Origin of the sequence: Streptococcus sp. TATVAM-FAB8 (assembly GCF_046592795.1) — a bacterium.
In the GTDB taxonomy this organism is placed as follows: Bacteria; Bacillota; Bacilli; order Lactobacillales; family Streptococcaceae; genus Streptococcus; species Streptococcus ruminicola.
In genome coordinates this window covers 57,672-115,342 of the sequence record NZ_JAWVPQ010000001.1, presented here as the reverse complement: position 1 = coordinate 115,342, position 57,671 = coordinate 57,672, and the positions used below count along the sequence as shown (strand labels likewise).

53 protein-coding genes (2 of these 53 cut by a window edge) are annotated in these 57,671 nt (G+C 37.9%); 32 read left to right on the top strand and 21 right to left on the bottom strand.

Annotated elements, in window-relative coordinates; genetic code table 11:
- Together SFC32_RS00520 and SFC32_RS00515 are read right to left on the bottom strand one after the other, a co-directional pair.
- A protein-coding gene (locus tag SFC32_RS00520) for a transporter substrate-binding domain-containing protein (RefSeq protein ID WP_411049515.1) crosses the window boundary here: on the bottom strand, window positions 1-806 show its 5' portion. 7 nt of this gene lie to the left of the window's left edge; the window shows 806 of its 813 coding nt (coding positions 1-806); it begins with the start codon at window positions 804-806; the stop codon falls past the left edge of the window.
- 10 nt (window positions 807-816) lie between these two features.
- Window positions 817-1,581 (bottom strand): amino acid ABC transporter ATP-binding protein, encoded by a 765-nt coding sequence (locus tag SFC32_RS00515; RefSeq protein WP_074564150.1) that lies wholly within the window; start codon window positions 1,579-1,581, stop codon window positions 817-819.
- Between the two features lie 311 nt (window positions 1,582-1,892).
- On the opposite strand from SFC32_RS00515, the gene yycF reads away from it, so the two are divergent.
- The 6 genes from yycF to SFC32_RS00485 all read left to right on the top strand — a co-directional run bounded on the left by yycF (window position 1,893) and on the right by SFC32_RS00485 (window position 9,783).
- Window positions 1,893-2,603, top strand: coding sequence for a response regulator YycF (yycF, locus tag SFC32_RS00510; protein WP_039696509.1), 711 nt, complete (start codon window positions 1,893-1,895; stop codon window positions 2,601-2,603).
- Window positions 2,596-3,948, top strand: a complete 1,353-nt coding sequence (gene vicK / locus SFC32_RS00505) for a cell wall metabolism sensor histidine kinase VicK (protein WP_039696510.1) — start codon at window positions 2,596-2,598, stop codon at window positions 3,946-3,948. Before yycF ends, vicK begins: the two co-directional genes overlap by 8 nt.
- Window positions 3,949-4,758: an MBL fold metallo-hydrolase gene (locus tag SFC32_RS00500; protein ID WP_074602529.1), complete on the top strand. Its 810-nt coding sequence runs from the start codon at window positions 3,949-3,951 to the stop codon at window positions 4,756-4,758.
- Between the two features lie 221 nt (window positions 4,759-4,979).
- Entirely contained in the window at window positions 4,980-5,666 is a 687-nt protein-coding gene (gene rnc, locus SFC32_RS00495) for a ribonuclease III (protein WP_020917219.1), read from the top strand.
- A 151-nt stretch (window positions 5,667-5,817) separates the two neighbouring features.
- Window positions 5,818-9,357 carry a chromosome segregation protein SMC gene (gene smc / locus SFC32_RS00490; protein ID WP_411049516.1) on the top strand — a complete coding sequence of 1,180 codons (3,540 nt, stop codon included), beginning with the start codon at window positions 5,818-5,820 and terminating at the stop codon, window positions 9,355-9,357.
- 15 nt (window positions 9,358-9,372) lie between these two features.
- Window positions 9,373-9,783 (top strand): NUDIX hydrolase, encoded by a 411-nt coding sequence (locus tag SFC32_RS00485; protein WP_411049517.1) that lies wholly within the window; start codon window positions 9,373-9,375, stop codon window positions 9,781-9,783.
- Between the two features lie 45 nt (window positions 9,784-9,828).
- Here SFC32_RS00485 and SFC32_RS00480 read toward each other — a convergent pair whose 3' ends face one another.
- A complete protein-coding gene (locus SFC32_RS00480) occupies window positions 9,829-10,644 on the bottom strand; it encodes a DUF6287 domain-containing protein (RefSeq protein ID WP_411049518.1) in 816 nt (271 codons plus the stop codon).
- 184 nt (window positions 10,645-10,828) lie between these two features.
- Here SFC32_RS00480 and SFC32_RS00475 point away from each other — a divergent pair, with 184 nt between their 5' ends.
- From SFC32_RS00475 to SFC32_RS00460, 4 genes are read left to right on the top strand one after another with little or no spacing between them, the layout of a single operon-like run.
- The gene (locus tag SFC32_RS00475) at window positions 10,829-11,626 is read left to right on the top strand and encodes a Cof-type HAD-IIB family hydrolase (protein ID WP_039696515.1); all 798 of its coding nucleotides are present in this window, start codon (window positions 10,829-10,831) and stop codon (window positions 11,624-11,626) included.
- Complete coding sequence (locus SFC32_RS00470) at window positions 11,626-12,447, top strand: Cof-type HAD-IIB family hydrolase (protein WP_411049519.1); 822 nt, start codon at window positions 11,626-11,628, stop codon at window positions 12,445-12,447. Before SFC32_RS00475 ends, SFC32_RS00470 begins: the two co-directional genes overlap by 1 nt.
- A gap of 39 nt (window positions 12,448-12,486) precedes the next feature.
- The gene (ftsY, locus tag SFC32_RS00465; RefSeq protein WP_411049520.1) at window positions 12,487-13,788 is read left to right on the top strand and encodes a signal recognition particle-docking protein FtsY; all 1,302 of its coding nucleotides are present in this window, start codon (window positions 12,487-12,489) and stop codon (window positions 13,786-13,788) included.
- Between the two features lie 4 nt (window positions 13,789-13,792).
- On the top strand, window positions 13,793-13,963 hold the full coding sequence (locus SFC32_RS00460; RefSeq protein ID WP_411049521.1) for a cytochrome O ubiquinol oxidase: 171 nt from the start codon (window positions 13,793-13,795) through the stop codon (window positions 13,961-13,963).
- 41 nt (window positions 13,964-14,004) lie between these two features.
- Here SFC32_RS00460 and SFC32_RS00455 read toward each other — a convergent pair whose 3' ends face one another.
- The 3 genes from SFC32_RS00455 to SFC32_RS00445 are packed head-to-tail and all read right to left on the bottom strand — an operon-like array spanning window position 14,005 to window position 15,859.
- Window positions 14,005-14,817: a TIGR03943 family putative permease subunit gene (locus SFC32_RS00455; protein ID WP_074564140.1), complete on the bottom strand. Its 813-nt coding sequence runs from the start codon at window positions 14,815-14,817 to the stop codon at window positions 14,005-14,007.
- Window positions 14,814-15,719, bottom strand: coding sequence for a permease (locus SFC32_RS00450; protein ID WP_411049522.1), 906 nt, complete (start codon window positions 15,717-15,719; stop codon window positions 14,814-14,816). Before SFC32_RS00450 ends, SFC32_RS00455 begins: the two co-directional genes overlap by 4 nt.
- 5 nt (window positions 15,720-15,724) lie before the next feature.
- The gene (locus SFC32_RS00445; RefSeq protein WP_006532749.1) at window positions 15,725-15,859 is read right to left on the bottom strand and encodes an SPJ_0845 family protein; all 135 of its coding nucleotides are present in this window, start codon (window positions 15,857-15,859) and stop codon (window positions 15,725-15,727) included.
- A gap of 188 nt (window positions 15,860-16,047) precedes the next feature.
- Here SFC32_RS00445 and SFC32_RS00440 point away from each other — a divergent pair, with 188 nt between their 5' ends.
- From SFC32_RS00440 to SFC32_RS00410, 7 genes are all read left to right on the top strand, one after another.
- Window positions 16,048-18,180, top strand: a complete 2,133-nt coding sequence (locus SFC32_RS00440) for a Tex family protein (RefSeq protein ID WP_411049523.1) — start codon at window positions 16,048-16,050, stop codon at window positions 18,178-18,180.
- Window positions 18,167-18,643 carry a SprT family protein gene (locus SFC32_RS00435; protein ID WP_411049524.1) on the top strand — a complete coding sequence of 159 codons (477 nt, stop codon included), beginning with the start codon at window positions 18,167-18,169 and terminating at the stop codon, window positions 18,641-18,643. Before SFC32_RS00440 ends, SFC32_RS00435 begins: the two co-directional genes overlap by 14 nt.
- 63 nt (window positions 18,644-18,706) lie before the next feature.
- Window positions 18,707-18,985, top strand: coding sequence for a PspC domain-containing protein (locus SFC32_RS00430; protein ID WP_074481443.1), 279 nt, complete (start codon window positions 18,707-18,709; stop codon window positions 18,983-18,985).
- A 323-nt stretch (window positions 18,986-19,308) separates the two neighbouring features.
- On the top strand, window positions 19,309-20,241 hold the full coding sequence (gene hprK, locus SFC32_RS00425; RefSeq protein ID WP_020917207.1) for an HPr(Ser) kinase/phosphatase: 933 nt from the start codon (window positions 19,309-19,311) through the stop codon (window positions 20,239-20,241).
- Window positions 20,238-21,020, top strand: coding sequence for a prolipoprotein diacylglyceryl transferase (lgt, locus tag SFC32_RS00420; RefSeq protein ID WP_411049525.1), 783 nt, complete (start codon window positions 20,238-20,240; stop codon window positions 21,018-21,020). The genes hprK and lgt overlap by 4 nt, the downstream gene beginning before the upstream one ends.
- Window positions 21,021-21,043: 23 nt before the next feature.
- A complete protein-coding gene (locus tag SFC32_RS00415) occupies window positions 21,044-21,463 on the top strand; it encodes a DUF948 domain-containing protein (RefSeq protein WP_014335086.1) in 420 nt (139 codons plus the stop codon).
- Entirely contained in the window at window positions 21,456-21,950 is a 495-nt protein-coding gene (locus SFC32_RS00410) for a YtxH domain-containing protein (RefSeq protein WP_074481447.1), read from the top strand. Before SFC32_RS00415 ends, SFC32_RS00410 begins: the two co-directional genes overlap by 8 nt.
- Before the next feature lie 67 nt (window positions 21,951-22,017).
- Here SFC32_RS00410 and SFC32_RS00405 read toward each other — a convergent pair whose 3' ends face one another.
- A complete protein-coding gene (locus SFC32_RS00405; RefSeq protein WP_014335084.1) occupies window positions 22,018-22,308 on the bottom strand; it encodes a DUF3270 domain-containing protein in 291 nt (96 codons plus the stop codon).
- A gap of 273 nt (window positions 22,309-22,581) precedes the next feature.
- Between SFC32_RS00405 and SFC32_RS00400 the strand changes: the two genes are divergently transcribed.
- On the top strand, window positions 22,582-23,508 hold the full coding sequence (locus SFC32_RS00400; protein ID WP_411049526.1) for a peptidase U32 family protein: 927 nt from the start codon (window positions 22,582-22,584) through the stop codon (window positions 23,506-23,508).
- Window positions 23,509-23,643: 135 nt separating this feature from the next.
- Entirely contained in the window at window positions 23,644-24,933 is a 1,290-nt protein-coding gene (locus tag SFC32_RS00395) for a peptidase U32 family protein (RefSeq protein ID WP_074481449.1), read from the top strand.
- Window positions 24,934-24,989: 56 nt separating this feature from the next.
- Here SFC32_RS00395 and SFC32_RS00390 read toward each other — a convergent pair whose 3' ends face one another.
- A complete protein-coding gene (locus tag SFC32_RS00390) occupies window positions 24,990-25,319 on the bottom strand; it encodes a hypothetical protein (RefSeq protein ID WP_074481797.1) in 330 nt (109 codons plus the stop codon).
- A 111-nt stretch (window positions 25,320-25,430) separates the two neighbouring features.
- Here SFC32_RS00390 and SFC32_RS00385 point away from each other — a divergent pair, with 111 nt between their 5' ends.
- Together SFC32_RS00385 and SFC32_RS00380 are read left to right on the top strand one after the other, a co-directional pair.
- Window positions 25,431-25,643, top strand: coding sequence for a YdbC family protein (locus tag SFC32_RS00385; RefSeq protein WP_014335080.1), 213 nt, complete (start codon window positions 25,431-25,433; stop codon window positions 25,641-25,643).
- Window positions 25,644-25,771: 128 nt separating this feature from the next.
- Window positions 25,772-26,524, top strand: coding sequence for an HAD family hydrolase (locus tag SFC32_RS00380; protein WP_411049527.1), 753 nt, complete (start codon window positions 25,772-25,774; stop codon window positions 26,522-26,524).
- 63 nt (window positions 26,525-26,587) lie between these two features.
- Here the strand turns inward: SFC32_RS00380 and SFC32_RS00375 are convergent, their stop codons facing one another.
- The gene (locus SFC32_RS00375) at window positions 26,588-27,781 is read right to left on the bottom strand and encodes an MFS transporter (RefSeq protein WP_411049531.1); all 1,194 of its coding nucleotides are present in this window, start codon (window positions 27,779-27,781) and stop codon (window positions 26,588-26,590) included.
- A gap of 120 nt (window positions 27,782-27,901) precedes the next feature.
- Window positions 27,902-28,441 carry a TetR/AcrR family transcriptional regulator gene (locus SFC32_RS00370; protein ID WP_411049528.1) on the bottom strand — a complete coding sequence of 180 codons (540 nt, stop codon included), beginning with the start codon at window positions 28,439-28,441 and terminating at the stop codon, window positions 27,902-27,904.
- Window positions 28,442-28,598: 157 nt separating this feature from the next.
- On the opposite strand from SFC32_RS00370, the gene SFC32_RS00365 reads away from it, so the two are divergent.
- The 3 genes from SFC32_RS00365 to SFC32_RS00355 all read left to right on the top strand — a co-directional run bounded on the left by SFC32_RS00365 (window position 28,599) and on the right by SFC32_RS00355 (window position 33,388).
- Window positions 28,599-30,368, top strand: coding sequence for an MFS transporter (locus tag SFC32_RS00365; RefSeq protein WP_411049529.1), 1,770 nt, complete (start codon window positions 28,599-28,601; stop codon window positions 30,366-30,368).
- 437 nt (window positions 30,369-30,805) lie between these two features.
- Window positions 30,806-31,669 (top strand): DNA adenine methylase, encoded by an 864-nt coding sequence (locus tag SFC32_RS00360; protein ID WP_411050223.1) that lies wholly within the window; start codon window positions 30,806-30,808, stop codon window positions 31,667-31,669.
- 3 nt (window positions 31,670-31,672) lie between these two features.
- Window positions 31,673-33,388 (top strand): AlwI family type II restriction endonuclease, encoded by a 1,716-nt coding sequence (locus SFC32_RS00355; RefSeq protein WP_411049596.1) that lies wholly within the window; start codon window positions 31,673-31,675, stop codon window positions 33,386-33,388.
- 350 nt (window positions 33,389-33,738) lie between these two features.
- Here the strand turns inward: SFC32_RS00355 and lysS are convergent, their stop codons facing one another.
- Window positions 33,739-35,229 (bottom strand): lysine--tRNA ligase, encoded by a 1,491-nt coding sequence (lysS, locus tag SFC32_RS00350; RefSeq protein WP_039696537.1) that lies wholly within the window; start codon window positions 35,227-35,229, stop codon window positions 33,739-33,741.
- Between the two features lie 181 nt (window positions 35,230-35,410).
- Here lysS and SFC32_RS00345 point away from each other — a divergent pair, with 181 nt between their 5' ends.
- Complete coding sequence (locus tag SFC32_RS00345) at window positions 35,411-36,322, top strand: HAD family hydrolase (RefSeq protein WP_074560677.1); 912 nt, start codon at window positions 35,411-35,413, stop codon at window positions 36,320-36,322.
- 43 nt (window positions 36,323-36,365) lie between these two features.
- On the opposite strand, the gene SFC32_RS00340 is transcribed toward SFC32_RS00345, so the two are convergent.
- From SFC32_RS00340 to pepF, 6 genes are all read right to left on the bottom strand, one after another.
- Complete coding sequence (locus SFC32_RS00340) at window positions 36,366-36,989, bottom strand: histidine phosphatase family protein (RefSeq protein WP_039696539.1); 624 nt, start codon at window positions 36,987-36,989, stop codon at window positions 36,366-36,368.
- Window positions 36,990-37,013: 24 nt separating this feature from the next.
- Entirely contained in the window at window positions 37,014-37,499 is a 486-nt protein-coding gene (locus SFC32_RS00335; RefSeq protein WP_039696540.1) for an aminoacyl-tRNA deacylase, read from the bottom strand.
- A 79-nt stretch (window positions 37,500-37,578) separates the two neighbouring features.
- Entirely contained in the window at window positions 37,579-38,568 is a 990-nt protein-coding gene (locus SFC32_RS00330; RefSeq protein WP_411049597.1) for an N-acetylmuramoyl-L-alanine amidase, read from the bottom strand.
- A 67-nt stretch (window positions 38,569-38,635) separates the two neighbouring features.
- Window positions 38,636-39,490: a glycoside hydrolase family 25 protein gene (locus SFC32_RS00325; protein WP_411049598.1), complete on the bottom strand. Its 855-nt coding sequence runs from the start codon at window positions 39,488-39,490 to the stop codon at window positions 38,636-38,638.
- A 148-nt stretch (window positions 39,491-39,638) separates the two neighbouring features.
- Window positions 39,639-40,118, bottom strand: coding sequence for a glutathione peroxidase (locus SFC32_RS00320; protein WP_074481460.1), 480 nt, complete (start codon window positions 40,116-40,118; stop codon window positions 39,639-39,641).
- Entirely contained in the window at window positions 40,111-41,910 is a 1,800-nt protein-coding gene (gene pepF / locus SFC32_RS00315; RefSeq protein WP_411049599.1) for an oligoendopeptidase F, read from the bottom strand. Before pepF ends, SFC32_RS00320 begins: the two co-directional genes overlap by 8 nt.
- 311 nt (window positions 41,911-42,221) lie before the next feature.
- Here pepF and ppc point away from each other — a divergent pair, with 311 nt between their 5' ends.
- The 4 genes from ppc to tpiA all read left to right on the top strand — a co-directional run bounded on the left by ppc (window position 42,222) and on the right by tpiA (window position 48,857).
- The gene (gene ppc, locus SFC32_RS00310; RefSeq protein ID WP_133017866.1) at window positions 42,222-45,044 is read left to right on the top strand and encodes a phosphoenolpyruvate carboxylase; all 2,823 of its coding nucleotides are present in this window, start codon (window positions 42,222-42,224) and stop codon (window positions 45,042-45,044) included.
- Window positions 45,045-45,158: 114 nt separating this feature from the next.
- Entirely contained in the window at window positions 45,159-46,445 is a 1,287-nt protein-coding gene (gene ftsW, locus SFC32_RS00305; RefSeq protein ID WP_039696546.1) for a cell division peptidoglycan polymerase FtsW, read from the top strand.
- A gap of 267 nt (window positions 46,446-46,712) precedes the next feature.
- Window positions 46,713-47,909: an elongation factor Tu gene (gene tuf / locus SFC32_RS00300; RefSeq protein ID WP_074481466.1), complete on the top strand. Its 1,197-nt coding sequence runs from the start codon at window positions 46,713-46,715 to the stop codon at window positions 47,907-47,909.
- Window positions 47,910-48,098: 189 nt separating this feature from the next.
- Window positions 48,099-48,857, top strand: a complete 759-nt coding sequence (gene tpiA / locus SFC32_RS00295) for a triose-phosphate isomerase (protein ID WP_009854602.1) — start codon at window positions 48,099-48,101, stop codon at window positions 48,855-48,857.
- 97 nt (window positions 48,858-48,954) lie between these two features.
- On the opposite strand, the gene SFC32_RS00290 is transcribed toward tpiA, so the two are convergent.
- The 4 genes from SFC32_RS00290 to SFC32_RS00275 all read right to left on the bottom strand — a co-directional run bounded on the left by SFC32_RS00290 (window position 48,955) and on the right by SFC32_RS00275 (window position 53,685).
- Window positions 48,955-50,190: an aminoacyltransferase gene (locus SFC32_RS00290; protein WP_411049600.1), complete on the bottom strand. Its 1,236-nt coding sequence runs from the start codon at window positions 50,188-50,190 to the stop codon at window positions 48,955-48,957.
- Window positions 50,190-51,404: an aminoacyltransferase gene (locus SFC32_RS00285; protein ID WP_074564107.1), complete on the bottom strand. Its 1,215-nt coding sequence runs from the start codon at window positions 51,402-51,404 to the stop codon at window positions 50,190-50,192. The genes SFC32_RS00290 and SFC32_RS00285 overlap by 1 nt, the downstream gene beginning before the upstream one ends.
- On the bottom strand, window positions 51,404-52,213 hold the full coding sequence (gene yidA / locus SFC32_RS00280; RefSeq protein ID WP_074564106.1) for a sugar-phosphatase: 810 nt from the start codon (window positions 52,211-52,213) through the stop codon (window positions 51,404-51,406). Before yidA ends, SFC32_RS00285 begins: the two co-directional genes overlap by 1 nt.
- A gap of 170 nt (window positions 52,214-52,383) precedes the next feature.
- Window positions 52,384-53,685, bottom strand: coding sequence for an HD domain-containing protein (locus SFC32_RS00275; protein ID WP_411049601.1), 1,302 nt, complete (start codon window positions 53,683-53,685; stop codon window positions 52,384-52,386).
- Between the two features lie 95 nt (window positions 53,686-53,780).
- On the opposite strand from SFC32_RS00275, the gene SFC32_RS00270 reads away from it, so the two are divergent.
- From SFC32_RS00270 to SFC32_RS00260, 3 genes are all read left to right on the top strand, one after another.
- On the top strand, window positions 53,781-54,659 hold the full coding sequence (locus SFC32_RS00270) for a sulfite exporter TauE/SafE family protein (RefSeq protein ID WP_074965154.1): 879 nt from the start codon (window positions 53,781-53,783) through the stop codon (window positions 54,657-54,659).
- 70 nt (window positions 54,660-54,729) lie between these two features.
- Complete coding sequence (locus SFC32_RS00265) at window positions 54,730-55,116, top strand: DUF1934 domain-containing protein (protein ID WP_411049602.1); 387 nt, start codon at window positions 54,730-54,732, stop codon at window positions 55,114-55,116.
- A 226-nt stretch (window positions 55,117-55,342) separates the two neighbouring features.
- Window positions 55,343-57,671, top strand: partial view of a cation-translocating P-type ATPase gene (locus SFC32_RS00260; RefSeq protein ID WP_074564099.1) — the 5' portion only. It continues 353 nt past the right edge of the window; 2,329 of the gene's 2,682 nt are visible here — the first part of the coding sequence; the start codon lies at window positions 55,343-55,345; its stop codon lies beyond the right edge, outside the window.

Below are 57,671 nucleotides of genomic sequence, written 5' to 3'. Positions count from 1 at the left end.
TTCTCTGCTTTTGCAGGTTTTAAATCATATTTATCATAAAGCTTTTGCAGGCTACCGTCAGCTTTCCACTTGGCTAGCAAGTCATTGACATAATCAATGGTTGCTTGGTTAGATTTTTTAGCTGCGATACCGTATTCTTGAGTATTGAAACCTTCATCGATAATGTCAGTTTTTTTGCTGACATAACCAGTCAAGATTGACTTATCAACTGAGAAAGCATCGATACGTTTCGCGTGAAGTGAAATAGCTAGTTCTGGGAAAGAACCAAGTTGAACAAATTTGAATTTCAAGTTATGTGCTTTTCCGTATTCTTCAATTGTCAGCTTAGTCGTTGATCCTTGAGCTACTCCGATAGTCTTACCATTGAGGTCAGAGATTGTTTTTAAACCTTTACCTGTATTAACTAAAAAGCCAATCTCGTCATAATAGTAAGGATTTGAAATAGCATAGGAAGCTTTACGCTCATCAGTAATTGTATAAGTGGCAATCAAAAGATCGATTTGTCCGTTATCAAGAAGGGCTTCACGAGTTTGAGTTGTAACAGCTGTGTAAGCAACTTTAACACCAAGTGTCTTAGCGATTTTTTTCGCTAAATCAATTTCCATTCCTTCATATTTGCCGCTCTCAGCTGAATAATAGCCGAAGTTTGGGACGTCTTGCTTGACACCGACTTTAAGAACGCCAGTATCTTGGATTTTTTTAATCTGCTCAGATGTTGTATCAGCAAAAGTTTTTGAAGCAGTGAAAAAGCTCATAAAGAGCAATGAGAGACTAGCTAGAACGGCTAAACAAATTTTTTTCTTCATAAAAGACTCCTTATTGTTGAGAGACATTATCACTGGTGTGATTAATGACTTTGCTCAAGAATTGTTTAGCACGTGGCTCTGTAGGATTATCAAAGAAACCTTGAACATCGGTTGTATCAACGAGAATTTGTCCTTCAGCCATGAAAATAATACGATCAGCAACTTCACGAGCAAAGCCCATTTCGTGGGTAACAACAACCATATTCATGCCTTCTTTAGCAAGATTTTGCATGACAGCAAGAACATCACCAATAGTTTCTGGGTCAAGCGCGGATGTAGGTTCGTCAAAGAGAAGGAGCTCTGGTTGCATTGCTAGGCCACGAGCGATTGCCACACGTTGTTTTTGACCACCAGACAGCATGCCTGGATAAGAATCTTTACGATCCCACATATTAACGTAAGTTAAGAATTTTTCCGCAATTTGTTCTGCCTCTTCTTTTGATTTTCCAAGGACTTTAATAGGTGCTAAGGTTACATTTTCTAACACGGTTTTGTGCGGATAGAGGTTAAAATGTTGGAAAACCATGCCGACTTCTTTACGAAGTTGCACCAAATCTTTGGCAGAAGCGTTAGCTAATTCGTGTCCATTAACCTTTAAGCTACCTGTTTCGATTGATTCGAGTGCGTTCATTGTTCGGATAAGAGTTGATTTACCAGAACCTGATGGGCCAAGAAGAACTACGACCTGCCCTTTCTCGATTTCTAGGTTAATATTTCTGAGGGCGTGATAGTCGCCATAGTATTTTTCAACGTTTTTAAATTCAATAAGTGCCACACTTGTCTCCTTTTCAAAGATAAGAATTTCTTGTTAGGTTTTCTAACATCTAACAAGATGGGTTAGTTTATATTACCACATTGCTTTGTTAACTGTCAAATATTTCAGAAAATTTAAATAAGTGATAAGGGAAAATAGATTGAATTTTAAGGTCAATTGTTACGTTCTGGTTTCAAAAGTATCCAAGGTTTCCAATTAATCTTGAATTTTGATATAATTAAGGATAGAGGTCATTTTTGTAAATAAAATGACATAGAAATTGTTGTTTGAGAATTTTTTATTCTACTGACATAGAATTGAAGAGGTGACATATGAAAAAAATTCTTATTGTTGATGATGAAAAACCAATTTCAGATATTATTAAATTTAACTTAACTAAAGAAGGTTATGAAACTGTTACGGCTTTTGATGGTCGTGAAGCAATTGCTAAATTTGAAGAAGAAAATCCTGATTTGATTATCTTGGATTTGATGTTGCCAGAATTGGATGGACTTGAAGTTGCAAAAGAAGTTCGTAAAACAAGTCATATTCCGATTATTATGCTTTCTGCTAAAGATAGCGAGTTCGATAAAGTTATCGGTCTTGAAATCGGTGCAGATGACTACGTTACAAAACCTTTCTCAAATCGTGAATTGTTAGCACGTGTCAAAGCACACCTTCGTCGTACTGAGAACATCGAATCAGCCGTCGCTGAGGAAAATGCTTCTTCATCAAATTCTGAAATTACCATCGGCGATTTGAAGATTTTGCCTGATGCCTTTGTTGCCCAAAAACGTGGCGAAGACATTGAATTAACACACCGTGAATTTGAGTTACTTCATCACTTAGCTACTCACATGGGACAAGTGATGACGCGTGAATACCTTTTGGAGACTGTTTGGGGTTATGATTACTTTGGTGATGTCCGCACGGTTGACGTTACCATCCGTCGTTTACGTGAAAAAATCGAAGACACTCCGAGCCGTCCAGAATACATTTTGACACGTCGCGGTGTTGGATACTACATGAAGTCTTATGAATGATACAATGGTACAGAATCAATATCTGTTTGAACAAGCCATTCTTTTCTTGTTAGCTTTTGTAGCCATTTATTTTATTCATTTGGCTATCAGAGACTATAGAACGTCTGTTAATATTCGTCGATTGAGTGGTAAGGTTCGTGAACTGATTACAGGAAAATACACAGAAGATATTATCATTGAAAAAGACAGAGATTTAGCAGAGCTGGCTGGTCAGTTAAATGATTTGTCAACTGTCTTTCGTTTGGCTCAAGAAAATCTAGCCCAAGAAAAGAATCGTTTAGCAAGTATTTTGTCTTACATGACTGATGGGGTGCTAGCGACTGACCGTTCTGGAAATATCACCATGATTAACCAGACCGCTCAAAAGCAACTAAATCTTGAGCGTGAAGAAGCTCTTGGGATGAATATCGTTGACATTCTTGGTGATGATAGCGATTATTCTTACCATGATTTGGTGTCTAAGACGCCAGAAATTGTGCTTAATCGTCGCGATGAGACGGGAGAATTTATCACTTTGCGCATTCGCTTTGCCTTAAATCGTAGAGATAGTGGTTTTATTTCTGGGCTGATTGCTGTTTTGCATGATACGACAGAGCAAGAAAAAGAAGACCGTGAACGTCGCTTGTTCGTTTCTAACGTTAGTCATGAGTTACGTACGCCATTGACATCGGTTAAGTCTTATCTTGAAGCTTTGGATGAAGGGGCTTTGAAAGAAGATATTGCACCAAGTTTCATTAAAGTTTCTTTGGATGAAACCAATCGTATGATTCGCATGATTTCTGATTTGCTTAACTTATCTCGTATTGATAATCAGACAGTGCAATTAGAAGTTGAAATGACGAACTTCACAGCCTTTATGACGTCTATTTTGAATCGTTTTGACCAGATTAAGAGCCAACACACGGTTGCTGGCAAGCAATACGAAATTGTCAGAGACTATCCGATCAAGTCAATCTGGGTTGAAATTGACCCAGATAAGATGACACAGGTCTTGGATAATATCCTAAATAATGCCATTAAGTATTCACCAGACGGTGGTAAAATCACTGTTAGCATGAAGACAACTGAAACTCAGTTGATTATTTCGATTTCTGATGAAGGACTTGGTATTCCGAAGAAAGACTTGCCGTTAATCTTTGACCGTTTCTACCGTGTTGATAAGGCTAGAAGTCGTGCCCAAGGTGGTTCAGGGCTTGGACTTGCCATTGCTAAAGAAATTGTCAAACAACATAAAGGATTTATTTGGGCTCAAAGTACCTATGGTAAGGGCTCAACATTTACAATTGTTCTTCCGTATGAGAAGGATTCTGATATTTATGATGAATGGGAGGATGACGAGGACTAGATGTCTGAGAATGCTTTTAAATACAGTGTCTTAGCCTCCGGTTCAACTGGAAATTCATTTTATGTGGAAACGCCACAAAAACGTCTTTTGATAGATGCAGGTTTGACTGGTAAGAAAATTACCAGTCTTCTTGCTGAAATTGACCGAAAACCAGAAGATTTGGATGCTATTTTGATTACGCACGAACACTCTGACCATATTAAAGGAGTTGGAGTGCTGGCTCGCAGATACAATCTTGATGTATACGCCAATGCCAAAACTTGGCAAATGATTGATGAGCGCAACATGATTGGAAAACTTGATGTTGGGCAAAAACATGTCTTTGAACGTGGTAAAACATTGACTTTTGGTGATATTGATATTGAAAGTTTTGGAGTCAGTCACGATGCTGTCGATCCGCAATTTTACCGTTTGATGAAAGATAATAAGTCATTTGTCGTTCTGACAGATACTGGTTATGTTAGTGACCGAATGGCAGGTGTTATTGAGAATGCGGATGGTTATTTGATTGAGTCAAACCATGATGTTGAAATTTTGCGTGCGGGTTCTTATCCGTGGAGCTTGAAACAACGTATTCTATCTGATCGTGGTCACTTGTCAAATGAAGATGGTGCTGATACCATGATTCGTACTATCGGCAATCGCACAAAAAGAATTTATCTTGGACACTTGAGTAAAGAAAATAATATCAAAGAATTGGCTCATATGACCATGGAAAATAACTTGATGCAAGCCGATTTTGCTGTTGGTCATGACATGACTGTTTTTGATACATCACCTGATGAAGCAACGCCTTTAGCAGGTCTATAAGAACAAAAGCCTAGCACTAAAGCGCTAGGCTTTTATAGTTACCATAAAAACGTGCCTATAATAGAAAAGAATTACAGGGATTTTAGCGAGAATTCCCATTTTTTCTAACTTTCTGGTATAATAAAATAGTCTATAAAAAGAAAATTATTGTTTTAAATAAACTAGTCTGGAAAAGGCTTAATTGATTAAAAATAGACCAATTTTTGAAGGGAGATTTATCTATGCAAGCTTTAGATACAAAACTTCAGCGAGACTTTGGAATCGCATTTGAAGATAAAACATTGCTTGAAACTGCATTTACTCACACATCTTACGCTAATGAACATCGCCTCCTAAACATTTCACACAATGAACGCTTGGAATTTTTAGGAGACGCGGTTCTTCAACTTTTGATTTCTCAGTATTTGTTTAAAAAATATCCGAAGAAACCAGAAGGTGATTTATCTAAGATGCGTTCTGTTATTGTTCGTGAAGAATCATTAGCAGGCTTTTCACGTTACTGTGGTTTTGATGAATTCATCAAACTTGGTAATGGTGAAGAAAAATCTGGTGGACGTAACCGTGACACTATCTTAGGTGACTTATTCGAAGCCTTTCTTGGTGCACTTTTGATGGACCAAGGGGTTGAAGCGGTTAATAAATTCTTGAATCAAGTCATGATTCCACAAGTTGAAAAAGGTAACTTTGAACGTGTCAAAGATTACAAAACAACATTGCAAGAATTATTGCAAGGCCACGGTGATGTCACTATTGACTATCGTGTGTCAAATGAATCTGGTCCTGCACATGCCAAAGTCTTTGAAGTGACTGTGTATGTCAATGACGAAGCTAAAAGTAAAGGAATCGGAAAATCTAAGAAATTAGCTGAGCAAGATGCTGCTAAAAATGCGCTTGCCACTCTTCAATAAGACGTTTGAAAGGAATTCGTAAAGGCAAATGTCCAACCTGCCTAGGTCATATGATACGTGTTTGACGTAGCCTAGAAGACGATAAGAAGGTCTGTTAAGCTCTTCTTAGTTGTTAGCTCGGGAAGGTCTTTGCCTTTTCATCTCTCATTTTATGTATTTAAAAGAAATTGAAATGCAGGGCTTTAAGTCCTTTGCAGACAAGACGACAATTGAATTTGATAAGGGAGTTACAGCCGTTGTAGGTCCAAATGGTTCTGGTAAATCTAACATTACCGAAAGTTTACGTTGGGCACTTGGGGAATCTTCTGCCAAGAATTTACGTGGTGGCAAGATGCCAGACGTCATTTTTGCTGGAGCTGAAAACCGCAAACCATTGAACTACGCTCAAGTTGTTGTTAGCTTAGATAATTCAGATGGCTTTATTAAAGATGCTAAAGAGACGATTCGAGTAGAACGCCATATTTACCGAAATGGCGATAGTGAGTACTTGATTGATGGTCGCAAGGTGCGTTTGCGTGATATTCATGATTTGTTTATGGATACAGGTCTTGGGCGCGATTCTTTCTCAGTGATTTCGCAAGGTCGTGTTGAAGAAATTTTCAACAGTAAACCAGAAGAACGTCGTGCGATTTTTGAAGAAGCGGCTGGTGTTTTAAAATACAAGACACGTAAAAAAGAAACACAAACTAAGCTCAATCAAACGCAAGATAACTTGGATCGTCTAGACGATATTATCTACGAACTGGAAGCTCAAGTGAAGCCTTTGGAACGCCAAGCGAAAGTCGCTAAAGAGTTTATTGGCTTGGAAGATGAGCGCAAGCAACTTCATTTGAATGTCTTGGTAGAAGATATTCAAACTGATAAAGTCCGTTTGGATAGCTTGAAAGAAGACTTGGCTAGTATCAAGTCAAATTTGTCAGCTTATTATGAACAGCGCCAGCAATTTGAAAAACAAAATCAAGCCTTAAAAGAAAAACGCCACCAATTGTCTGAAGAAATGGCGACAAAACAGGCTGGCTTGGTGGATATTACAAAAGCTATTTCTGACCTTGAACGCCAAATGGATTTGATTGCCTTAGAATCAAGTCAAAAAGAAGAGAAAAAACAAGCGGCTACTAGCCAATTGGCTGAGCTTAAGGCTAGTCAGGAAAGTTTACGAGAAGAATTAGTGCAAAAAGAAGGTCAGCTCGCAAAATTAGATGACGAATTGACCGAAACTACAGCAACGATTCAAAAATTACAAGCTGAATTGGATCGCTTTTCAACTGACCCAGATCAAGTCATTGAAAAATTACGTGAAGAATTTGTTAGCTTGATGCAAAAAGAAGCTGATTTGTCTAACAAGTTAACCATGACACAAGCTGATATTGATAATCAAAAACAATTATCAGAATCAAAATCTGAAGAATTAGCACAGACACAGGCTAACTTGGAAGCGTTAAAAGCGGATGCTAAAGATGCTCTTGAAAGCTTTGAAGCAGCACGCAAACAAGTTAAAGAGCTTCTAGATGCTTATCAGGAGTTGTTTGCTAAGACAAGTCAACTTGAAAAAGATTATCAAGCTGAGCAGACGAAAATGTTTGATCAATTAGATGTCATTAAATCTAAGCAAGCTCGTAAGTCTAGTCTTGAATCTATCCTTAGAAACCACAGTAATTTCTACGCAGGTGTCAAATCTGTCTTGCAAGCTTCTAGCCAACTTGGTGGTATCATTGGTGCTGTGAGTGAGCATTTAAGCTTTGACCGTAAATATCAAACGGCCCTTGAAATTGCTCTTGGCGGCTCAAGCCAACATGTGATTGTTGAAGATGAGGCAGCTGCTAAACGCTCAATTGCTTTCTTGAAGAAAAATCGTCAAGGACGTGCCACTTTCTTGCCACTGACGACTATCAAAGCGCGTCATTTATCACAACAAAATCAAGCTATTTTGTCTTCTAGTCAAGGCTTCCTTGGTGTGGCAAGCGACTTGGTATCATTTGATAAACGCTTGGACAATATTTTCCAAAATCTTCTTGGAGTGACAGCTGTTTTTGATACGGTTGATAATGCTAATAAAGCTGCGCGTGCGTTGCATTATCAAGTGCGTTTGGTAGCTTTGGATGGTACTGAGATTCGCCCTGGTGGGTCATTCTCAGGTGGTGCTAATCGTCAAAATAACACCACATTTATCAAACCAGAATTAGACAATCTTGTAGCTGAATTAAATGACCTTCAAGAAAAACAAGTCACACAAGAAAAATTGGTTCAAACTCTTCACGAAACCTTACTAGCTAACAAAGAAGAATTAGCTAGCTTGAAAGCTCAAGGTGAAGAAGCTCGTTTTGCGGAACAAAAAGCTGAATTGGAATACCAACAATTGGCTGAACGCTTGAACGATGTTAAGCAACTCTGCAAACAACTTCAAGAAAGTGAGACTGATAACAGTTCAAATGATTTGGAATCTCAAAAAGCTCACTTTGAAGCTGAGTTAACAAAAGTTGCTGAACGTAAGCAAGAGTTGACAAGCCAGATTGACCAAATCAAAGAAAATAAAAATGCCATTACGCAAAAAGTTGAACAACTTCGTCAAGACTTGTCACAAGCAAAACTTCAAGAGCGTGAACTTCTCAGCGAACGCAAATTTGAATTTGCCAACAAGACACGTCTTGATATCAGTTTAGCCGAAAATAAAGCAGAAATGGCAAAATGTGAAGATTTACTTGCCTTTCATGCGAGTGATCAAGAAATTGAAAACTTGCCACTTCTGAAAAAACAACATGACGAAGCTGTGACAAGAAAAGCAAGCGAAGAAGAACGTTTGGTTAGCCTTCGTTTTGAACTGGAAGATTGTGAAGCTAATCTTGAAGAACTCGAAGAACAAGTTGCCAAAGAAAATCAAAAAAATGAAGAATTAATCCGCAAACAAGCCCAAGTTGAAGCCCAAGTTGCTCAAGTCTCAGAACGTTTGCGTGGCTTCACACATGATTTGACAGAAGATTATCACATGACCTTGGCTGAAGCCAAAGAAGCTAGTCAGGATGTGGAAGATATGGCTATTGCTCGCGAACGCCTGCAAGATTTGCGCCGCCGTATCAAGTCATTAGGCCCAATCAACTTGGATGCTATTGCTCAATACGATGAAGTCAATAATCGTTTGACTTTCTTAAATGGTCAAAAAGAAGATTTGGTTCATTCTAAGAATCTTCTACTTGATACCATTAACGAGATGGATGATGAAGTGAAATCACGCTTCCAAGTGACATTCAACGCTATTCGAGAATCCTTCAAGCAAACCTTCACGCAAATGTTTGGTGGTGGTTCTGCCGATTTGTCATTGACAGAAGGTGACTTGCTGACAGCAGGGGTTGAGATTTCTGTGCAGCCACCAGGTAAGAAAATTCAATCGTTGAATTTGATGTCAGGTGGCGAAAAAGCTCTATCAGCTTTAGCTTTGCTATTTGCTATCATTCGCGTCAAAACCATCCCATTTGTTATTCTTGACGAGGTGGAAGCAGCGCTTGATGAGGCAAATGTCAAACGCTTTGGGGACTACCTCAATCGCTTTGATAAATCAAGTCAGTTCATCGTTGTTACTCACCGTAAGGGAACTATGGCAGCAGCTGACAGCATTTACGGGGTAACCATGCAAGAATCAGGAATTTCACGCATCGTATCCGTTAAGCTGAAAGATGCTGAAAATCTTGTGGAATGACATTAAAGGGGAAAAATGGTAAATAAACTAATTGCACATAGTTTAATAAAGCATCACGAAAAATACTTAGTGATAAAACGTGTTGCCACAAGCTATGGTAGAAATAATGTTTATCCGTTTTATTGGGATATTCCTGGTGGAAGTGTAGAGAGTGAGGAATTGCCGAAAGCTGCTGCTGTCAGAGAGTGTCTTGAAGAAGTAGGACTTCAGATCACAATAGATGATATTATTCATGAAGATAGTAATTTAGATAATGGTATTGTATACACTAGATTAGTTTATGATGCTCATCTTCCTAAGAATAAGGAAATAATTGTTACATTGAATCCCGAAGAACATACTGACTATCGTTGGATAAGTGATTTGAATGATTTGGATGGAGAAAAAATTGTTCCATATCTCGTAGATATTCTGAAAAAAGAATAGTAATTCAGATTTTAAAAGCCTAGCAATAGCTGGGCTTTTTGTTTGTTATTCATCAGTTTTTACATCATTTTGAGTATTTTCTTGAGTGTCAGAAGCTTGCTCATCTGTTGTAGTTTCGCCATTTTGCAAGTCTTGTTTGGTGTCTTCTTCTGACGTTTCTGCTGACTCAGATTCGGTTTGTGAGACTTTGCTGTAGTTGTTAGAAACTTTATAGAAAACGCTGTTTACGAATTGTTGCGTTGATTCGTAGTCGAAACGGCTGAGTTGTGTGGCAAAAAGACGATCACGCCCATAGTCTGATGGGTCAGAGTCAGTGATACTAAAATGCCAATCAGGAATTTGATTACCTGCAGCATAGTAGTACAAGATGAAACCACCGCCTCTTTGAGAAGAGACTTGAGAAATAGCTTCGCCTTTATCATCGTAAGCGAGAGCAGACAAAGTCAATCTACCATTTTCTGAGACAATGCCCTCTGGAGAAAATTCGAAAGTAAAGCCGTTGGCGTCTTGCCATGTTCCAGCAAGACTTGAAAAATCACCTTGAGCTAGCGCAGCAAAATCCAATTGACTAGCTTCTTTGCTAACTTGTCTAGAATCAACGATAGTTTTCCCGCCTTTGACTAAATTGTTCGTAATCTTTTTTTCATTTGGCAGTTGAAATAAATCATGGCGCTTGTCAACTTCTTTTTTCTTAGCAGAAGATGAAGTGCTTTTGCCCGTAGTGCTTCGGTGAAGGTGGTGACTGGCTGTTACACTTGTATGCTTGTGTTGCGAATGCTGATTGAGAGCCAAAGCCCCTCCACACACAGTCAGTACCAATAAGCCAGAAATCCAGAAAGCGCGATTTGTTTTTTTCATCATTGTTTACCCCTTTAAATATTCTTCTAAATAATCTATTCGAAAAAAATTTTTAAAACCTAGCTTTTTTTCAAAAAAAATTTAAAAAAAATTTTGCTAGCGATAAGTCGAAAAGAATAGATTATTAGCAGGAAAAAGTTGGCGTTTTTTGCTAGAATAGAATTATGTAATATTGAGGGAGAGAAAAATGGTAAAACTTGTTGCGACAGATATGGATGGCACTTTCTTGACTAGTAAAGGCTTTTATGACAATCAACGCCTCCATAATGTCCTCGAAAAATTTGAAAAAAACGATATGTTATTTGTGGCAGCTAGTGGGCGCTCAATGCTTGCTTTGGAAAAAATGTTTGCGCCACATGCTGATAAAATGGCTTTTATTGCTGAAAATGGAACACTTGTTAAAGTCGGTGAAAAGACAGTTTTTGAATCTGGTTTAACGAAACCACAATTTTTAGAGATAACTGATACCTTAATTGAAAGCCCTTATATGACAGGTTATGATTTCTTGTTATCTGGTGAAAATGGAGCATACTTGCATCCTAAAGCCAGTGATGAATACCTTGAATTTATCAGTCATTACTATGAAAATGTGCAACGTGTTGACAATCTAGCAAATGTTACTGACAATATCTTGAAAGTGACAGCTAACTTTGCAGAAGATACGGTTCGAAAAGGTGAGGCTTGGTTTAACCAACGTATTGACTACGTTAAGGCAGTAACAACAGGCTTTAAATCAATTGACATCATTCTTTCTGATGTCAACAAAAGAACAGGTCTTGAGGCACTTTGTGATTCTTATGGCTTATCAGCTGCGGAAGTTGTTGCATTTGGAGATAACCTCAATGACTATGAAATGCTTGAATTTGCTGGAAGAGCAGTCGCAACCCAAAATGCTCGTCAAGAAATCAAAGAGATTTCTAGCGAAATTATCGGACATTGTGATGAAGAGTCGGTGATGGCTTATATGGAAGGATTAGTTGATTAATGGCAGATATTAAATTGCTTGCCTTGGACCTAGATGGCACACTCTTTAACAGCCAAAAAGTTGTCACACGAGAAAATAAATTGGCTCTCAGAGCCGCGCGTGATATGGGCGTTAAAGTGGTTATCACGACAGGACGACCACTAAAAGCTATTAGTGGTTTGCTTGAAGAATTAGACTTGATTTCTGATGAGGATTATCTGATTACCTTTAATGGTGGCTTGGTTCAAAAGACGACAGGTGAGATTTTAGCTAAGAGCGAGCTCAGCCGTTCTCAGCTTCAGCTTTTGTACCGTCATCTAGAGCCCTTAGCTCTACCATTTGATGTGCTTAGTGATGGCATTGTTTATAGTTTAGCCTGTCATGGCAATGAGTCACACTACCCGCAAGCAAATCCAACCCTTGAATTTGTAACGGTTGATAGCTTTGCTGACATTCCTGAAAATGTGATTTACAACAAGGTGGTTAGTGTCACAAAACCAGAATTTTTGGATCAACAACTCTTAAAATTGCCAAAAGAACTACATCAACATTTTGAAATTTTTAAATCACGTGATATCATAGTAGAAATGATGCCTAAAGGAGTTCATAAAGCTGCTGGTTTGAATCAACTAGTTAAACACCTAGGCTTATCATCAGAAAATGTCATGGCTATGGGTGATGAAGAAAACGACCTTTCCATGCTAAAATGGGCTGGGTTAGGTGTTGCTATGGCAAATGGTGTTGCAATCGCAAAAGAAACAGCAGATGTTGTGACAAGTCGTACCAATGATGAGTCTGGCGTCGCAGAAGCTGTTAAAAAATACATTTTAGAAGCTAAGTAGAAAGGATAAGAGGACAGTATGTTCTCTTGGTAGCTTAATATGGGATTATTTGATCGTTTATTTGGAAAGAAAAAGGATACAAAAGAGCAGATTGAAGGACAAGAAACTGCTCAGGCACTTGAAGAAACTTCTGCTGATGAGAGTAAAGAAGTAGCAGAACCAGCTGCCGTTCAAGCTCAAGCAGAAGACGTGATTGAAAGTGAAGTAACTCCAGTTTCTGAAGAAGCTAGCCAGCTAGAAGAAACTAAGGAAGCAGCTGAAGCTGATTTTTCAGGAGTTATGGCAGATTATTATGCTAAAAAAGAAGCTGCCAAAGAAGCTTTAGACCGTGGTGAAACAGTTGAATTTGAAGCTGTTGAAACAAAACAAGAAGACATAAAAGAAGAGTCAGTAGAGCCAGTTAATGCACCTGTTGAGACTGAAGAAGAAAAATACAATCGTAGTCTTAAAAAGACACGCACAGGATTTAGCGCACGCTTGAATGCCTTTCTAGCAAACTTCCGTCGTGTGGATGAGGACTTCTTTGAAGAATTAGAAGAAATGCTTATCTTGTCTGATGTCGGTGTTAATGTGGCTACACAATTGACAGAAGACTTGCGTTATGAAGCTAAGCTTGAAAACGCTAAGAAAGCTGATGATTTGAAACGTGTCATCATTGAAAAATTGGTTGAAATCTATGAAAAAGATGGTGTCTTTAACGAACAAATCAATTTCCAAGATGGTTTGACTGTCATGCTCTTTGTCGGAGTCAACGGAGTTGGTAAAACAACATCAATCGGTAAGCTTGCTTATAAATACAAAAATGAAGGCAAGAAAGTCATGCTTGTTGCGGCTGATACTTTCCGTGCTGGTGCCGTTGCTCAGCTTGCGGAATGGGGACGACGTGTTGATGTCCCAGTTGTGACGGGACCAGAAAAAGCAGACCCAGCTTCAGTGGTCTTTGATGGTATGGAAAGAGCTGTCGCTGAAAATGTTGACGTTCTGTTGATTGATACTGCAGGTCGTTTGCAAAACAAAGATAATTTGATGGCAGAGCTTGAAAAAATTGGTCGAATCATTAAGCGCGTGGTACCAGATGCTCCGCACGAAACCCTTCTTGCCCTTGATGCTTCGACAGGTCAAAATGCTCTTAGCCAAGCAAAAGAATTCTCAAAAATCACACCATTAACAGGACTCATCTTGACTAAAATCGATGGAACTGCCAAAGGTGGTGTTGTTCTAGCTATCCGCCAAGAACTTGATATCCCAGTTAAATTCATTGGATTTGGTGAAAAGATTGATGATATTGGCGAATTTGACTCTGAAGACTTCATCCGTGGTCTACTAGAAGGGATTATTTAAAGCTATGCTTAACTTTGTTAAATCTCATCTATCAACAATTCTCTTGAGCTCATCGACACTTGTCTTAACGCTGATTTATCTAGCTGAAGCTAAGTGGCAAATCATGGCGGTTTGGGGAATCTTAACCCTGTTTAACATTATTAGACTAGCTGTTTCTTACAAGAAAAATAACTAAAAAATACCCACCAGTTTATTAGTCTGGTGGGATTTTATTATCTAAAAGACGCGATAAACGTAAGGATTATCAGGGGCATCTGTTTCTTTAATCTTAGAAATGTGTAGGACTGGTAAGTTTTGTTCCAAAGTCTTATCGTACTCAAGACTAATGGTACCAGTTGCTGTAATCCATGTGTTGTTTGGATAGCTAGTAGCATTGCCAGTCGTTAAAAGCCCATAGACACCTGAATCGGCAATACAGTGAATGATACCAAAACGGAAAAGAAATTGATAACCATCGTGACCTGGTTCATTATAGACAAAACCAGTATAAGTGATATTACGTCCAGAAAATTCATCAGGATAAAGGTAGATGAGCTCCATGATTTCCATGTAATTATCCGTTGTAATGGTCAAATCACCAGAACCTTTGTATTTTTTCATTTCTTTTCGCATTTCCTTATCATAAGCAGCAGAAGTGAAATAAAGACTGGTATCTGGTTTTAGGTATTGGACACGTGTGCCATCTTCGCTGACTGTTCCAGTTGACCCTGCTGCAAGTGGGAAGTGGTAACCCTTGGCAGAAACCGTTGTAGAATCCAAGGTTACTGTTGGAACTAAAAGTCCGATAAGTACTGGAATGACCAGAATCATTGGACTGGTGATTTTCGCTAATTTTCCATGTAAATGGCTGTGCATTTTCAAATCTTTAACCCAGATAACTAATTGTACGATAGCTAGAACAAATGACAGCACCATGGAAATGTATGCTAGATAAGCGTAGTGGTTATTGATGTACTGATTTAATTTTCCTGAAATTTGTAAGTACATGGTTAATTCAAAATAACCAGCAAGAATTAAAAATCGAATCATCCAATCACCCCCACAAGTAGACAGTAAAGGATAATCATCCCAGCAGAAACGCTAATGAATTGTATGATAAAACGTTTCTTAAAGGAATTGAGCATCATCATGAGATTTTTGATATCCACCATTGGACCAATCAAAAGAAAGGCAAGGACTGGTGCAGTCCCAAAACTTGAGAGAAGTGAAGCACCTATAAAGGCGTCGGCTTCACTACAAAGTGACAAGATGAAGGCTAACAGCATCATCACTAGAATGGCTGTTAAGGTATTTCCACCGATTTTGGTTAGGATATGGGTTGGCAAATAAATCTGCATAGCCGAAGCTACCAAAGACCCAAAGACCAGATAACGCCCAGTGTCGAATAATTCATCGATAGCATGTGCTAAAACGAGGAAAATCTTGCGATACCAAGGTTCACCAGAGTAATTGTGAAAATGACAAGGCGCCATATCTTCTTTTAAGATATTGTCATCGACCACAAAGCCAAGCATAATTCCAAGCGTGATAGCAACAACAACAGCACCAAGAAGTCGCAACCACAAGAAGCGCCAGCTATTTCCAAAGGCTGAGTATGTTGCAAAAAGCACGATAGGGTTGATAATCGGTGCTGTGGCTAGAAAGGGAACAGCAGTGTAGCTAGGAACTTTTTTCTCTAGAAAGCGCGTGATGATAGGAATAATCCCACATTCACAGGAAGGGAAAATAAAACCAACGAATGTTCCAAAGAGAATTCGTAGGAATTTGTTTTTAGGGAGGTAATGTTGCACCAAATCAGGTGTCACGTAAACCTCGATAAAACCAGATAAAATCGTTCCAAGCAAAACAAAAGGCAAGGCCTCAATGATAATTGAGATAAAAATCGCAAACCATTGTAAGACACTTGCTGGTAAGTGATTAAAAATGTCCATAAAACTTAATGAGTCGCTTTCTTATCGTTTTTATCCTTACTTTCCTTTTCTTTTTCAGGGTCACTAGAGACTTTTGGAAAACTTGCAAAGTTTGCAAACATTGATTCTAAATCGTCCTGACGTTTGTGAGTGATTGCCATAAGATGGACACCTCTTTTCTAAATATAGTCACCAGTTATTATACTATCATTTGAAAAAATCAGCAAAAGCTAAGCGGATATTTATAAGAGAGGATTTGATAAAATTCGGTAAAAGTTCAGTTAAAAATCATCAAAAGAATCAGTAAAAATCCCAGCTTTAAGAGTTTTTTTGATATAATAGAAAGGCTATGAAAAATGAAAATATACATAAAATTGCTCAAGAATTAACAATTAAAGAGAACCAAATTGCCAAAGTTCTCGAGTTGACAAGTGAAGGAAATACCATTCCTTTCATCGCTCGTTATCGTAAAGAAATGACTGGTAATTTGGATGAAGTTCAAATTAAGGCTATCATTGATTTGGATAAAAGCATGACAGCTTTAGCTGAACGCAAAGCAACGGTATTAAGTAAAATTGAAGAACAAGGAAAATTAACAGCTGAGCTCAAAAAAGCAATTGAGGCAGCTGAAAAATTGGCTGACGTTGAAGAACTTTACCTTCCTTACAAAGAAAAACGTCGTACTAAAGCAACTATTGCCAGAGAAGCAGGGCTATTTCCTCTAGCACGCCTGATTTTACAAAATAAAGCTTCGCTTGAAAAAGAAGCTCAAGCTTTTATTTGTGATGGGTTTGAAACAGCTGATAAAGCTATCGCAGGAGCTTGTGAAATCTTGATTGAATCTTTTTCAGAAGACAATCGCCTTCGCTCATGGGTTTACAATGAAATCTGGTCATATAGTTCTGTTGTTTCGAGCGTTAAAGATGAAACTGCTGATGATAAAAAAACGTTCCAAATCTATTATGATTTCTCAGAAAAAGTTTCTAAAATGCAAGGCTACCGCATTTTAGCTCTTAATCGTGGTGAAAAATTAGGCATTTTAAAAGTTGGTTTTGACCACAATACTGACAAGATGATTCGTTTCATGGCGTCACGTTTTAAAAACAGAAATGCTTACATCGACGATGTCATCTCAAAAACCATCAAGAAAAAAATCGTTCCAGCTATGGAACGCCGTATTCACAGTGAATTGACAGAAAGTGCTGAAGATGGGGCTATCGAGCTTTTCTCAGAAAATCTTCGCAACCTTCTTTTGGTATCACCGCTAAAAGGGAAAATGGTTCTTGGTTTTGACCCTGCCTTTCGTACAGGAGCCAAGCTAGCCGTGGTTGACCAAACAGGTAAACTCATGACAACACAAGTGATTTACCCAGTTGCACCTGCTAGCCAAGCCAAAATCGAACAGTCTAAAAAAGATTTAGCTGAGCTCATTTCTAGCTATGGCATTGAAATTATCGCTATCGGAAATGGAACAGCCAGCCGTGAAAGTGAAGCATTCGTAGCGCAAGTCTTGAAAGATTTTCCAGACGTTTCTTATGTTATTGTCAATGAAAGCGGAGCTTCTGTCTACTCTGCTTCTGAGCTTGCTCGTCATGAGTTCCCAGACTTGACGGTTGAAAAACGTTCTGCCATTTCTATTGCTCGTCGTCTTCAAGACCCTTTGGCAGAATTGGTTAAAATCGATCCAAAATCAATTGGTGTCGGCCAATACCAGCACGATGTAAGTCAGAAAAAATTGGCTGAAAACCTAGATTTCGTTGTTGATACCGTGGTTAACCAAGTCGGGGTGAATATTAACACAGCAAGTCCAGCACTCTTGTCACATGTATCAGGACTAAATAAAACCATTTCAGAAAATATCGTTAAATACCGTGATGAACACGGTCGTATCAGTTCGCGTGAAGAGATTAAGAAAGTGCCACGTCTGGGAGCTAAAGCCTTTGAACAAGCTGCTGGTTTCTTGCGCATTCCTGGTGCCAAAAATATTCTTGATAACACAGGTGTTCACCCTGAGTCATACAAGGCTGTTGAACGCTTGCTGAAAGAACTTGATATCACTGATTTTGATGATTCTGCTAAGGCAAAACTTCAAGCAGTGTCTGTAAAAGATATGGCTGAAACAATCAGCCTTGGTCAAGAAACGCTGAAAGATATTATTGCTGATCTCTTAAAACCAGGTCGTGATTTGCGTGATGATTTTGAAGCACCAGTCCTTCGCCAAGATGTGCTTGATATTTCTGACCTTGAAATCGGACAAAAATTAGAAGGCACTGTTCGAAATGTGGTCGATTTTGGTGCCTTTGTTGATATCGGTCTTCACGATGATGGCTTGATTCACATTTCACAAATGAGCAAATCTTTTGTCAAACATCCTAGCCAAGTGGTTTCTGTTGGTGATGTGGTCACAGTGTGGGTTTCAAAAATCGATAAAGAGCGTGGCAAAATTAACCTTTCTTTGGTAGATTTACGTGAACTTAACTAATTACGTCAAAGAAGTTTCACAAGAAGATTTTGGAAAAGCCTTCCGACATACAGCTATCTGGAACACTCGTCTCAGAACAACTGGCGGCCGATTTTTCCCAGCTGATGGGCATCTAGATTTTAATCCAAAAATCCTTGAGGTGTTTGGACTGGAGACCTTTCGAAAGATTGTTCGTCATGAGCTTTGCCATTATCATCTTTATTTTGAAGGAAAAGGTTACAAACACGCTGACGCAGATTTTAAAGAATTACTTCAAAAGGTTGATGGCCTTCGCTACGCACCGACTATGCCAAGTGAGACGGCTTATCATTGCTATCGTTGTCAAAAGTGCGGGCAAGAGTATCGTAGAAAACGCCGTGTCAATACCAAAAAATACCGCTGTGGTCGTTGTCACGGAAAATTAATCAAAGTAGAAGAGACAAGTTTTTTTGAAAAAAATCCTGCTTCTAAAAATCAGTCGTAAGGCTGATTTTATTTTAGAAGGGATTAGGTATAATAGTTATAGTAAAAGAAGGAAGGGATAAAGATGAAATCAGCTCTTTATAAACAGCGAAAAAATAAACTGGTTTGTGGTGTTTGTGCCGGAATTGCTGATAAGTTTGGCTGGGATTTACCGCTAACACGTGTCCTAGCAGCATTGCTAATGTACTTTTATGGTTTTGGCATTGTGCTTTACATCCTCTTAGCAATTTTTCTTCCTTACAAAGAAGATATTACACGTGATCAATATGGTACTGGTCCGCGTAGAAGAAAGGATGCTGAAGTTGTCGATGATGACGATGACAATGACGGCTGGTTCTGGTAATCACTGACAGATTGAGTTTTTAATGTTGCAGTCAAAAAGACTAGATAAGTATAACAGGAACTTATTGCAGTCTTAAGAAACAAGAAAAGGTTTGGGAAAAGTCTCAAGCCTTTTTACGTGTACTTGGAAAAGCTAATAATTAATTTTCAAAAGCTTGCGTGAGCGCTTACTTTTTAGGCTGATTGTGATATAATAATGAAAAAAGAGGAAAAGGATTGAACAGAATTGTTACTTTAGTGAAAATGGACTTGTTATAAGAAAAGCCTATTTTTATCGTTTTCAATTCATTTTACATTTTTTGTAAAAAGTTCATGGTATGAGACATGTCAGTTACTGTAAAAATGTTAGTCGACAAGGTAAAACTTGATGTTATCTACGGTGATGATGACTTATTATCAAAAGAGATTACAACGTCAGATATTTCACGTCCAGGGCTTGAAATGACTGGCTATTTTGATTATTATTCACCAGAGCGTTTGCAGCTTTTAGGGATGAAAGAATGGTCATATCTAACGAAAATGACCTCACACAATCGTCGTCATGTCCTAAGAGAAATGATTAAGCCAGAAACACCAGCCATTATCGTGGCGCGTAATTTGGCTATTCCAGAGGAAATGATTAGCGCTGCTAAGGAAAAAGGCATTGCGATTTTGCAAAGTCACGTTCCAACTAGTCGTTTGTCTGGTGAAATGTCATGGTATCTTGATTCTTGCTTGGCAGAGCGCACAAGTGTTCATGGTGTTTTGATGGATATCTATGGCATGGGTGTCTTGATTCAAGGAGATTCTGGTATTGGTAAAAGTGAAACAGGTCTTGAGTTGGTTAAACGTGGTCACCGTCTTGTGGCTGATGACCGTGTGGATGTTTTTGCTAAAGATGAAGAAACCCTTTGGGGTGAACCAGCTGAGATTCTTCGTCATTTGCTAGAAATTCGCGGAGTTGGGATTATCGACGTTATGAGCCTATACGGTGCAAGTGCTGTTAAGGATTCATCACAAGTTCAATTGGCCATTTACCTTGAAAATTATGAGTCAGGAAAAGTCTTTGACCGTCTTGGAAATGGTAATGAAGAACTTGAGTTGTCAGGAGTCAAAATTCCACGTCTACGTATCCCAGTTCAAACTGGTCGAAACATGTCAGTTGTCATTGAGGCAGCTGCCATGAATTATCGTGCCAAACAAATGGGATTTGATGCGACGAAGACTTTTGAAGAACGCTTGACCCAACTCATTACAAAGAATGAGGGGAACCAATGATTAATCCAATCGCGATTCAATTTGGTCCCTTTGCCATTCGCTGGTATGCGCTTTTCATTGTTTCAGGTATGCTTCTAGCAGTTTATTTAGCTATGAAGGAAGCACCACGACGTAAGATTATTCCAGATGATATTTTAGATTTTATTTTAATTGCTTTTCCAATAGCGATTATCGGGGCTCGTCTTTATTATGTGATATTTGATTTTGACTATTACGCTAGTCAGCCTTGGACTGAGATTTTTGCGGTATGGCATGGTGGTCTAGCCATCTATGGTGGCTTGTTGACGGGAGCCATTGTTCTCTTTGTCTTTTCATATTATCGTGCCATTAATCCACTTGATTTCTTGGATATTGCAGCTCCTGGTGTGATGATTGCGCAAGCAATTGGGCGCTGGGGAAACTTTATCAATCAAGAAGCTTATGGTAAAGCCGTTAAGAGTCTTAACTACTTACCAGATTTCATTAAAAATCAAATGTATATCGATGGTAGTTACCGCGTTCCGACCTTTTTATACGAGTCAATGTGGAACTTGCTTGGGTTTATCATTATCATGAGTGTGAGACACCGTCCACGTTTTCTAAAACAAGGAGAAGTGACGTTCTTTTATTTGATTTGGTATGGTTGCGGACGCTTTGTGATTGAAGGCATGCGAACAGATAGTTTGATGTTCTTAGGTATGCGAGTGTCACAATGGTTGTCAGCCGTATTAATTCTTCTTGGAATTGTCTTGATCGTTTGGAGAAGAAACCAAAAAGATATTCCTTATTATCAGGAATAAGTGCTTAGGAGATAGGAGATAAGATGTTAGAAGTAGCTTTGTTAATTTTTGCCATCGCTTTTGCAGTTATGGTTGGCGTTTTTATACCAATTGGTGTTAAACTATATAAAACAGTTGATGTTGTTAATGAGACTATTGAGGAGTCAAAAGAAACGATTAAGGTGTTGACAAGTGATGTGAATGTATCCCTTCACCAAGCCAATGAAATCCTCGCTAAAGCTAACGTTTTAGTAGAAGATGTCAATGGCAAAGTATCAACGATTGATCCTTTGTTTGTCGCAGTAGCAGACCTTTCAGAATCAGTTTCTGATTTGAATGCGCAAGCGCGTCGTCTCTCTCAAAAAGCCACTCAAGCGACATCAAATGTTGGTAAAGCTAGTGCAGCTTATGCTGTCGGTAAAGTTGCCTCAAAACTATTAAAAAAGGAGAAAGAGCATGAGTAAATTATTGAGAAATGTGATTATTGGTGTTGCCTCAGGTGCAGCCGCAGCTTATTTCCTATCTACTGAAAAAGGTAAAGAATTACAGAAAAAAGCAAGTAAAGCATATCAAGCTTACAAAGAAAATCCTTCTGAATACCATCAAAAAGCTAAAGATAAGGCAACAGAATACACTGACTTAGCAGTAGACACTTTTAACGATTACAAAGAAAAATTTGAATCAGGCGAACTAACAACTGATGAATTTCTTGAAATCGTTAAAGAAAAGGGTCAAGCAGCTGCTGACTATGCGACTGAAAAAGTATCAGAATTAACATCAAAAGTATCTGATGTCGTTGACGATGTTGCTGATAAAGCAGAAGATGTCAAAGAAGATGTGGAAGCTGAAGTTGATGATATTATCATTGATTACACAGCAAAAGAAGATGAAACACCTTCTGAAGAACCAAAAGCTGAAGCTGAAAAATCAGAAGAAGATACTAAAGCATAATAAAAAGGCGGTCCAAAGGGCCGCTTTTTTCGTATTAAAAAACTCCCAGCAATGGGAGTTTTGTTTATCAATGTCTTAATGACCAAATAATGCTTGAAACAGCTGACGTAATGGCTAGGCTGATAAGAGAGGCAAACAAGAAAGCCCAGATTGGCGCCAGATTCAAGACAAGTAAAAAGAAAGATACCACAACAGTGGAAATAGCAAATAAAGCGATACGGGCAAAGAACATGAGTTCCTTGAGCTTAGCGCTTCTGTGATTAATTTCCTGAAATTCGTAAAATTTAGGGGTATCATCTACCTGAAGATGTTGTTCTTGTTCTTCAAGGTCTTTATGTTGCTTTAACGGTGTTGGCATAATCCCTCTCCTCTATTTCAACTGATATCATACCATAAATTAATATATTTGTCACCTTTTTTTAAAAAAAGCTCTTGACTCTTTGTCAAAAATATGTTTAAAATAGTTGTTCCTCTTTTTTGTTTCAAAATGAGGATTTCTTTTTGAGTCTCTCCTCTCATAAAGTTTTGCTCATTCTGAAGCTAGATAAAAATACTTTAGAAAGCTATAACAAAAGGATTCTGAGGAGATCTGAGTGACGAATTGTTATAGGAGTGGTATAATTAAAACGTTATGGAAAAAATAATTATTACTGCGACAGCTGAATCTATCGAGCAGGTCAAAGAGCTCTTAGATGCAGGTGTTGACCGCATTTATGTGGGTGAAGAAAATTATGGTTTGCGTTTGCCGCACAATTTCACGTATGATGAACTTCGTGAGATTGCTGATATGGTTCATGCCGCTGGTAAAGAATTGAGTGTTGCATGTAATGCATTGCTCCACCAAGACATGATCAATGCCGTTCGACCATACCTTGATTTCTTGAAAGAAATTAAAGCTGATTACGTGGTAGCTTGTGATGCTGGACTTTTCCACATCAACAAACACGAAGGCTACAACTTCAAGATGATTTACGATGCTTCAGTTTTCGTGACATCAAGTCGTCAAGTAAACTTCTGGGGTGACCACGGAGCAAGTGAAACAGTTCTTGCGCGTGAAATCCCATCAGCAGAGTTGTTCCAAATGTCTGAAAATCTTCGCTACCCAGCTGAAGTACTTGTTTACGGAGCAACTGTTATTCATCATTCAAAACGTCCGTTGTTGCAAAATTACTATAATTTTACACACATCGATGATGAAAAAACACGTGAACGTGGTCTTTTCCTTGCTGAACCAAGTAACAAAGACTCACACTATTCAATTTACGAAGACAAACACGGTACACACATCTTCGATACTGATGACCTTGATATGATGCCAAAAATAACTGAGTTGGTTGAACATAACTTTACACACTGGAAATTAGATGGTATTTATTGCCCAGGTCATGATTTTGTTGAAATCGCAAAAATCTTTGTGAAAACAAAAGAATTGATGGAAGCTGGAGAATTTACATCAGATCAAGCCTTCTTGTTTGATGAAGAAATCCGTAAATTGCATCCAAAAGGTCGTACACTTGGAACTGGATTCTACGAATTTGATCCAGAAGAAGTCAAATAAGGCTCACGCAAATAGCTGTTTATCATGATTGAGTTACTATTTCAGGGCATGATAAGCAGGATTACACAGTTAAATGGATAAAGCTTAGCGTTTATCAAAAATCATTTTTACTATCTTGAAAATAGGAAGATTATAATGTCAAAAAATAATTTTAAACGTCCAGAGGTTTTAGCACCTGCTGGAACTCTTGAAAAATTAAAAGTCGCTGTAGATTACGGAGCAGATGCAGTCTTCGTAGGTGGTCAACAATACGGTCTTCGTAGCCGTGCTGGTAACTTCTCTATGGAAGAATTGCAAGAAGGGATTAACTATGCCCATGCTCGCGGTGCTCGTGTGCACGTCGCAGCTAACATGGTTACTCACGAAGGAAACGAAGTCGGTGCAGGAGAGTGGTTCCGTCAACTTCGTGATATGGGATTAGATGCAGTTATCGTATCAGACCCAGCCATGATTACCATTTGTTTAACAGAAGCACCAGGTTTAGAAGTCCATGTGTCTACACAAGCTTCTACAACTAACTATGAAGCATTCGCTTTCTGGGAAGAAGTTGGTGTATCACGTGTTGTTTTGGCGCGTGAAGTTGGGGTTGCTGAAATTGCAGAAATCCGCAAACACACATCACTTGAAATTGAAGCCTTCGTTCACGGGGCAATGTGTATCGGTTATTCAGGACGTTGTGTCCTTTCAAACCACATGAGTCACCGTGATGCTAACCGCGGTGGATGCTCACAATCTTGCCGTTGGAAATATGACCTTTACGATATGCCATTTGGTCAGGAACGTAAAAGTCTTGAAGGTGAAATTCCAGAACCATTCTCAATGTCATCAGTTGACATGTGCATGATTGAACACTTGCCTGATTTGATTGACAATGGTGTAGATAGCTTCAAGATTGAAGGTCGTATGAAATCAATTCACTACGTGTCAACAGTTACAAACTGCTACCGCGCAGCTGTTGATGCTTACCTAGAAAGCCCAGCAAAATTCGAAGCCATCAAAGGCGAATTGCTTGATGAGCTTTGGAAAGTTGCTCAACGTGAATTGGCAACTGGTTTCTACTACAAAACACCAACAGAAAACGAGCAACTCTTTGGCGCTCGTCGTAAAATACCACAATATAAATTTGTCGGAGAAGTTGTTGCCTTTGATGAAAGCACAATGACAGCAACAATCCGTCAACGTAACGTTATCCTCGAAGGAGATAAGGTCGAATTTTACGGTCCAGGTCTTCGTCACTTTGAAACAACTATCAAAGACTTGCACGATGCTGATGGAAACAAAATCGACCGCGCTCCAAATCCAATGGAATTACTAACAATCACTGTCCCACAAGCGGTTCAACCTGGCGACATGATTCGTGCTTGTAAAGAAGGGCTCGTTAACCTTTACAAAAACGATGGTTCCAGCAAAACTGTTCGCGCATAATTAATGCAGTAATAATAAAAAAATGAACGACTGATAAACATTTGTGTTTAGGTCGTTCATTTTTTGTTGAGATTTTGCAACTGAGATTTTCTAACTGTCGGTGGCACTAAGCTTAGACGCTTGATGTCATCAATAGGAATAATGGTTGAAATGTTTTTTTGAAAGTTCTTCAAAATGAGCTTGCCGTTTTTAGCATCGTATTTGACCAAATCTCCTGTAAAACTATCGTCCTCATAAATGGCATGAAGGGCAAGATGCTTGTTTTGGGCTTCCTTGATGATGGTAATGATTTTATTAGCTTTTAAATTAATCTCACTTGTCTGTGGCGCTCGAAAGTCAATGTAAGCTTGCGCTTGTTTTTTAAATTGCTTAATAATATTTTTCATAGTCATTTATCCTAAAAATTGATAAAATGATTATACACCTTTTAAGAAAAAAAATAAATAATCAAAAGTTTAGAAATTATTTACGAATATATTAAGTAGGAGGAGATAAATATGTCAGAATTTAAATTTGAAATCGTTGAACACTTGCTTACTCTATCAGAAAGCGATAAAGGATGGACAAAAGAATTGAACCGTGTCAGCTTTAACGGTGCTGAACCAAAATTTGACATTCGTTCATGGAGCCCAGACCACAGCAAGATGGGCAAAGGTGTGACACTTACAAACGATGAATTCAAAATCATTTTGGATGCTTTTCGTTCATGATAAAAAAGTCAGCTAATCATTTTTCAAAATGGTTGGCTGTTTTTTTGTGATTAAGGCTGGTCAAATACCACTTTTTCCTCTATAATAGCCCTTGTAAACGTAATCATAAGATTTTTAGGTGAGGACAAATGGCAAATTTGCAGTATAAAAACTATATTTTTGATTTTTACGGTACCTTGGTTGATATTGAGACTGATGAGAAAAATCCCCAATTATGGGCGCAAATGGCAGAACTTTATCGTTCTTATGGAGCTGATTATACTGGACCAGCTCTAAAGACACATTATGATGCTTTGATTAAACGCCAAGAAGAGCAGTTGCGTAAGCGACTAAAACTAGAATATGTCGAAGTTGATTTGGTTCATGTCTTTATCGAACTCATGTTAGAAGCGCCGCAAAAACATGCGACAGATAGTATCATTCTTGATTTGGAAACTTGGGGGAATCTCATTGCTCAGACCTTTAGAATGCTGTCACGCAAAAAATTGCAAGCTTACGAAAATACGCTAGCCACTTTGAAAACATTAAAAGAAGCAGGAGCTACGGTCATTTTACTTTCAAATGCTCAGCGTGCATTTACCCAAGCAGAGATTGAAATGACAGGATGCAGAGAATTTTTGGATAAGATTTACATCTCGTCTGACCACAAAATGAAAAAACCGCAAGTTGACTTTATGAACCTTGTCCTAAAAGAAAATCAGCTTGATCCAAAAGAAAGTGTCATGGTCGGCAATGACTTCACCAGCGACATGGCAATCGCACAAGCAGCAGGCATGGATGGCATTTTGCTAAACACCTTCCCATACAGCCAAGAAGACATTCAAAACCTTAACACCATGAATGCCAAAGTGATTAATGATATCAGTGAGTTGGTGGGGTGAGAGAATGAAAAAGAGTTTGGAAATTTTCCAAGCTCTTTTTATGTTATAAAGATTAGTAACGTTTCAAATGCTATAATTTCTTAACTTATTGTTTGAATAATAAAGTAAAGCGACTAAAAGCAAAGCTCCTGCAAATAGCAAAACAAAAATGCGCCATGATAAGAAAACAGCAATAAATCCAAAGAACAGAGAACCAATGGCAAGTGTTGGAATAGTTATTGTATAAAAAGCACTAAATACTTTTCCAAGGTGCTCATTCGGAATCTCAGTCTGTAAAATTGGCTTTTGAGCAACATGTGTCACTCCTAAAAATAGGCATGACATAAACCAAATTAGCAAGATGACGAAACGATTTTGTGCCAATGCAGTGGATCCAATTCCGATTCCAAAAATAACAGTTGCTAGCCAAAAAGCTTTACCGTAACTTAGTTTTTGTAGTAAAAAATTTGCCACAAAGGTTGTTCCGAACAAAGTTCCCACAGCACAAGCAGATACTAAAAGACCGTAAAAGGCAGAGTTACCAACTTCTTTAGCAATTAGGAGTTGATAAACGTTGAAACCACCAAAGAGAAAGTTAAGTATAGCCCCTCCAAGCGTAATTGAAAATACGACTTTATTTTTCAAAATAAAACGAAGTCCACTAAGAAAGTCTGTTTCTTCAACACTTTTTTCAATTTTTTCTTTAAATCTTATCTTTCTAAACAAAATGATTGATCCCAAGAAAGTAAATACATCAATAAAAAGTAAAGGAATATAACTGATAACAGAAAGTAAGAATCCACTAATAGCAGTGAAGACGTATTCTGTTCCGTTGTAAGCTATAGACATATACATCTCTGCTTTTGCTAAATCTTTTGAAGCGACAATCTTTGGAACCAGCGCATCTTGAACAGTGTAAGTATTTAGCCCGACAGTTGAGGCGATGAAAACACAAGTAAAAATAATGACTAAACTAAGATTAGCATTTATGCCTTTTAGGCACATTCCCATAATGATACCTAGTACAGCTAATAGTTGTGCCCACTCTAATAGTATTAATAGAAATTTTTTAGGGTGAGAGTCAATCTTTTTTCCAAAAACAAAAGAAAAGGTATTGGGAATAAAAATCAAAAAATTCAATAGCCCAACATACCAAGCACTATTTGTCATTTCTAAGACATACCATGACAGAACAATAGTGTAAATTGAATCACCACAATTGCTAATTAATCGTCCCAGAAATACATGACTAAAGTCTTTATATTTTTTTAATATCATAAATCGTCCTTTCGCTGCCATAATTATAGCTTATTTCAATATTTTGTCAATATAAAAAATATTTCGATAATTTTTACTGAGTTAAATTAAAAAAATCCCCAGAGAAATATGGGGGTTCTCTCACAAAAACAATTCTTCCAATTTGACGATAATATTGCTGATTTCTTCTGGGCTTTTTTTAAAGTCACTTTCAATCCATGCGGAAATGATTCGCTCAAAAGAGGCGCAGAAGGCTTCAATAATCAAATCATCAGTTATTTTACTTTTTTGTTTGATTTTATTTTTGAGATTAACATTTGTTGTGACCAATCGTTCTAGTAGTACACGAACGGTTTTTGAAAATTTTACATGAGGCGCTTGTGAGATGACTTTGAAGTGTTTGGCATCATCTTTAATACACTTTAGACTTTCGAGGATTTTATCTGGTTTATCAAGATTTCCTTTGGATAAAATATTCCAGAATCTTTCGGAGGTTTCGTCACTGATGGTTGTTGCTAGGTCATCTTTATCAAGAAAATGCTGGTAAAAAGTTCCGCGGCTAACACCAGCTTTTTTGGCAATGTCAGCGACTGTGATTTCTGAATAAGTTTTGTCAAAAAGCAATTCAATAAGGGCGTTTTTTAGGCTTTCAACGCTGCTTGTTTTTCGATTAATCGTCATATTTTTCCCTTAATTAAACACATTATTAAAATCTGTCATGGTTTTTGGTTTGTTAATATTGTATTATTTTTTCGTAAAATGTTAAAGCGTTGACTTATCGTATTAGGTTTTTTGAAGCATAATGGGGTATGAGTTTTTATGAAGAAAGGATAGGAATATGTCAAAGACAAGAAAAGTATTTGGGTTCGTCGGATTAGTTCTTGCCATGTTTATGGGAGCTTTGGATGCTACTATCGTTAATATTGCCTTACCAGACATTATGAAGCATCTCAATTCTAGTTTGACAGATACGAGCTGGGTTTCAACGATTTATGTTTTGGCAATGGCTGCTTTTATTATTACAGCTTCTAAGCTCGCTGATTTGTATGGTCGTAGATTAGTTATGCTGATTGGTGTTGCTATATTTGGAGTCTTTTCATTTGCTTGCATGATGGCAAATTCGCTAAATTTTTTAATTGCTTTCCGATTTTTCCAAGGAATCGGTGGGGCAATTTTGACACCGATTGTTTTACCAATGGGGATTGCACTTTTTGGAAAAGCAAACACAAGTAAGGTAACAGCAGTTATAGGTGCATTCAGCGCTTTGGCTGCAGCAAGTGGTCCGGTCATCGGTGGCTTTATCATTAATTGGGCAAGCTACAACTGGATTTTTGGAATTAATATTCCAATTGCTTTGATTTCTTTTGTGCTTATTCTAGTTGGCAATGAGGAATCTTATGATTTTAGTATTGCTAAAGAAATTGACTGGCTTGGTATGGTATTTTTGACTTGTGCCTTAGGAGGTTTGACATTTGGTCTTCTAGAAGGAAGAGAATATGGTTGGACGTCAACTATCATTTTATCAAGCTTTGCTATTAGTTTAGTTGGCTTAATCTTGTTAATTTTTGTAGAAGGAAAAGTAAAATCACCGATTATTGAATTATCACTGTTTAAAGAAAAGACCTTTACAGCCTCAAGCATCATTTACATGATTTTTGGCTTTGCGATTATTGTTCCGTCTTTGATTTTGAATTACTTTCTTCAAAATGTTCGTGGCTATAGTGCTCTTCATTCAGCTTATCTTATCGTGCCAACCTCTTTAGCGATTGCTGTGGGAATGCCTCTAGCAACCAAAATGTACCAAAAACTTTCTGCGAAACTTCTTATTGGTATTGGGATGTTTATCACAGCAGCTGGACTTTTTATGCTAAGCTTAGTTCAATTTGAAACTTCAGAAGCTATTATCATTTGTTGTAATGTGATTATTGGTCTTGGTTTAGGATTTATGGCGATGTCTATGACTGCTTCTGTAAGATACCTTCCTGTTATTAAAGCAGGTATTGGTTCAGGGATTATCAATGCTGCTCGCTACATCGGTCAAGCAGTTAGTATGGCATTGCTTGTGACTATTTTGAATGCTAATATTAACACGGCTAAGGATAATATCAGGCATGATGCTTATGTTCAAATTGATAAGCATCAGTTATCAAATTCAGTGAAAATAGTTGCTAAAAAAGAAATCAAAGAAGTATTTGAATCTACAAGCAAGACCACTGATTCTTCTAAAAAACAAAATCAAATGCTGACGAAGGTCAAAGCTGCGGCTAAAAAGACTGATAATCTTCCTCTCCCTAAGAAAGGCAGTGATTATCGAAAACTCTATGATGCCAATAGTCAATTAGTCGTAGGCTCAGAAAAAGTCGTAGCCAATCTTCCAAAACAAATCAGCTCAGCCTTAACACCTTTAAGCCAAGGGCAAGCGCAACTAGGACAAGGAATCCAACTCCTAGCCCAAAAAGAAGAACTAACCGATACCTTCCAAAAAATTAAAGACTCAAAAAACAAAAATCTTAGCCAAGCCTTTAACCAAGTCTTTATTATCGGTTCTTTGATTGTCCTAATCACAAGCCCACTCGCTTACTTCACTGATAAAAAAGAAAAGGAGTGATGGAGAAAATTTGAGTATAGGAAAACCACCTGCTAAAAAGTAGGTGGTTTTTGATGTAAAAAATCTAATTTTTAGATAATTAGAGTATTGAAAAAGGTGATCAGAAGTATTAGAATGGTTAGCAGATGTCATTATAAAAATTTATGAGGTAAGTGTGTTAACTCTTGTTGCTAAAGTTGATGACTATGAAAAATATAGATACAAAAGATAAACATAAAGAAATAACCATTTTTGAGCTTGATTCTGCTTGGAAAATTAAAAATAATAATATTGATGAGGATTGGCGCAGATTAGTCTAAAAAATGACCTTATCAAGTTTCTGAAAAACAGTTATTTTTTCGGAAAAATGTAAATTAGTGGGTAATCTTAATCCAATTGCCGAATAGCAAGTATAATAGTATAATTACATTAAACAATAGTTTAGGAGTAATATTTTTTTGAAACCAATACTAAAATACAGAGGCGGGAAATCAAAAGAACTACCATCGTTCGTAGACTTTATCCCTGAATTTGATACCTATTATGAACCTTTTTTGGGTGGTGGAGCAACGTATTTCCACTTAGAACCTGAAAAGGCTTTTATAAGTGATATAAATGAACGATTGATAAATTTTTATACGGAAATAAGTAGCAAAAAATTCGAAAAAATTAAGCAAGAGCTTTTTGAGCTTCAATCGCAATATGAAAATAATAGGAGGATATTTAATTATAGGAAGTCGCTCTCTCCCACAGAAAGAGTAGAGGATCCTAATGATGAGCTTTACTATAAAATTAGAGATATGTTCAATGGGAAAATTCCATCAGATTACGAAAAGGCAAGTTTATATTTTTTCATAAATAAGACGGCCTACTCTGGGATGATTAGATATAATTCGTTAGGAGAATTTAATGTTCCTTATGGTCGTTATGCTAATTTTAATACAAACTTATTAACTAAAGACCATCATAAGCTGTTAAGACAAGCCACTATTTTCAATGGTTCTTACGAAACAGCTTTTAACTTGGCCACCGAGAATGACTTCATCTTCTTAGACCCCCCCTATGACACTGTTTTTTCAGAATATGGGAATGAAACATTCACAGGAGATTTTGGAGAAACTGAACACATTAAACTTGCTGAGAATTTTAAAAATCTATCCAGTCCTAGTTTAATGATTATAGGAGAGACTCCACTAATATCAGAGTTGTACTCAGGTTTTATAAAAGGAAAATATCAAAAAAACTATATGGTAAATATAAGGAATCGTTTTAAATCAAAAGCTAATCATTTGATTATAACGAATTACAATGTGAAGAGGTAAATCATGGCACGATTTGGAGAAAGATTTTTATTAGGGTTCACTAGTCCGAGAACACCAAAGTTAATTAGTGAGTACATCAAGGTAATTGAAAAAAATAATTTGGAGAATTTACCATATAATACTGCTTTTCAAGAAAAGTTTTATACGGTACTTTCTGAAGCTAAGGTGGCAGGGGAAGAAGCTGGAACTGCAAGAGATAAAGCACTTGCTGGGAGAGATAAATTAACTAGAATGCCACAAGCATTAGGCTTTTTTATTACACAGAGAGATAAGAAATTTCAAGTAACGGATGCTGGAAAACTATTAAAAGACGAAGACTTATTTGAAGATGTTCTACTTCATCAAATTTTAAAATTTCAACTTCCCTCGCCACTTCATAAAGAGAGTGCGTCTAATGCAGGAAGATTCAGAATTAAGCCGTTCCTAGAACTTATCAGACTGATAGATGAATTAGAATACTTATCATATAAGGAATTAATGATTTTCGGAATGACTTTAACAGACTATCGTAATTTTGAGTCGGTTGTTGAAAGAGTAAGAAAATATAGAAAACAAAGAGAAATAATCAAAAAGCAAAAGAAATCTTTAAGAATGTTTGATTATGAAACACAATTAAATGTTTTTAAAGAACTATATAACGACATTATCCAATTGGGTGACTTTAGGACAAGAGAAACTGAAACGAAAACCGCAGAAGAATATATGAAAAAGAAGTTGAGGAATTGGGGAGACTATACAGATTCTATTTTTCGTATCTTAAGAGCAACAGGTGTTGTAGTATTCAGTAAAGGAAGAACACTTACAATAAGTTCTGAACGAATTGATGAAATCAAATATATTCTAAAAAAAGTAGATAGAGAAATTGTTTCTACTAATATGGATAGAAATGACTTTGATTCGTATATTTCTAATCCTCATGAGCCTATATTGTTAAACGATAATAAAGATAGTTTAATAAAAACTTTAGAGAGTATCGGTAGCTTTGGTAATAACAAAGAGGATATCTATGTTCTTAAGCATAGACTCAATCAGCAACGAATCTTTAGAAAACAAAAAAAAGTAGACGACGAGACACTAAGATTAAAAGCGCGTTCTGAGGAAGATATTAAAGACATATTACAGACCTTTGAAGCTATTAGTCAAAAAGAAATTGAGCCTGCAAGTATGAGACCTACTTTCTTTGAATGGAATATCTGGCGAGCGATGACTATGATTAACCATGGAAAAGTGAAGGGGAATTTTACTGTTGACGATTCAGGAATGCCTATTTCTACAGCAGGTGGTGGGAAAAGTGACATAATTGGCGATTATGGAAAGTTTAATATCGGTATCGAGGTTACTCTTTCTACAGGTCAAAAACAATTTGAAATGGAAGGAGAGCCTGTAAGTAGGCATATTGGGGAAATGCAGGTGGAAAAACCAACGTTTGGTATTTTTATAGCAGATTCTTTAAATGAAACAGTTATAAATCATTTTTACACTTTATCTCATCAGAAATCAAAAATATACAATGGTACAGTTGATATCATCCCGATGGATACTAAAACATTTATTGAATTTTTCAAACAGGCAACTTGTAAGAATATCGAACCAGAAGAGTTGTACTCAATTCACGAGCATTCAATATTAGTTTCAAAACAAATGTTGATAGAAGATAAGACAGAAGAAGATTGGCACAATTCTGTCATCCAAAAAGTCTTTGAAATCGTGGGTCAATGAAAAAATATTGCGCAATATACTTTACGAAAACACATCCTTGTATATGTATGCAACCCAAAAGTTGCCTGAGTTATTTTAAATTACTTGAGATTTAATCAAATTATAGTCAAAAATAAAAAGCCTTCATAGGCTAGTGCTAAAGTTTTTCCAAAAATATACAATATTCCCTGATAAAACCAGGTTTTACGAAAAGAACCGAACATCTCATCTAGATAGGATACTCTAGACTTGAGATGTTCGGTTCTTGTTTTTTAGAAGTGTTTAGACTTCTTAATATTTGTCGTAAATTGGTCGTAAGTTTTGTTCTTCATAAACTAAAAACGTTGATTTATCAACGTTTTTAATCTAAATTATTTCATTGTAGGGAACAACAAAGCGTCACGGATTGTTGTTGTATCTGTAAGGAGCATGACTAGACGGTCGATACCGATACCAAGTCCACCTGTTGGTGGCATACCGTATTCAAGGGCTTCAACGTAGTCGTAGTCAACACCTGTTGCTTCGTCATCACCAAGTTCTTTAGCTTTAGCTTGAGCTTCGAAACGTGACAATTGGTCGATTGGGTCGTTAAGCTCTGAATAAGCGTTACCGTATTCTTTAGTCATGATGAAGAGTTCGAAACGGTCAGTGAAGCGAGGATCTTCTGCATTTTTCTTAGCAAGTGGAGATACTTCAACTGGGTGTCCGTATACGAATGTTGGTTGGATCAATGTTTCTTCAACAAATTCTTCGAAGAAGGCGTTGATGATGTGACCAACTGAAGTGAAGTGTTTTTCAACTGGAACGTTTTTCTCTTTAGCAAGTTCTTGAGCTTCTTCAAGAGTCATTTCTTTCCAGAAGTCTACACCAGTAACTTCTTTGATAGCGTCAACCATGTGGATACGTTTGAATGGTTGGTCGATAGCAATTTCAGTACCTTGGTAAGTGATAGGTCCGTTACCGTTAACAGCAGCAGAAGCATTTTGGATGATACCTTCTGTGATGTCCATGATATCTTTGAAGTCAGCGTATGCTTCGTAAAGTTCGATCATAGTGAACTCAGGGTTGTGAGTCGCATCCATACCTTCGTTACGGAAGACACGTCCGATTTCATAAACTTTTTCCATACCACCAACGATAAGACGTTTCAAGTGAAGTTCCAAAGCGATACGAAGAACCATATCCATGTCTTGAGCGTTGTGGTGAGTGATGAATGGACGAGCAGCAGCACCACCAGCTTCGTTGTGAAGAACTGGAGTTTCAACTTCTAGGAAGCCAAGTCCATCAAGGTAACGACGGATTTCTGAGATGATTTTTGAACGTGTGACAAAGCGTTCAAAGCTTTCACGGTTTGAAATCAAATCAAGGTAACGTTTACGGTAGATTGTTTCAACGTCTGTAAGTCCGTGGAATTTTTCTGGAAGTGGACGAAGTGCTTTAGACAAGTGAGTGATGTGAGTGGCTTTGATTGTCAATTCACCCATGTCTGTACGCATGATTTCACCTTCGATACCGAGGAAGTCACCGAGGTCTGCTTTTTTGAAAATTTGATAGTTTTCGTCACCAACAGCATCTTTACGGACGTAGATTTGGATTTGACCGTCGCGGTCTTGGATGTGTGCAAAACCAACTTTACCTTTACCACGTTTAGTCATTAGACGACCAGCGATAGTAGCTGTTTCGTTAATTTCATGTAATTCTTCTTTGGTTTTGTCAGAGTATTTTTCTTTTAATTGACCAGAAGTAGCTGTGCGTTCAAATCGAGTTCCGAAAGGATCGATGCCTTGTTCAGCCAAAGCTGCCATTTTTTCACGACGCACGATTTGTTGGTCGTTTAATTCTTCGATGTGTTCGTTTGACATGTTTTCCTCCAATATATATTCTTTCCTATTGTAACATAAATGACGCTAGAATTCACTTTATTTTTATTGCCTTAACCAGGCTTTGGGGCAAGAAAGTGTTTTCCGTCGCTTTAATTGAAAAGAAAGGCAAAAAATAGTATAATATGTGACGGTAAAAATAACTTAGAGAGAAAAGAGATTCATGATTACTTCAATTGTTTTTGATGTTGACGATACGATTTATGACCAACAGGCGCCTTATCGCATTGCCGTTGAGAAATGTTTCCCTGACTTTGATATGAGTAAAATCAATCAAGCTTACATTCGTTTCCGTCATTATTCAGATGTTGGCTTCCCACGTGTTATGGCTGGTGAATGGACAACTGAATATTTCCGTTTCTGGCGTTGTAAAGAAACATTGCTTGAATTTGGTTATCGCGAAATCGATGAAGCAACTGGCGTGCATTTCCAAGAAATCTACGAAGAAGAATTGGAAAACATTACAATGCTTGACGAAATGCGCATGACGCTTGATTTTCTTAAAGAAAAAGGCGTTCCAATGGGAATTATCACAAATGGTCCAACAGAACACCAATTGAAAAAAGTTAAAAAACTTGGTCTTTATGACTACGTTGATCCAAAACGTGTTCTTGTCAGCCAAGCAACTGGGTTCCAAAAACCTGAAAAAGAAATTTTCAACCTTGCTGCTGAGCAATTTGATATGAACCCTGCGACAACACTTTACGTTGGTGATTCTTACGATAACGACGTTGTTGGTGCCTTCAATGGTGGCTGGCACTCAATGTGGTTTAACCACCGTGGTCGTAGCTTAAAACCTGGTATCAAACCAGTTTATGACGTGGCTATCGATAACTTTGAACAATTATTTGGAGCTGTAAAAGTTCTCTTTGACCTTCCAGATAACAAGTTCATCTTTGACGTCAATGACAAGAAAAACCCAATTCTTGAAATGGGAATCAACAACGGCTTGATGATGGCAGCAGAACGTTTGCTAGAAAGTAACATGAGTATTGATAAAGTTGTTATCCTACTTCGTTTGGACAAACAACAAGAAAAAATTCTTCGTATGAAATACGCAAGAAACAGTAAATAATCAAAGAAAAGCTCTCCTTATGGAGAGCTTTTTTGTACTTAAATTATTTTTCTTTGTAGTAAGTATCATTCCATTTGATACAAGAGTATTGGTCAAAGTCAAAGGTTTCAATGACGGTAACACTGCCATTGTCCAAGCCACCATTAGAGCGTAGAACCGCAGGCTCATAACCGAGCAAACTTCTGATTGAAGCTGTGAAATTTGCGCCGTGTCCAACAAGAAGAACATGTTGGTAAGGTTGGCCTTTCATTGAACGGATAAAGCCCTCAACGCGTTTTGTGGTTTGATAAAGTGATTCAGCGTTGAAAATATCGTTATCAAATTTCGCCAAATTGTGACGGAAGGCATCCATTTGTGTTGGATAGATGTCAGTCATTGTTGAGATTTTACTACCTTCAAGTCTTCCAAGATGCCATTCGCGCAGCGCTGGTTGAAAACTAATAGCTTTTGGATAATTGCTACGTGACATGATGATTTTACAAGTATCACTGGCACGTTTTAAATCGCTGGAAAAGACAGCATCGAATTTGATATCTTTGAGGTAGTCTCCTAATTTTTCAAGATCTCGAACAGATTCTTCCAGTAGTGGGGAGTCGCCATTTGCTCCTTGAAAACGCCCTTCGAGATTCCATTGTGTTTTACCATGGCGTACAAAATAAAATTTCATTCTTGTACCTTCTAATCTAAACCATTATTGGTGTGAGTCGTCGCGTAAGTCAGCAAAGCTTGCACCGACAAAATCTGCCAAGGTTTGGCTATCGATGCGGATTGAGCGTCCAACTTCACCAGCAGAGACAATCATAGTTCCCATTTCAAGAGCGCGATTATCAATGAAAATTGGGAAATTGTGTTTTTGGTGGATGCCGACAGGATTGTTAGCGCCGTGAATGTAGCCAGTTGTTTTTTGAAGATTCTTTTGTGGAATCATGCTGACTTTTTTATTGCCAGAAACTTTAGCTAGTTTTTTCTCAGAAAGGTGCTCAGTAATTTGAACAATTCCGATTAGAGGACCAGTTTTATCACCACTAAGCGCTAAAGTTTTGAAAATATCTGATTTTTCAATGCCTTCAGGTAGCTCGTCTTTCAATGCGTTGATGGCTAAGCTATCGTGTTCAATTTTGGCTTTATCTAAAATTTGGTCGACCAAAGTCTTTTTAAGTTTTGCTTTTTTTGCCATATTCCCTCTCAATCTTTCTATTTCAGTCTATTCACCTACTATTTTACTAAAAAAATAAAAAGGTACAAGTTTTACCTTTTTATAGCGTATTGTAATAAGCTTGAACTAGTTCAACAAAATCTTCAACGTCATAGTCACTACCAAAATAATCGTTAGCATTTTCTGACCAATAATCAGTTGGGTCAACGTGGTCAGTTCCGCCAAGGTAGAGGCTAATCATTTCGTGTGTCCAAATAGTACCGTCACCATTTTCTTGACCAAGTGTTACGGGAAGGTCATATTTTTTTAGCATGTACGCCGTGTAATAAGCAGCATTGGCTAATTGCTTTGCAAAGCCGTCTTGTGAGGTTTCATGTGTTAATTCAAATTGAATGTAGTAAGGATTGGCTTTGGCACCAGCGCCTTGAGCTTCGTAATTTTCATCAGCAATACGAAGAATGGTTGCATCGTCGATGAAAGAATGGACAAAAATGCCTTCTTCATCATAATTTTGAACCATATAGTTCACTTCACTTTGGATAGTTGAATCATCAACGCCAGTATCGTGAATAATGATTCCACGAGGTTTACCATCAGAGGTTTTATAAGCGCTTTGTTCAAAGTTCTTTTCAATACTATCTGTAATCTTGCTGTGTGAATAGGTAAGTGTCCCAGCAATATATTGGTTGATGGCGTTTGTTTGCTGTAGTGAAATATTTTTGGTGTCGATATAGTAAGTTTCACCATTCATGTCAAATTCTGCAAGGGTAACTTCTTTTTCATTGATTTTAGCTTTGTAATAATAAGCATCGATAGATAACTCGGTGTCTTTTGGAAGACTGGTGCTTGAGCCATTCTTTGTGTAAATATTAGCTTTAGTGCTTGAGACAGTGGCTGTTTGAGACGTAGTGTAGTTGCTAGCTGATGACAAATCCAAGCCTTGATCAAGCGCGTGTGTAATAATTCCCGAAAAGAATAGTTTAGAAAAAATGATTATAAGTGCAGCAAAGGAAATGACTAAGACAGAAATGTTTAGGTAAACTGATTTTTGATGTCGTTTCCTCCGAGAGAGATGTTTCTTTATTGTCATGCCTAAATTATAATTTGATTGGCTTAAAGAAAAATAAAAAGACTAGCAAAATCAAAATGCTAGTCCTTTATTTGTTATCAGCTTTTCCGAAAAGTTTTTCGTACGTTTTTTTTCGATCTTTGGTAACGGCGATTTGGTTCAAATCAAGAGCAGAATCAAATCCGCCGAGATAACCTTGTGATGTATATTGATGAAGATCGTAATCCAAGTCTGTTTGTGGAGCGGCATCATAGTAACCAGAGTCAGAACCATAAGCAGGAATCCATACGGCATCAAAACCGTCAACAGAGATTTCTTGCTCAGTCATGAAGTAAGTACCAATATAGATACCAACTTTTTCAGCTCCAAGTCGTTTTAATTCGCTTAAGAATGCCTGTACACCTTTATTCATGTCTGACATAGTTGCTTCCTCAACGTCAATCCAGTAGAAAGTAGGTTTGTAAGGTGAAGCATTTTCGTAGAAGGTCCTTGCTTCATTTTTCATTTCCTTGACGCTTTTTCCGAGGGCGTAACTGTAGACGGCTACAGGAACATTTCGTTTTTGAAATTCTTTAATATGTGTCTTAAACGATTTATCGATACCAGTTGTATAGGCAGCGTTGCTATCTTTACTGATTTGTGACCCTCCATAGACACGTACGATAGCACCAGAAATATTTTGAGATAAAGTGTCATAATCAATTTCATTTGGTAGTTGCCAACCTGAAACATCGATAATCGGATTAAGAACGAATTCTTCATCAGTTTCTGAAGTTGATGTAGTAGAGGTCGTGCTTGAGCTACTCATAGTTGGGATAGAAGCCTTAGCCGAAGCCAGTTGTTGCTTTCGTAAGCCGTCAGAGTGAGCTTTACCAATCACGAGAAGCAGCCCAAACAGGGCAAAGAAAACTACAACAACAATTGGTTTTAATCGTCTTCTCATTAGTCATATTTTAGCGTAAAAAGAATCAAAAATCAAAACAATGATCATTTTGTAACCAATTTGTCATATTTTTTAACAAACTATCTATGGACATCACAAAAGTCAGTAACGCCAGTAAAGCCTTTGCAATAAGCTTTTCTGGGGTATGTTATTTGAAAAGGCTTTCTAGTTCTGTAACAATTGTTTCAGGTTCTGTTTTTGCAGAAAAGCGTTTGACGACATTTCCATTTTGGTCAATGAGGAATTTGGCAAAATTCCATTCAATACGCTTGCCAAGAGGTCCTTTTGCTTGACTTTTTAGCCAGTCATAAAGTGGATTGGCTTCTTTACCATTGACTTTGATTTTAGCAAAACGTGGGAACGTAGTCTGATAATTTAGCGTGCAGAAAGTGTTGATCTCATCAGCAGTTCCCGGCGCCTGATTCATAAATTGGTTACAAGGAAAATCTAAAATTTCAAAGCCTTTGTCATGATAAGTATCGTAGAGTTTTTGCAAGCCTTCGTATTGTGGAGTTAAGCCACATCCAGTTGCTGTATTAACTACTAAAAGAACCTTGCCTTGGTATTTTGAAAGAGAAATATCAGTGCCGTCTTGAGCTTTGACGGTGAAGTCGTAGAGATTAGTCATGGTTGAGCTCCTCTGTGTAAGTGATGATTTGGTCGACAGTATCACTTAAGAATTGGATAGTGTCGCGCAGTGGTTGAGCTGTTGAGATATCAGCACCGATTAATTTTGCAGTATCAAGCGGTGTGCGTGAACCACCAGATTTTAAGAAATTAAGCCAATCTTTGTCACCATTTGGATTGTTTTTCAGGTTAAGGTAACCAGTAGTTGAAATCACCATACCAGCTGAGTAAGTGTAGCTGTAAAGTCCCATGTAGTAATGACTTTGACGCATCCAAGTAAGAGCAGCATCGTCATCGATTTCAACCGCATCACCCCAGAATTGACTTAGGACATCTTTCATAATGTTGTTAAGCTGTTCAGCACCAAATGTTTTCCCTTCTTCAATCAAGTTATAAACACGACGTTGGAAAGCAGCTTCCAATAAGTGTGTGATGAAGTTGTGGAAGTAAGTATCTGTCAAACGATGCGCTAGCGCAAAGCGTTTTTGACGAGGATTATCAAATTGTTTTTCAAGATAATCACTTAAAAGCAGTTCATTGAAAGTTGATGGGGCTTCAACATAATAAGTTGACATGTGAGTGTTGAAGTAGCTTTGGTTATTGTCTGAGAAGATAAATTGACCAGAATGCCCGATTTCATGAATAAGTGTGTAAACGTCAGACATACGACCTGTCCAACTCATGAGAATATAGGGGTGAACTTTGTAAGGGTCAGCAGCATAGCCACCAGAATCTTTGTTAGCATTAGCAGCAAAATCGACCCAGCGTTCTTTTCTAAAACGAGAGACTTCGTTTGCATATTCTTGACCAAGAGGTGCCACAGATTTCATGACTAAATCATAAGCGTCATCAATAGTGACTTCAGGATTAAGTTCAGCGTCCAAATCAAGTTTCCAGTCAGCAAACGTCATTTTATCAAGACCATTGACTTTGGCAACGTGTTTGAGATATTTTTGGGCTACTGGTGCAAACTCAGTCATGATAAGGTCGATTTGTCGATCAAACATGGCACGGTCAACTTCTTGTTCAGCTAAAAGATAATCAAAGACTGAGTCATAGCCACGCATATCGGCGATAAGTTTTTCAGATTTGACTTTGGCAAGATAAGCGCTAGCAGCGGCATTTTGGTGTTTGCGAAGTCCTGCTGAGAAAGAACGAAAAGCTTTTTCACGAACGTCAGCATTTTCATGGTTTTGATAGAAGTTTTCGTAAGTGACGAAAGAGTTTTTATAGATTTTACCATCAACTTCAAAATCGTCCATTTCAAAGTCACCTGCACGCATCTTAGTGTAAATATCTTGCGGTGCCCCGAAAACTTCGCCAAGATTAGTCAATGTTTTTTCAACTTCTGGTGAGATAAAGTGACTTTTCTTGATTTTGGCTTGACGAATGGCTGTGCTAAAATGTGGGTTCGCTTCAAGAGCATCAAGAATATCAGAATCAGCAGTAGCAAGAGCAGTGTCAAAGAAGCTGAGTTCTACATTAGCTTTGGTAAAGAAATCAGCTCCAGCTTTGGCAATCTGCGCAAATTCTTCGTTGCTAAAATCTGTCGTTTGTGGCATAAAAGCGTAATTGTCAATGTGACTCATCTCGATGTAGATTTGCTCGATTTCATAAAGTGCACGAGTAAAGTCATCGACAGTTGAAAGTTTATCTTGGTAGTTTTTCGTGAAAAGATTAATATCTTCTAGTGTCTTTTCGATATGACGTAGAAAATCTTCGCGGTCTTGGTAAAGAGCGCTTAAATCCCACAGTTCATTTTCAGGAAATTCAGAACGGTGTTTTAATTCCATGGTTGTACCTCTTCTTATAACATTATTATGGAACAGTATATCAGAAAAAAGTGGTTAACTGAAAAGAGAGTCACTATTTTTCTAAAAAATTTTTTAAGCCAAGCTTGTTTTTTAGTAAAGCGGTGACATTGCTTATCTAACAAGCTTTGTCAGAAATTCTGGCTAACAAGTTTATTTAAAAAAGTCAGAAAATTATATAAAATAATGTGCAATTTATAGAAATTGGGTTACATTTTCCGTAAAAAGTGGTATGATTAAGTAGTACGCTTGTAATAAAGGATTAAAATCCGAACAAAAAAGGAGTGAAGAGTGTGACAATCCAAAAACTGGAGAACAATGATACCCAGTCGATCATTACCGAGGAAGTCAAAGTACTAAAAAGCTTACTCGATGAAACAACCCATCAAATGGTTGGTGATGAGGTATTCGCTAAAATTCAAAACATTGTTGAATTGTCAGCAAGTGATGAATACGGCAAACTTGAAGAACTAGTAGCTCAGTTGACCAACGAAGAGATGGTTGTTGTGTCTCGTTATTTTTCAATTTTGCCACTGTTAATCAACATTTCTGAAGACGTTGACTTTGCTTATGAAATCAACTACCAAAATAATACAAATCAGGATTATCTTGGCAAACTCTCTATGACTGTTGACATGGTTTCAGAAAGTGAAAACTCTAAAGAAATCCTTGAAAACGTAAATGTTGTACCTGTATTGACTGCTCACCCAACACAAGTTCAACGTAAAACGGTTCTTGAATTAACAAACCATATTCACGACCTTTTGCGTAAATATCGTGATGTGAAAGCAGGAGTAGTTAATCGCGATAAATGGTACACTGACTTACGCCGTTACATTGAAATCATCATGCAAACGGACATCATTCGTGAGAAAAAACTTAAGGTAAAAAATGAAATTACCAATGTAATGGAATATTACAATGGATCCTTAATTCAAGCGATTACTAAGTTGACGTCAGAGTACAAACGTTTGGCTGCTGAAAAAGGTATCGACCTTACAAATCCAAAACCTATCACAATGGGTATGTGGATTGGTGGTGACCGTGATGGTAACCCATACGTAACTGCTGAAACTCTTCGTTTGTCAGCTACTGTTCAAAGTGAAGTCATCATCAATTACTACATTGAAAAATTGACAGGTCTTTACCGCACATTCTCACTTTCAACAACGTTGACTAAAATCAGCCCAGAAGTTGAACGTTTGGCAGAATTATCAAGCGATAAATCAATTTATCGTGAAAATGAACCATACCGTAAAGCTTTCAACTATATCCAATCAAAATTGATTCAAACATTGATTGAATTGAAAGCTGGTCCAACTATTTCACGTCGTGCACTTGAAAATAGTAAACTTGGTTCAGACGTTTACGCAAGCACTAACAACGCAAGTGTTATTGCTAAGTATTTGCAAAACAAAGTTAATAAAGTTTCATCAGAACTTCAAGATGAAATTCCAAGTTATAAAACAGCTAAAGAATTCAAAGACGACTTGCTCATCATCAAACAATCATTACTTGATAATGGAGACGATGCTCTCTTGACAGGTGACTTTAGCGAGTTGCTTCAAGCCGTTGATGTCTTTGGTTTCTACCTTGCAACAATCGATATGCGCCAAGATTCAAGCGTTAACGAAGCTTGTGTCGCAGAATTGTTGAAATCAGCAAATATCGTTGACGACTACAGTGCACTTTCTGAAGAAGAAAAAGTTAAAGTTCTTCTTAAAGAATTGCAAGAAGACCCACGCACATTGTCATCAACAAATGCCGAAAAATCAGAACAACTTCAAAAAGAATTGGCTATTTTCCAAACAGCTCGTTACCTTAAAGATAAATTAGGTGATGAAGTCATCAAACAACACATCATTTCACACACTGAAAGTGTTTCTGATATGTTTGAATTGGCTATCATGCTTAAAGAAGTTGGACTTCTTGATAATCAAAAAGCGCGTGTTCAAATCGTACCACTTTTTGAAACTATCGAAGACCTTGAAAACTCACGTGGTATCATGGAAGAATTCCTTGATTATGATATCGTTCGTCGTTGGGTTACAGCTAACAAAGGTTACCAAGAAATCATGCTTGGCTACTCAGATAGTAACAAAGACGGTGGTTACCTATCATCTGTATGGACACTTTACAAAGCTCAAAATGAATTGACTCGCATCGGTTCAGAACGTGGTATTAAAGTGACATTCATCCATGGTCGTGGTGGTACTGTCGGTCGTGGTGGTGGTCCATCATATGAAGCAATCACATCACAACCATTTGGTTCTATTAAAGACCGCATTCGTTTGACAGAACAAGGTGAAATCATCGAAAACAAATACGGAAATAAAGACGTTGCTTACTACAACCTTGAAATGTTGCTTTCAGCGACAGTTGACCGTATCGTTACTCGTATGATTACAAATCCAGATGAAATCGATACTTTCCGTGAAACAATGGATGGCATTGTGACATACTCAAATGGCGTTTACCGTGATTTGGTATTTGGCAATCCACATTTCTACGATTACTTCTTCGAAGCTACTCCAATTAAAGAAGTATCAAGCTTGAACATTGGTTCACGTCCAGCTGCTCGTAAGACAATCACAGAAATCTCTGGTCTTCGTGCAATTCCTTGGGTATTCTCATGGTCACAAAGTCGTATCATGTTCCCAGGTTGGTACGGTGTTGGTTCTGCCTTCAAACATTTCATCGATGCTGAAGAAGGTAACCTTGAAAAACTTCAACACATGTATGAAAAATGGCCATTCTTCCACTCACTTCTTTCGAATGTAGACATGGTATTGTCTAAATCAAATATGAATATTGCTTTCCAATATTCTAAATTGGCTGAAAGTGAAGAAGTTCGTAATGTCTTCAATGTTATTCTTGACGAATGGCAATTGACAAAAGATGTTATCTTGGCAATTGAAAAACATGATAACTTGTTGGAAGAAAATCCATCACTTCGCGCAAGTTTGGATTATCGTATTCCATACTTTAACGTTTTGAACTACATTCAAATTGAATTAATTAAACGTTTGCGCCACGATGAGTTGGACGAAGATTACGAAAAACTCATTCACACTACAATTAATGGTATTGCCACAGGATTACGTAATTCTGGCTGATATGTTTAACCAAGGTCAAGGTCTGGGATTAAGTTCTCAGACTTTGACTTTTTTTTAGTCCAGAAAGATGATATAATGTCATATGATAAATTCGAAGATATTATAGGTGACTCTATGAAAATTGATAAAAGGCATCTCCTAAATTACTCTATCCTAGTGCCTTATTTAATCCTTTCAGTAATTGGACTGATTGTTGTTTATTCAACAACTAGTGCGACACTGATTCAGTATGGTGTGAATCCCTTTATGTCAGTACTGAACCAGGGTGTTTTTTGGTTAATCAGTCTATTTGCAATTGGTTTTATATATAAGTTAAAATTAAACTTTTTGAAAAACTCTCGTGTTTTGACAATGACTATGATGGTAGAAGTAGTGCTTTTGTTGATTGCACGTTTCTTCACCAAGACCGTCAACGGTGCCCACGGTTGGATTGTCATTGGTCCTATTAGTTTCCAACCAGCTGAGTATTTAAAAATCATCATCGTGTGGTTCTTAGCCTTTACATTTGCAAGGCGTCAAGAATTGATTTCGACATATGACTATCAAGCTTTGACTAAGTGCAAATGGTGGCCAACTAAGCTTAACGATTTGAAAGATTGGCGCGTGTATTCGTTAGTTATGGTTCTTTTGGTTGCGGCGCAGCCTGACCTTGGAAATGCAGCTATCGTCGTTTTGACTGGTTTGATTATGTATTCTATCAGTGGTGTAGGTTATCGTTGGTTTTCAGCTATTCTGGCAACCATCACAGCCTTCTCAACAGTCTTTCTTGGCATAATTGCTATTGTCGGGGTTGATAAGATGGGGAAAGTTCCTGTCTTTGGTTATGTTGCTAAACGTTTCAGCGCCTTTTATAACCCATTTAAAGACTTGTCCGATTCAGGACACCAATTGGCACACTCTTATTATGCAATGAGTAACGGTGGCTGGTTTGGTCGTGGTCTTGGAAATTCTATCGAAAAAGGTGGCTATCTCCCAGAAGCAACCACAGACTTTGTTTTCCCAGTCGTGATGGAAGAACTTGGCATGATTGGTGCAAGCCTCATCCTAGCTCTGCTATTTTTCCTAATCTTGCGCATCATGCATGTTGGTATTAAGGCTAAAAATCCGTTTAACTCAATGATTGCTCTTGGAATCGGAGGAATGATTCTAATGCAAACTTTCGTTAATATCGGTGGAATTTCAGGCTTGATTCCATCTACAGGGGTTACCTTTCCATTCTTATCGCAGGGAGGAAATAGTGTTTTGGTCTTGTCGGTAGCGGTTGGTTTTGTTTTGAATATCGATGCTAATGAAAAACGTGAAGAAATTTATCGCGAAGCAGAAGCAGAGTTACGAGCAAAACAACGAGCAGCCCAAATCCACGAAGAAGATAACGTTATTGATTTAGATAGCTTTTATTAATAAATAGAAATCTCCTAAGAAATTAGGGGATTTTTTTGTTAAAGAAAAGAAGGAAAGTGAACTTGAAAATGGAAGTTTCTTTCATGTAAATACAAGTAAAAATGGTTATATTTTGTCTATTCACACCCTTACGAAATGAAGAAATCTTAAATTAAGCAGTAAAATACTTGCAATTCTTGCATAATTTGTTAAAATAGTAAGGTAAAGTTAGACTGTATTGCCTACTGTCTATCTATAAAATATATTTTATTGGAGGCTTTTACCCAAATGGCAAAAGAAAAATACGATCGTAGTAAACCACACGTTAACATTGGTACAATTGGACACGTTGACCACGGTAAAACTACTTTGACAGCTGCAATTACAACAGTTCTTGCTCGTCGTCTTCCAAGCGCAGTTAACACACCAAAAGATTACGCTTCTATCGATGCTGCTCCTGAAGAACGCGAACGCGGTATCACAATCAACACTGCACACGTTGAATACGAAACTGCTAAACGTCACTACGCTCACATCGACGCTCCAGGACACGCGGACTACGTTAAAAACATGATCACTGGTGCTGCCCAAATGGATGGTGCTATCCTTGTAGTAGCTTCAACAGATGGTCCAATGCCACAAACTCGTGAACACATCCTTCTTTCACGTCAAGTTGGTGTTAAACACCTTATCGTCTTCATGAACAAAGTTGACCTTGTTGATGACGAAGAATTGCTTGAATTGGTTGAAATGGAAATCCGTGACCTTCTTTCAGAATACGATTTCCCAGGTGATGAACTTCCAGTTATCCAAGGTTCAGCACTTAAAGCTCTTGAAGGTGACACTCACTACGAAGACATCATCATGGAATTGATGGACACTGTAGATGAATACATTCCAGAACCAGAACGTGATACTGACAAACCATTGCTTCTTCCAGTCGAAGACGTATTCTCAATCACTGGTCGTGGTACTGTAGCATCAGGACGTATCGACCGTGGTACTGTTAAAGTCAACGACGAAGTTGAAATCGTTGGTATCCGTGACGACATCCAAAAAGCTGTTGTTACTGGTGTTGAAATGTTCCGTAAACAACTTGATGAAGGTCTTGCAGGGGATAACGTTGGTGTTCTTCTTCGTGGTATCCAACGTGATGAAATCGAACGTGGTCAAGTTCTTGCTAAACCAGGTTCAATCCACCCACACACTAAATTCAAAGGTGAAGTTTACATCCTTACTAAAGAAGAAGGTGGACGTCACACTCCATTCTTCAACAACTACCGTCCACAATTCTACTTCCGTACAACTGACGTTACTGGTTCAATCGAACTTCCAGCAGGTACTGAAATGGTAATGCCTGGTGATAACGTTACTATCGACGTTGAATTGATTCACCCAATCGCCGTTGAACAAGGTACTACATTCTCAATCCGTGAAGGTGGACGTACTGTTGGTTCAGGTATCGTTTCAGAAATCGAAGCTTAATTTTAGTTAATTAATTAAGTTCCCAGATAACAATTATTAGTCAGATAGTAATTGTGGAAAGAGTCCCGAAAGGGGCTCTTTTTTTGCAATTTCTTTCATGATTATGTGTAAAAATCCCCTCGAACCTTTAAAAGATGCTGAAAATATGATAAAATAAGGGGGTAAATAAAAATAGAAGAGGTATGTGAAATGTCACGTAAACCATTTATCGCTGGTAACTGGAAAATGAACAAAAATCCAGAAGAAGCTAAAGCATTCGTTGAAGCAGTAGCTTCTAAATTGCCTTCATCAGAACTTGTTGAAGCTGGTATTGCAGCTCCTGCACTTGACCTTTCAACAGTTCTTGCTGCAGCTAAAGGTTCAAACCTTAAAGTTGCTGCTGAAAACTGCTACTTTGAAAACGCTGGTGCTTTCACTGGTGAAAACAGCCCTAAAGTATTGTCTGAAATGGGAACTGACTACGTTGTAATCGGTCACTCAGAACGTCGTGAATACTTCCACGAAACTGACGAAGATATCAACAAAAAAGCAAAAGCTATCTTTGCTAACGGTATGCTTCCAATCATCTGCTGTGGTGAAACTCTTGAAACTTATGAAGCTGGTAAAGCTGCTGAATTCGTAGGTGGACAAGTTTCTGCTGCACTTGCTGGATTGTCAGAAGAACAAGTTTCTTCACTTGTTATCGCATACGAACCAATCTGGGCTATCGGTACTGGTAAATCAGCTAGCCAAGACGACGCACAAAAAATGTGTAAAGTAGTTCGTGACACAGTTGCAGCTGACTTCGGTCAAGCAGTAGCTGACAAAGTTCGCGTTCAATACGGTGGTTCAGTTAAACCTGAAAACGTTGCAGCTTACATGGCTTGCCCAGACGTTGATGGTGCTCTTGTTGGTGGTGCATCACTTCAACCAGAAAGCTTCCTTGCTCTTCTTGATTTCGTAAAATAATCAAGAATCATTGAAGCCATATTAAAAACTACTTGTCCTAGGACAGGTAGTTTTTTTGTACTAAAAAAGACTTGGATTTTATTTCCAAGCCTTTTATTTAATAACGTCTAAGAATTTTTTTGAGATTATGAATAAGTTTGTATTTGAGAGGATGTGGGTAATAACGGAATGTTCCCATCTTACGAGTAATATAGCCGTTATAGTTTTGTTTAAAGCGTAGAACGCCGTCAGAACCGTCGAATTCTCCTGTAATACCTAAGAGGTTATAAGTGGTAATACCGCGTTTAATAGCTTCTAACATGACGTATTCCTGAAGAAGAGCTGGTGCGTAGAATTTATTGAACTCAGGGTATGAACCTGAAAAGAGATAGACAGCTTCTTGTTTGGTATAAACGAAGAGGCTACCCGCTAAGATAACGTTTTGTGAGCCATATTTTTCAATGAATGTTTTGGCTTCTGCAATACGTGTATCAAATGTAGCTGATTGACTTGATAATTCACGCAACTGATTTTGTTTCTTTTCAGATCCGTTATTGTTTTCAATAGCTGTGCGAAGTTTCTCGATTCGTTTTTCAAGTTTAGCTTGGTCACTTTCAAGATGTTTGAGGTAATCTTGGAAATTAAGGCTTGCTACCATAAATTCACAAGCGTCACCAAAGCAATCATAGAAATCTTGATAGTAGTCTAGTGACTTATCGACATAATCTCTGCGGTTAGAAGTTGCAGAAGTGATTTCTTTAAAGAGCGGAAGTTCACTGCGATCAAGTTTTCGAAGAGTAATTCCAAATGTTTTAGCTTTCTTAACAAGTGGACGACCTTTTTTGCTAAATGATTTTAGTAAGGATTTTTCATCCAAATCAGTCAAATCTTTGACGTAATGCCAATCAGGCTCACCGCCAGGGTAACCTGTCATAAGACCATCGTGTTGATAGCCTAGTGATGTGAAATCTTCAATCAAGTTGATTCTTTCATCATCAGTTGCTTCACCATTGGTATCAAAGTGTTGATAGGTATCAAATGGTTTAACCAATAATTCGATGGCACCATTTTCTTTGGCGTAGCTTTGAAGGCCTTGGTAGAAGGCTTTTAGGTAAGACTGATCACGAGAAGCAGGACCAGAATTGATTTCCATATGAAGTCCGCCAGCTACTGGTATAGTGTAAAGGACACCAGCAACTTGGAGTTCATCAGCTTCTTTTAACCCAAGAAAAGTGACTTGGTAGCCACGTTTTTCAAGCAAATCTGCCATTTCGACAGATTGCATGAAAGATTTGTAGTTGACGGTATTGCAAAAAGTCTCAAAAACTTTTTTATCGATAATCTCAAGAGACATTAATGGCTATTTCTCCTTTGTTTGCGAATGTTATAAGCCAAGTTTGATAGTTTGTAAAGCAAACCATTTACTGGAATGTTAAATTCACCGATGAATTCTTCGATTGTAGGGTTGAAGTTTGATTTGAATTTAGTCAAACCGTCATCGAGTGTTCCTTCAACACCACCCATATTTGCCCAGATGATGCCATCAGCGTAAGCATCTTCAAATACTTTTGGATAAAGTGAGTATTGAGGATAGAATTTCTTGAATTCATCGTTCATACCAGCGTAAAGCATTTCCATAACGTTACCGAATGATACTGATAAGATACCTGCGATGATTAATTCATCAGGGTATTTTTCAACGAATTCTTCAAACTCTTTGATGTATTTTGTAACAGAATTTTTTTGTTGAGTGAGTTTTGTCAAACGTTTCTTTTGGTGTTCAGCTGTTTCAGACAAGTCTTTCTCGATTTGAGCCAATTGTTCTTTGTATTCAGCCAAACGTTTTGGTAAGTTAACTTTTGCCAAGTGTAGGTAAGCATCATCACCATAAATTTCCATCATTTTACGGAAGTAATCTTCGTTACGAAGAGCAACACCTTTGCGGTTTTCTGTAAGGGCAACGACATCAGCAAAAGCTTTGACGTCATCGATTGTACCACGCGTAGTGATAACACCACGGTGAACGGCGTCTTTCATCAAACGTTTTGTGTGTTTAGGGAAAGTTGATGTCATGTCTTCTTGTGTGTAGACATTGGCTTGGAAACGAGGTTGGATGCTTTCAGCAATAGTTGTTGTGCGTCCAGTCCATTCACAGCCAGCAGCTTTTAAGTTGTCGATAGCAAGAAGTGTGTCTTTATTTTCATCAACTTCTTCACCGATTTTGTATTGTTTAAGCAACAAAGCTGGGTCCATTTTGATGAAAAGAGCGTGTTTTGTTTTACCGTATTTTTTAAGTGATTTGATGACAAATGCGACGAGTTCTTTGTCACTGTAATCCATAATTGGTCCACGTGGGATGTAAAGCATAGTGAAGCCAAGTGGCAATGCTTTGATTAGGATAGAAGCAGAAGCAACTAATTGGTCATCCTTGTAAAAACCAATACGTTCGTTGTCCCAATTGTCTTTAACTTTTTCCCAATTTGATGATTGTAAAAGGTTTGTTTGATTGCTTGATTTTGCAAAATTATCGTGTTCTTCAGCTGAGATACCGATTTTATAGCTATACATTATTTTAAGACCCACTCTCTAAGGGCGTGTGCAACGCCACTTTCTTCGTTTGATTTTGTAATATATTTAGCGATTTCTTTAAGTTCTGGTGTACCATTTTCCATAACAACTGGGTTTCCAACCGCTTCTAGCATGGCACGGTCATTTTCGGCATCACCGATAGCCATAGTTTGTTCAGCAGTAAGCCCCATTTTTTCAGCAAGGTGCTTGATGGCATTTCCTTTGCTGGCTTTTTTGTTCATGAATTCTAGGTAAAATGGTGTTGATTTAACAATCGTGTATTTATCGAAGAATTCTTGTGGAATTTTTTCGATGGCAGCATCAAGAACTTCAGGTTCATCGATGTACATCATTTTAATAATTTCTTTATCGCCCATTTCTTCTGGAGTGCGGTAAAAAATTGGCATATTAACCAAACTTGATTCGTGAACCGTGTATTTTCCAATGTTGCGGTTAGCCGTGTAAATACCTTTTTTCGTGATTGCATGCATGTGAACATCCAATTTACGGCTAAGGAATTCAATATCAAGATAGTCTTCGTAAGTCATGGTTTCCGTGATGATGTTTTCACCGGTTGACGTATCTTGGACTAGTCCACCATTGAAGGTAATAACATAATCGCCTTCTTCTCTTAGATTTAATTCGTTAAGAAGTGGCTGAACACCTGGGATAGGACGTCCAGTTGCGATAATGACCTTAACACCTTGTTTTTTAGCTTCTTGAACAGCCTCGAAAACTTCAGGCGTGACTTTACGGTCGTTGGTTAAGAGTGTGCCGTCGATATCGACAGCGACTAATTTAATAGACATAAGGTTAATTTACCCCTCCTAAAGAATCTCTACCTATATATCTTACTAAAAAGTGGCTTATTTGTCATGGGGAACACAAGGAATTCTAAGAGGTACCGTTTTCATTTTAAAAAAAGAAAAGAAGCTAGGTGAAACCTAGACAATTTGTCATCAGTTTCATCTCTAACTTCTTAATTGGGTGAGACAAAATGATCATTTGAGATATAGCTCATAAATTCTTTTTTGGTATGAGCAAATAAGTCATCATCGCTGAGCATTTCTTTTGGAAAGTAGAAGCGTCTATCGCCATAAATTGTTCCTGTCAAAGTCTTTACAATCGGTGAGATGGTTGAGAGCTCAACAACTGAGCCATCTTTTTGAATCATATTAATCTCAGTACGTGGCTCTTTCTTTTCAGGGCGGTAAATGTCATAGGGAAGGTCAAAGTTAACATGAATACCAGTGTAATAGTCTGGGTCAAAACCAACAGATTTTACCAATTCAACTAAATGACTGAGGTCCTTACGAGATTCTTCTTCGAAAGTTACGGATTTGAAAACCTTACGGTTAACAAAACGGCTGGCTAAATCTGCTAGAATGTCATCTTCAGCAGTCATCCAAGCTTGAAAATAAGTGTTCATCACACCATCATCCAGCGATAAATAATCGGCTAGACTAGCTTGATTAGCTAAAAATGGGATGAGATTTGGTGACGTTTTTTCAAAGAAGTGGCTATCAATGTGATAAAGGTATTTAGCACGTTTTAAGAGATTTTGCAGCAAGACTTCCATAGCTCGGCTAGCGGGGTGGAAATAGACTTGCATGTACATTTGAAATCGACTGACAATGTAGTCTTCGACAGCGTGCATGCCGTTATATTCAAAGACAATGCCGTCAGCTGTTGGACGAATAACACGCAAGATGCGTGTCAAATCAAATTGACCATATCTTGCTCCACTGTAGTAGGAGTCGCGCAAAAGGTAATCCATTCGGTCGCAGTCAATCTGGCTAGAGATGAGTTGCACCACTTGCTTGTTGTGGTAAGTGTGGTTGATGACACTTGCCACTTTTTCAGGAAAATCTGGGGATACTCGGCGTAAAATCGCATTAACTTCCGTGTCAGGATTAGTGATAATTTCTTGAGTAATAGCTTCGTGGTCAGTATCGAAAAGCTTTTCAAAAGTGTGTGAATAAGCACCATGCCCCACATCGTGTAAGAGGGCTGCTACCATGGTTAAAAGATTTTCATTAGAATCCCAAATCTCTGGAAATTTGGCATCAAAAATCTCAGTTACTCGTCTAGCAATTTCATAAACGCCTAAGCAGTGTGAAAAACGACTGTGCTCAGCGCCATGAAAGGTGAAAACAGTTGTCGAGACTTGTTTGACACGACGTAGACGCTGAAATTCTTTACTATTGATAAGGTCATAAATGACCGGATGATTGACGGTTATATAATTGTGAACAGGGTCACGAAATACTTTTTCATTCATAGTTTCATTATAACAAAAAAGCTAAAAATGCTAAGGGTTTAACTATTGAAATAATCTTGTTTACGAAAGTTAAAAAATTGCTTATAATGGAGTCTATGACAAATGAACTTATCTTACGTTTAATCCAGATTTTTTTGGTTTTCTTAATTATTTGGATTTTTGGAAATATCATCTTGCATGCCAAGAAAAATAAAATTAATTTAAAGGAAAGATTCTGGACAGGTCTATGGATAGGCTATCTGACAGACTTACTAGATACTTTAGGAATTGGAACGTTTGCGACTAGTACGGCGCTTTTTAAGGCAACAAAATTAGTCAAGGATGATAAACAGATTCCTGCGACCTTATCAACTGCTCACGTCATTCCAGTCTTGATTGAGGCACTTTGCTTTATCACGATTGTGAAAGTGGAATTGCCAACCTTGTTAGCGATGGCAACGGCTTCTTTTGTGGGAGCTCTTGTCGGGACACGTCTTACGAAAAACTGGGACACACGTCATGTGCAAAGAACTTTAGGAACGCTGTTGATTATTGCTGCGCTTATCATGGTTTATCGCATGATTGCAAATCCTGGTGCAGGAATGGGTGACGGTGTTCACGGTCTTCACGGCATTTGGCTTTTGGTTGGTATAGTGTTCAATTTTACGATTGGTATTTTGATGACCATGGGATTAGGAAACTATGCTCCAGAATTGATTTTCTTTTCAATGCTTGGGATTAATCCGTCGATTGCACTTCCAGTGATGATGCTTGACGCAGCAGTTATTATGTCAGCAAGTACGACAGAATTTATTAAATCTGGTCGTGTGAATTGGCCGGGGGTTCTAGGAATCATTATTGGTGGTTCTTTTGGTGTCTTGACGGCTGCCTTTTTCCTCAGTCAGCTAGATATCAATAAGTTTAAAATACTGATTGTTTTCATCGCTATTTTTACTGGAACAAGTTTGCTTCGTTCATCAGCGATTAAGCGTTAAACCAGCGTTATTATTAGCTTTACGAAGAAAGAATTGGTATAATTTTAGAGAAAGGAAGAAGCTTACTTAGATGAAACTTCATATTAAGAATAAAATTGATTTAGATGGACAAGTTGAGTTAGTTGAGCAATCATACCCAGTCAAATTAACCGAAAAAAATGGTCATATCTACCTTACCTATACCAATGAAGAAAAAGAAACGGTTATGCTTAAGTGTAATGACCAAGAGTTGATTATGACACGTTTTTCAAAGCCAAAATCAATTATGCGATTTCATCGCGAACTGCCAGCTATAGTTGCTATTCCAACCCCAGTTGGTATGCAACATTTACAAACACAAACCAGTGTTTATGAGTTGGATACCAAAGAGCAAAATCTTAAAATCCACTATCAACTAAAACAAGTTGAAGGAGATAATGTTTTTGCAAACTATCAGCTAGAAATCAAGTGGTTGTAAGCCTAACCAAAGCTTGATGTATCAAGCCTTGAGACTCATGTGTTTAGTTGACAAATGGTTTTAAAATTGATATGATTACTCTGTATTCAAGGGAGTAGCAGACGGGTAAAGCCCGTGACATGGTCGTCATTACGAAAGAAATTTCCGGCCCTGTCTTAAACAGCGAGACTTGTTTTAAAAAAACAGGTCTCTTTTTCTATAGAGGAGACCATAGGAGGAAGTTATTTTGTCTAAAGAACAAAGTAAAGCTCTGTTTTATACACAGAGCAAAGATGAAACATTGGAAACTCTGAAGTCATCACGTGATGGTTTGTCTACAGCCGAAGCTCAAAAACGCTTGGACGAATTTGGTCACAATGAACTTGATGAAGGTGAAAAACGTGGTTTGTTTGCGAAATTCATCGATCAGTTCAAAGATTTGATGATTATCATTTTGTTGGTCGCTGCGGCTCTTTCTGTTATTACAGAAGGAATGCACGGATTGACAGATGCTTTAATTATTCTTGCTGTTGTCATCTTGAACGCAGCCTTTGGTGTTTACCAAGAAGGTCAAGCAGAAGCAGCGATTGAAGCACTAAAAGACATGTCTAGTCAGATTGCGCGTGTTCGTCGTGATGGTCATGTGGTGGAAATTGATTCACGCGAATTAGTGCCTGGTGATATTGTCATGCTTGAAGCAGGGGATGTTGTTCCAGCAGATATGCGTCTTTTAGAAGCTGCATCATTGAAAATTGAAGAAGCAGCTTTGACCGGTGAATCTGTTCCAGTTGAGAAAGATTTGTCTGTTGATGTTCCAGCTGATGCAGGTATCGGTGACCGTGTGAATATGGCTTACCAAAACTCAAATGTTACCTACGGACGTGGTGTTGGTGTGGTTGTTAACACCGGTATGTTTACCGAAGTTGGTAAAATTGCTGATATGCTTGCAAATGCCGATGAAACAGACACACCACTTAAACAAAGCCTTAACCAATTGTCTAAAGTATTGACTTACTTGATTGTAGGGATTGCTGCTGTTACTTTCCTTATCGGTGTCTTTGTTCGTGGTGAAGCTCCGCTTAACGGATTAATGGTTGCCGTTGCACTTGCTGTTGCTGCTATTCCAGAAGGTTTGCCTGCCATCGTAACAATCGTTTTGTCAATGGGGACAACAACCTTAGCCAAACGTAATTCTATCGTTCGTAAATTGCCAGCTGTTGAAACACTTGGTTCTACAGAAATCATTGCCTCAGATAAAACTGGGACATTGACAATGAACCAAATGACAGTTGAAAAAGTGTACACAAATGGTCAATTGCAAAATGCTACTAGCGAAATTGCAGCTGATAACAACACACTTCGTATCATGAACTTTGCCAATGATACAAAAATTGATCCAAATGGTAAATTAATCGGAGACCCAACTGAAACAGCACTTGTTCAATTTGGTCTTGACCACAGTTTTGATATTCGTGAAGTTCTAAAAAAAGAACCACGTGTGGCAGAATTGCCATTTGATTCTGAACGTAAATTAATGTCAACGATTCACAAAGAAGCTGATGGTAAGTACCTTGTTGCTGTTAAAGGTGCGCCAGATCAATTGCTTAAACGTGTGACTCGTATCGAAGAAAATGGTCAAGTTCGTGATATTACAGCTGATGAGAAGAAAGCTATTTTGCAAGTCAATAAAGACCTTGCTAAACAAGCTCTTCGTGTTTTGATGATGGCTTATAAATATGTTTCTGAAGTGCCAACACTTGAATCAGATATTGTTGAGTCTGATTTGATTTTCTCAGGTCTTGTCGGAATGATTGACCCAGAACGTCCAGAAGCAGCGAAAGCTGTTGCTGTTGCTAAGGAAGCTGGTATTCGTCCAATTATGATTACTGGTGACCACCAAGATACAGCAGAAGCTATTGCTAAACGTCTTGGTATTATCGAAGAAGATGGTCAAGATCATGTTTTCACAGGTGCGGAACTTAATGAATTGTCAGACGAAGAATTCCAAAAAGTCTTCAAACAATATTCAGTTTATGCACGTGTGTCTCCTGAACACAAAGTTCGTATCGTTAAAGCATGGCAAAATGAAGGTAAAGTTGTTGCCATGACTGGTGATGGTGTTAATGATGCGCCATCGCTAAAAACAGCTGATATCGGTATCGGTATGGGGATTACTGGTACAGAAGTTTCTAAAGGGGCTTCTGATATGGTCCTTGCTGATGATAACTTTGCAACGATTATCGTTGCCGTTGAAGAAGGACGTAAGGTCTTCTCTAATATTCAAAAATCAATTCAATACCTTCTTTCAGCTAACATGGCAGAAGTCTTCACAATCTTCTTTGCCACACTATTTGGTTGGGATGTGCTTCAACCTGTTCATCTTCTTTGGATTAACTTGGTAACAGATACGCTACCAGCGATTGCGCTTGGTGTTGAACCAGCTGAACCAGATGTGATGACTCACAAACCTCGTGGACGTAAATCAAACTTCTTTGATGGTGGGGTTATGGGAGCGATTATCTATCAAGGTATTTTCCAAACTTTACTTGTTTTGGGTGTTTACGGATGGGCATTGA

Excerpts from the sequence above, each read along its gene's own strand:
- tuf (WP_074481466.1), top strand. The coding sequence starts at position 46,713 with ATGGCAAAAGAAAAATACGATCGTAGTAAACCACACGTTAACATTGGT.
- SFC32_RS00390 (WP_074481797.1), bottom strand. The coding sequence starts at position 25,319 with ATGAAAAATATTATTAAGCAATTTAAAAAACAAGCGCAAGCTTACATT.
- SFC32_RS00370 (WP_411049528.1), bottom strand. The coding sequence starts at position 28,441 with ATGACGATTAATCGAAAAACAAGCAGCGTTGAAAGCCTAAAAAACGCC.
- SFC32_RS00380 (WP_411049527.1), top strand. The coding sequence starts at position 25,772 with ATGGCAAATTTGCAGTATAAAAACTATATTTTTGATTTTTACGGTACC.
- lgt (WP_411049525.1), top strand. The coding sequence starts at position 20,238 with ATGATTAATCCAATCGCGATTCAATTTGGTCCCTTTGCCATTCGCTGG.
- rnc (WP_020917219.1), top strand. The coding sequence starts at position 4,980 with ATGCAAGCTTTAGATACAAAACTTCAGCGAGACTTTGGAATCGCATTT.
- yidA (WP_074564106.1), bottom strand. The coding sequence starts at position 52,213 with ATGTCTATTAAATTAGTCGCTGTCGATATCGACGGCACACTCTTAACC.
- smc (WP_411049516.1), top strand. The coding sequence starts at position 5,818 with ATGTATTTAAAAGAAATTGAAATGCAGGGCTTTAAGTCCTTTGCAGAC.
- SFC32_RS00345 (WP_074560677.1), top strand. The coding sequence starts at position 35,411 with ATGATTACTTCAATTGTTTTTGATGTTGACGATACGATTTATGACCAA.
- SFC32_RS00375 (WP_411049531.1), bottom strand. The coding sequence starts at position 27,781 with ATGATATTAAAAAAATATAAAGACTTTAGTCATGTATTTCTGGGACGA.
- SFC32_RS00325 (WP_411049598.1), bottom strand. The coding sequence starts at position 39,490 with ATGAGAAGACGATTAAAACCAATTGTTGTTGTAGTTTTCTTTGCCCTG.
- SFC32_RS00270 (WP_074965154.1), top strand. The coding sequence starts at position 53,781 with ATGACAAATGAACTTATCTTACGTTTAATCCAGATTTTTTTGGTTTTC.
- SFC32_RS00405 (WP_014335084.1), bottom strand. The coding sequence starts at position 22,308 with ATGCCAACACCGTTAAAGCAACATAAAGACCTTGAAGAACAAGAACAA.
- SFC32_RS00355 (WP_411049596.1), top strand. The coding sequence starts at position 31,673 with ATGGCACGATTTGGAGAAAGATTTTTATTAGGGTTCACTAGTCCGAGA.
- SFC32_RS00415 (WP_014335086.1), top strand. The coding sequence starts at position 21,044 with ATGTTAGAAGTAGCTTTGTTAATTTTTGCCATCGCTTTTGCAGTTATG.
- ftsW (WP_039696546.1), top strand. The coding sequence starts at position 45,159 with ATGAAAATTGATAAAAGGCATCTCCTAAATTACTCTATCCTAGTGCCT.
- SFC32_RS00400 (WP_411049526.1), top strand. The coding sequence starts at position 22,582 with ATGGAAAAAATAATTATTACTGCGACAGCTGAATCTATCGAGCAGGTC.
- SFC32_RS00445 (WP_006532749.1), bottom strand. The coding sequence starts at position 15,859 with ATGGCAATCACTCACAAACGTCAGGACGATTTAGAATCAATGTTTGCA.
- SFC32_RS00365 (WP_411049529.1), top strand. The coding sequence starts at position 28,599 with ATGTCAAAGACAAGAAAAGTATTTGGGTTCGTCGGATTAGTTCTTGCC.
- lysS (WP_039696537.1), bottom strand. The coding sequence starts at position 35,229 with ATGTCAAACGAACACATCGAAGAATTAAACGACCAACAAATCGTGCGT.
- hprK (WP_020917207.1), top strand. The coding sequence starts at position 19,309 with ATGTCAGTTACTGTAAAAATGTTAGTCGACAAGGTAAAACTTGATGTT.
- vicK (WP_039696510.1), top strand. The coding sequence starts at position 2,596 with ATGAATGATACAATGGTACAGAATCAATATCTGTTTGAACAAGCCATT.
- SFC32_RS00410 (WP_074481447.1), top strand. The coding sequence starts at position 21,456 with ATGAGTAAATTATTGAGAAATGTGATTATTGGTGTTGCCTCAGGTGCA.
- SFC32_RS00430 (WP_074481443.1), top strand. The coding sequence starts at position 18,707 with ATGAAATCAGCTCTTTATAAACAGCGAAAAAATAAACTGGTTTGTGGT.
- tpiA (WP_009854602.1), top strand. The coding sequence starts at position 48,099 with ATGTCACGTAAACCATTTATCGCTGGTAACTGGAAAATGAACAAAAAT.
- SFC32_RS00480 (WP_411049518.1), bottom strand. The coding sequence starts at position 10,644 with ATGATGAAAAAAACAAATCGCGCTTTCTGGATTTCTGGCTTATTGGTA.
- yycF (WP_039696509.1), top strand. The coding sequence starts at position 1,893 with ATGAAAAAAATTCTTATTGTTGATGATGAAAAACCAATTTCAGATATT.
- SFC32_RS00500 (WP_074602529.1), top strand. The coding sequence starts at position 3,949 with ATGTCTGAGAATGCTTTTAAATACAGTGTCTTAGCCTCCGGTTCAACT.
- SFC32_RS00330 (WP_411049597.1), bottom strand. The coding sequence starts at position 38,568 with ATGACAATAAAGAAACATCTCTCTCGGAGGAAACGACATCAAAAATCA.
- pepF (WP_411049599.1), bottom strand. The coding sequence starts at position 41,910 with ATGGAATTAAAACACCGTTCTGAATTTCCTGAAAATGAACTGTGGGAT.
- ftsY (WP_411049520.1), top strand. The coding sequence starts at position 12,487 with ATGGGATTATTTGATCGTTTATTTGGAAAGAAAAAGGATACAAAAGAG.
- SFC32_RS00455 (WP_074564140.1), bottom strand. The coding sequence starts at position 14,817 with ATGATTCGATTTTTAATTCTTGCTGGTTATTTTGAATTAACCATGTAC.
- SFC32_RS00460 (WP_411049521.1), top strand. The coding sequence starts at position 13,793 with ATGCTTAACTTTGTTAAATCTCATCTATCAACAATTCTCTTGAGCTCA.
- SFC32_RS00475 (WP_039696515.1), top strand. The coding sequence starts at position 10,829 with ATGGTAAAACTTGTTGCGACAGATATGGATGGCACTTTCTTGACTAGT.
- SFC32_RS00320 (WP_074481460.1), bottom strand. The coding sequence starts at position 40,118 with ATGACTAATCTCTACGACTTCACCGTCAAAGCTCAAGACGGCACTGAT.
- SFC32_RS00335 (WP_039696540.1), bottom strand. The coding sequence starts at position 37,499 with ATGGCAAAAAAAGCAAAACTTAAAAAGACTTTGGTCGACCAAATTTTA.
- SFC32_RS00470 (WP_411049519.1), top strand. The coding sequence starts at position 11,626 with ATGGCAGATATTAAATTGCTTGCCTTGGACCTAGATGGCACACTCTTT.
- SFC32_RS00285 (WP_074564107.1), bottom strand. The coding sequence starts at position 51,404 with ATGTATAGCTATAAAATCGGTATCTCAGCTGAAGAACACGATAATTTT.
- SFC32_RS00395 (WP_074481449.1), top strand. The coding sequence starts at position 23,644 with ATGTCAAAAAATAATTTTAAACGTCCAGAGGTTTTAGCACCTGCTGGA.
- SFC32_RS00275 (WP_411049601.1), bottom strand. The coding sequence starts at position 53,685 with ATGAATGAAAAAGTATTTCGTGACCCTGTTCACAATTATATAACCGTC.
- SFC32_RS00440 (WP_411049523.1), top strand. The coding sequence starts at position 16,048 with ATGAAAAATGAAAATATACATAAAATTGCTCAAGAATTAACAATTAAA.
- SFC32_RS00265 (WP_411049602.1), top strand. The coding sequence starts at position 54,730 with ATGAAACTTCATATTAAGAATAAAATTGATTTAGATGGACAAGTTGAG.
- SFC32_RS00340 (WP_039696539.1), bottom strand. The coding sequence starts at position 36,989 with ATGAAATTTTATTTTGTACGCCATGGTAAAACACAATGGAATCTCGAA.
- SFC32_RS00450 (WP_411049522.1), bottom strand. The coding sequence starts at position 15,719 with ATGGACATTTTTAATCACTTACCAGCAAGTGTCTTACAATGGTTTGCG.
- SFC32_RS00485 (WP_411049517.1), top strand. The coding sequence starts at position 9,373 with ATGGTAAATAAACTAATTGCACATAGTTTAATAAAGCATCACGAAAAA.
- SFC32_RS00290 (WP_411049600.1), bottom strand. The coding sequence starts at position 50,190 with ATGTCTCTTGAGATTATCGATAAAAAAGTTTTTGAGACTTTTTGCAAT.
- SFC32_RS00385 (WP_014335080.1), top strand. The coding sequence starts at position 25,431 with ATGTCAGAATTTAAATTTGAAATCGTTGAACACTTGCTTACTCTATCA.